54 protein-coding genes, 3 tRNA genes, 3 pseudogenes and 4 riboswitches (1 of these 64 running past the window's edge) are annotated in these 57671 nt (G+C 41.6%); of the genes and pseudogenes, 53 read left to right on the top strand and 7 right to left on the bottom strand.

Features of this window, described 5'->3' with window-relative positions:
• The 16 genes from LJD61_RS02950 to wecB form a co-directional block, all read left to right on the top strand.
• Positions 1-1363 (top strand): S-layer homology domain-containing protein (locus tag LJD61_RS02950; RefSeq protein WP_255226025.1); only part of this gene is annotated, 1363 nt, incomplete at its 5' end.
• A gap of 194 nt (positions 1364-1557) precedes the next feature.
• Positions 1558-1633: riboswitch (cyclic di-GMP riboswitch) on the top strand.
• A gap of 39 nt (positions 1634-1672) precedes the next feature.
• Positions 1673-1748: riboswitch (cyclic di-GMP riboswitch) on the top strand.
• Between the two features lie 14 nt (positions 1749-1762).
• A complete protein-coding gene (locus tag LJD61_RS20445) occupies positions 1763-2554 on the top strand; it encodes a transglutaminase-like domain-containing protein (RefSeq protein ID WP_255226026.1) in 792 nt (263 codons plus the stop codon).
• A 100-nt stretch (positions 2555-2654) separates the two neighbouring features.
• Complete coding sequence (locus LJD61_RS02960; protein WP_255226027.1) at positions 2655-3422, top strand: tRNA threonylcarbamoyladenosine dehydratase; 768 nt, start codon at positions 2655-2657, stop codon at positions 3420-3422.
• A gap of 319 nt (positions 3423-3741) precedes the next feature.
• Positions 3742-4644, top strand: a complete 903-nt coding sequence (locus LJD61_RS02965) for a DUF1385 domain-containing protein (RefSeq protein ID WP_255226028.1) — start codon at positions 3742-3744, stop codon at positions 4642-4644.
• Complete coding sequence (prmC, locus tag LJD61_RS02970; RefSeq protein ID WP_255226029.1) at positions 4638-5510, top strand: peptide chain release factor N(5)-glutamine methyltransferase; 873 nt, start codon at positions 4638-4640, stop codon at positions 5508-5510. Before LJD61_RS02965 ends, prmC begins: the two co-directional genes overlap by 7 nt.
• Before the next feature lie 6 nt (positions 5511-5516).
• Positions 5517-6584 carry a peptide chain release factor 1 gene (prfA, locus tag LJD61_RS02975; protein WP_255226030.1) on the top strand — a complete coding sequence of 356 codons (1068 nt, stop codon included), beginning with the start codon at positions 5517-5519 and terminating at the stop codon, positions 6582-6584.
• 388 nt (positions 6585-6972) lie between these two features.
• Complete coding sequence (locus LJD61_RS02980; RefSeq protein WP_255226031.1) at positions 6973-8112, top strand: cation:proton antiporter; 1140 nt, start codon at positions 6973-6975, stop codon at positions 8110-8112.
• Between the two features lie 80 nt (positions 8113-8192).
• Positions 8193-8579 (top strand): P-II family nitrogen regulator, encoded by a 387-nt coding sequence (locus LJD61_RS02985; protein WP_255226032.1) that lies wholly within the window; start codon positions 8193-8195, stop codon positions 8577-8579.
• A gap of 142 nt (positions 8580-8721) precedes the next feature.
• Positions 8722-9471: a ZIP family metal transporter gene (locus tag LJD61_RS02990; protein ID WP_255226033.1), complete on the top strand. Its 750-nt coding sequence runs from the start codon at positions 8722-8724 to the stop codon at positions 9469-9471.
• A 137-nt stretch (positions 9472-9608) separates the two neighbouring features.
• Entirely contained in the window at positions 9609-10652 is a 1044-nt protein-coding gene (locus LJD61_RS02995) for an L-threonylcarbamoyladenylate synthase (RefSeq protein ID WP_255226034.1), read from the top strand.
• Between the two features lie 4 nt (positions 10653-10656).
• A complete protein-coding gene (locus tag LJD61_RS03000) occupies positions 10657-11139 on the top strand; it encodes a low molecular weight protein arginine phosphatase (protein ID WP_255226035.1) in 483 nt (160 codons plus the stop codon).
• Positions 11140-11444: 305 nt separating this feature from the next.
• Entirely contained in the window at positions 11445-11903 is a 459-nt protein-coding gene (gene rpiB / locus LJD61_RS03005; RefSeq protein ID WP_255226036.1) for a ribose 5-phosphate isomerase B, read from the top strand.
• A gap of 338 nt (positions 11904-12241) precedes the next feature.
• Positions 12242-12880 carry a uracil phosphoribosyltransferase gene (upp, locus tag LJD61_RS03010; RefSeq protein WP_255226037.1) on the top strand — a complete coding sequence of 213 codons (639 nt, stop codon included), beginning with the start codon at positions 12242-12244 and terminating at the stop codon, positions 12878-12880.
• 175 nt (positions 12881-13055) lie between these two features.
• The gene (locus LJD61_RS03015; protein WP_255226038.1) at positions 13056-13529 is read left to right on the top strand and encodes a deoxycytidylate deaminase; all 474 of its coding nucleotides are present in this window, start codon (positions 13056-13058) and stop codon (positions 13527-13529) included.
• A 368-nt stretch (positions 13530-13897) separates the two neighbouring features.
• Positions 13898-14956 carry an MraY family glycosyltransferase gene (locus tag LJD61_RS03020; RefSeq protein WP_255226039.1) on the top strand — a complete coding sequence of 353 codons (1059 nt, stop codon included), beginning with the start codon at positions 13898-13900 and terminating at the stop codon, positions 14954-14956.
• Positions 14957-15008: 52 nt separating this feature from the next.
• Complete coding sequence (gene wecB / locus LJD61_RS03025) at positions 15009-16160, top strand: non-hydrolyzing UDP-N-acetylglucosamine 2-epimerase (RefSeq protein ID WP_303740644.1); 1152 nt, start codon at positions 15009-15011, stop codon at positions 16158-16160.
• 76 nt (positions 16161-16236) lie between these two features.
• Here wecB and LJD61_RS03030 read toward each other — a convergent pair whose 3' ends face one another.
• Together LJD61_RS03030 and LJD61_RS03035 are read right to left on the bottom strand one after the other, a co-directional pair.
• Positions 16237-16398, bottom strand: coding sequence for an aspartyl-phosphate phosphatase Spo0E family protein (locus LJD61_RS03030; protein WP_255226041.1), 162 nt, complete (start codon positions 16396-16398; stop codon positions 16237-16239).
• A pseudogene (locus LJD61_RS03035) lies at positions 16370-17152 on the bottom strand (GGDEF domain-containing protein). Before LJD61_RS03035 ends, LJD61_RS03030 begins: the two are co-directional and overlap by 29 nt.
• On the opposite strand from LJD61_RS03035, the gene LJD61_RS03040 reads away from it, so the two are divergent.
• Both LJD61_RS03040 and LJD61_RS03045 read left to right on the top strand, forming a co-directional pair.
• The gene (locus tag LJD61_RS03040; protein ID WP_255226042.1) at positions 17124-17459 is read left to right on the top strand and encodes a helix-turn-helix domain-containing protein; all 336 of its coding nucleotides are present in this window, start codon (positions 17124-17126) and stop codon (positions 17457-17459) included. The pseudogene LJD61_RS03035 and the gene LJD61_RS03040 overlap by 29 nt on opposite strands.
• 507 nt (positions 17460-17966) lie before the next feature.
• Positions 17967-18722: a YwmB family TATA-box binding protein gene (locus LJD61_RS03045; RefSeq protein ID WP_255226043.1), complete on the top strand. Its 756-nt coding sequence runs from the start codon at positions 17967-17969 to the stop codon at positions 18720-18722.
• Between the two features lie 20 nt (positions 18723-18742).
• Here LJD61_RS03045 and LJD61_RS03050 read toward each other — a convergent pair whose 3' ends face one another.
• Complete coding sequence (locus LJD61_RS03050; protein ID WP_255226044.1) at positions 18743-18898, bottom strand: aspartyl-phosphate phosphatase Spo0E family protein; 156 nt, start codon at positions 18896-18898, stop codon at positions 18743-18745.
• Positions 18899-19101: 203 nt separating this feature from the next.
• Here LJD61_RS03050 and spoIID point away from each other — a divergent pair, with 203 nt between their 5' ends.
• The 8 genes from spoIID to fabZ all read left to right on the top strand — a co-directional run bounded on the left by spoIID (position 19102) and on the right by fabZ (position 25481).
• Entirely contained in the window at positions 19102-20070 is a 969-nt protein-coding gene (gene spoIID / locus LJD61_RS03055) for a stage II sporulation protein D (protein WP_255226045.1), read from the top strand.
• Between the two features lie 218 nt (positions 20071-20288).
• Positions 20289-21062, top strand: coding sequence for a M23 family metallopeptidase (locus LJD61_RS03060; RefSeq protein ID WP_255226046.1), 774 nt, complete (start codon positions 20289-20291; stop codon positions 21060-21062).
• A gap of 82 nt (positions 21063-21144) precedes the next feature.
• The gene (gene spoIIID, locus LJD61_RS03065; RefSeq protein ID WP_255226047.1) at positions 21145-21399 is read left to right on the top strand and encodes a sporulation transcriptional regulator SpoIIID; all 255 of its coding nucleotides are present in this window, start codon (positions 21145-21147) and stop codon (positions 21397-21399) included.
• Positions 21400-21577: 178 nt separating this feature from the next.
• Positions 21578-22606, top strand: a complete 1029-nt coding sequence (mreB, locus tag LJD61_RS03070; protein ID WP_255226048.1) for a rod shape-determining protein — start codon at positions 21578-21580, stop codon at positions 22604-22606.
• 473 nt (positions 22607-23079) lie between these two features.
• Positions 23080-23862, top strand: a complete 783-nt coding sequence (gene flgF / locus LJD61_RS03075) for a flagellar basal-body rod protein FlgF (protein ID WP_255226049.1) — start codon at positions 23080-23082, stop codon at positions 23860-23862.
• Positions 23863-23874: 12 nt separating this feature from the next.
• The gene (flgG, locus tag LJD61_RS03080) at positions 23875-24669 is read left to right on the top strand and encodes a flagellar basal-body rod protein FlgG (RefSeq protein WP_255226050.1); all 795 of its coding nucleotides are present in this window, start codon (positions 23875-23877) and stop codon (positions 24667-24669) included.
• 19 nt (positions 24670-24688) lie between these two features.
• Complete coding sequence (locus LJD61_RS03085) at positions 24689-25051, top strand: rod-binding protein (protein WP_255226051.1); 363 nt, start codon at positions 24689-24691, stop codon at positions 25049-25051.
• A 1-nt stretch (position 25052) separates the two neighbouring features.
• A complete protein-coding gene (gene fabZ, locus LJD61_RS03090) occupies positions 25053-25481 on the top strand; it encodes a 3-hydroxyacyl-ACP dehydratase FabZ (protein WP_255226052.1) in 429 nt (142 codons plus the stop codon).
• Between the two features lie 291 nt (positions 25482-25772).
• On the opposite strand, the gene yyaC is transcribed toward fabZ, so the two are convergent.
• A complete protein-coding gene (gene yyaC / locus LJD61_RS03095) occupies positions 25773-26291 on the bottom strand; it encodes a spore protease YyaC (RefSeq protein ID WP_255226053.1) in 519 nt (172 codons plus the stop codon).
• A 491-nt stretch (positions 26292-26782) separates the two neighbouring features.
• Between yyaC and LJD61_RS03100 the strand changes: the two genes are divergently transcribed.
• The 10 genes from LJD61_RS03100 to LJD61_RS03145 all read left to right on the top strand — a co-directional run bounded on the left by LJD61_RS03100 (position 26783) and on the right by LJD61_RS03145 (position 37855).
• A tRNA-Pro gene (locus LJD61_RS03100) sits at positions 26783-26858 on the top strand.
• 9 nt (positions 26859-26867) lie between these two features.
• Positions 26868-26943, top strand: a tRNA-Val gene (locus LJD61_RS03105).
• Between the two features lie 136 nt (positions 26944-27079).
• Positions 27080-27805 (top strand): ABC transporter ATP-binding protein, encoded by a 726-nt coding sequence (locus LJD61_RS03110; protein WP_255226054.1) that lies wholly within the window; start codon positions 27080-27082, stop codon positions 27803-27805.
• Positions 27798-29438 (top strand): putative ABC transporter permease subunit, encoded by a 1641-nt coding sequence (locus LJD61_RS03115; protein WP_255226055.1) that lies wholly within the window; start codon positions 27798-27800, stop codon positions 29436-29438. The genes LJD61_RS03110 and LJD61_RS03115 overlap by 8 nt, the downstream gene beginning before the upstream one ends.
• Positions 29439-29503: 65 nt before the next feature.
• Positions 29504-29588 (top strand) — tRNA-Tyr (locus LJD61_RS03120).
• A gap of 86 nt (positions 29589-29674) precedes the next feature.
• Positions 29675-29773, top strand: a riboswitch (SAM riboswitch).
• Positions 29774-29785: 12 nt separating this feature from the next.
• A complete protein-coding gene (locus tag LJD61_RS03125; RefSeq protein ID WP_255226056.1) occupies positions 29786-30124 on the top strand; it encodes a hypothetical protein in 339 nt (112 codons plus the stop codon).
• Positions 30125-30144: 20 nt separating this feature from the next.
• Positions 30145-31335, top strand: a complete 1191-nt coding sequence (metK, locus tag LJD61_RS03130; RefSeq protein WP_255226057.1) for a methionine adenosyltransferase — start codon at positions 30145-30147, stop codon at positions 31333-31335.
• Positions 31336-31580: 245 nt separating this feature from the next.
• Entirely contained in the window at positions 31581-31796 is a 216-nt protein-coding gene (locus tag LJD61_RS03135; RefSeq protein WP_255226058.1) for a helix-turn-helix domain-containing protein, read from the top strand.
• A complete protein-coding gene (locus LJD61_RS03140) occupies positions 31796-32809 on the top strand; it encodes a virulence RhuM family protein (RefSeq protein ID WP_255226059.1) in 1014 nt (337 codons plus the stop codon). The genes LJD61_RS03135 and LJD61_RS03140 overlap by 1 nt, the downstream gene beginning before the upstream one ends.
• 42 nt (positions 32810-32851) lie before the next feature.
• Entirely contained in the window at positions 32852-37855 is a 5004-nt protein-coding gene (locus LJD61_RS03145) for a DUF4011 domain-containing protein (RefSeq protein ID WP_255226060.1), read from the top strand.
• 10 nt (positions 37856-37865) lie between these two features.
• Here LJD61_RS03145 and istB read toward each other — a convergent pair.
• Positions 37866-38443: pseudogene (istB, locus tag LJD61_RS20655) on the bottom strand (IS21-like element helper ATPase IstB); the annotation flags it as partial.
• A 289-nt stretch (positions 38444-38732) separates the two neighbouring features.
• On the opposite strand from istB, the gene LJD61_RS03160 reads away from it, so the two are divergent.
• From LJD61_RS03160 to LJD61_RS03225, 13 genes and pseudogenes are all read left to right on the top strand, one after another.
• Positions 38733-39587, top strand: a complete 855-nt coding sequence (locus tag LJD61_RS03160) for a recombinase zinc beta ribbon domain-containing protein (RefSeq protein WP_255226062.1) — start codon at positions 38733-38735, stop codon at positions 39585-39587.
• A 107-nt stretch (positions 39588-39694) separates the two neighbouring features.
• A complete protein-coding gene (locus LJD61_RS03165) occupies positions 39695-40408 on the top strand; it encodes a DUF5058 family protein (RefSeq protein ID WP_255226063.1) in 714 nt (237 codons plus the stop codon).
• Positions 40409-40420: 12 nt separating this feature from the next.
• Positions 40421-41107, top strand: coding sequence for a hypothetical protein (locus LJD61_RS03170; RefSeq protein ID WP_255226064.1), 687 nt, complete (start codon positions 40421-40423; stop codon positions 41105-41107).
• A gap of 24 nt (positions 41108-41131) precedes the next feature.
• A complete protein-coding gene (locus LJD61_RS03175) occupies positions 41132-42472 on the top strand; it encodes a CapA family protein (RefSeq protein ID WP_255226065.1) in 1341 nt (446 codons plus the stop codon).
• 16 nt (positions 42473-42488) lie between these two features.
• The gene (locus LJD61_RS03180; RefSeq protein ID WP_255226066.1) at positions 42489-43796 is read left to right on the top strand and encodes a M20/M25/M40 family metallo-hydrolase; all 1308 of its coding nucleotides are present in this window, start codon (positions 42489-42491) and stop codon (positions 43794-43796) included.
• Between the two features lie 62 nt (positions 43797-43858).
• Complete coding sequence (locus tag LJD61_RS03185) at positions 43859-44410, top strand: TetR/AcrR family transcriptional regulator (protein ID WP_255226067.1); 552 nt, start codon at positions 43859-43861, stop codon at positions 44408-44410.
• 509 nt (positions 44411-44919) lie between these two features.
• On the top strand, positions 44920-46824 hold the full coding sequence (locus tag LJD61_RS03190) for a hypothetical protein (RefSeq protein ID WP_255226068.1): 1905 nt from the start codon (positions 44920-44922) through the stop codon (positions 46822-46824).
• Positions 46821-47117 (top strand): EscU/YscU/HrcU family type III secretion system export apparatus switch protein, encoded by a 297-nt coding sequence (locus LJD61_RS03195; protein ID WP_255226069.1) that lies wholly within the window; start codon positions 46821-46823, stop codon positions 47115-47117. Before LJD61_RS03190 ends, LJD61_RS03195 begins: the two co-directional genes overlap by 4 nt.
• 164 nt (positions 47118-47281) lie before the next feature.
• Entirely contained in the window at positions 47282-47719 is a 438-nt protein-coding gene (fliS, locus tag LJD61_RS03200) for a flagellar export chaperone FliS (RefSeq protein ID WP_255226070.1), read from the top strand.
• 28 nt (positions 47720-47747) lie between these two features.
• Entirely contained in the window at positions 47748-49436 is a 1689-nt protein-coding gene (locus LJD61_RS20250) for a flagellin N-terminal helical domain-containing protein (RefSeq protein ID WP_303740645.1), read from the top strand.
• Positions 49437-49875: 439 nt separating this feature from the next.
• The gene (locus LJD61_RS03215; protein WP_255226071.1) at positions 49876-50313 is read left to right on the top strand and encodes a YaaR family protein; all 438 of its coding nucleotides are present in this window, start codon (positions 49876-49878) and stop codon (positions 50311-50313) included.
• A gap of 124 nt (positions 50314-50437) precedes the next feature.
• Positions 50438-50950 carry a sigma-70 family RNA polymerase sigma factor gene (locus LJD61_RS03220; protein ID WP_255226072.1) on the top strand — a complete coding sequence of 171 codons (513 nt, stop codon included), beginning with the start codon at positions 50438-50440 and terminating at the stop codon, positions 50948-50950.
• Positions 50951-51168: 218 nt separating this feature from the next.
• A riboswitch (glycine riboswitch) is annotated at positions 51169-51261 on the top strand.
• A 101-nt stretch (positions 51262-51362) separates the two neighbouring features.
• Positions 51363-52179, top strand: a pseudogene (locus LJD61_RS03225) (PTS sugar transporter subunit IIC).
• 21 nt (positions 52180-52200) lie between these two features.
• Here LJD61_RS03225 and LJD61_RS03230 read toward each other — a convergent pair.
• Together LJD61_RS03230 and LJD61_RS03235 are read right to left on the bottom strand one after the other, a co-directional pair.
• A complete protein-coding gene (locus LJD61_RS03230) occupies positions 52201-52431 on the bottom strand; it encodes a hypothetical protein (RefSeq protein WP_255226073.1) in 231 nt (76 codons plus the stop codon).
• Positions 52428-52589 carry a Spo0E family sporulation regulatory protein-aspartic acid phosphatase gene (locus LJD61_RS03235; RefSeq protein WP_255226074.1) on the bottom strand — a complete coding sequence of 54 codons (162 nt, stop codon included), beginning with the start codon at positions 52587-52589 and terminating at the stop codon, positions 52428-52430. The genes LJD61_RS03230 and LJD61_RS03235 overlap by 4 nt, the downstream gene beginning before the upstream one ends.
• A 190-nt stretch (positions 52590-52779) precedes the next feature.
• On the opposite strand from LJD61_RS03235, the gene LJD61_RS03240 reads away from it, so the two are divergent.
• From LJD61_RS03240 to LJD61_RS03255, 4 genes are all read left to right on the top strand, one after another.
• A complete protein-coding gene (locus tag LJD61_RS03240; protein WP_255226075.1) occupies positions 52780-53145 on the top strand; it encodes a helix-turn-helix domain-containing protein in 366 nt (121 codons plus the stop codon).
• Between the two features lie 91 nt (positions 53146-53236).
• Positions 53237-55912: a sigma 54-interacting transcriptional regulator gene (locus tag LJD61_RS03245; RefSeq protein ID WP_408614819.1), complete on the top strand. Its 2676-nt coding sequence runs from the start codon at positions 53237-53239 to the stop codon at positions 55910-55912.
• Between the two features lie 186 nt (positions 55913-56098).
• Complete coding sequence (locus LJD61_RS03250) at positions 56099-56410, top strand: PTS sugar transporter subunit IIB (RefSeq protein WP_255226418.1); 312 nt, start codon at positions 56099-56101, stop codon at positions 56408-56410.
• Positions 56411-56442: 32 nt separating this feature from the next.
• Positions 56443-57671, top strand: partial view of a PTS sugar transporter subunit IIC gene (locus LJD61_RS03255; RefSeq protein ID WP_255226077.1) — the 5' portion only. 85 nt of this gene lie beyond the right edge of the window; the window shows 1229 of its 1314 coding nt (coding positions 1-1229); its start codon is at positions 56443-56445; its stop codon lies beyond the right edge, outside the window.

The raw sequence follows: 57671 nt of genomic DNA on the forward strand, positions 1-57671 counted from the left end.
CGGATACAAGGTGAAGGATAGTCAGCCTGGAAGCTTGACAGTAAGTGCAAATGCTGCCAACAATGTTGAAACAGTATACTATGTAGTAGACGAAGAGCAGTGGCATAACGTGAATTATAATCCTAATGAAGGTGCTGGAACAATGTTAGATCCTAACAATCCATACCTTACAGGAACAGAAGTAACAGTTTTAACGAATGGATTTACCAATCCTGTTGGATATCACTTTAAATATTGGATGGCACAAGGGTATGAATATGAACCATACAGGGCAAGCCAGGTGCCGGAAGCACCTGAATTCCAAAGTGGAGCATATTATCCTGGAGATAAATTCAAAATGCCACAATATGATATAACCCTTATAGCACAATGGGCACTAAATGAATACACCATAACTTATCAAGCAGGACCTAATGGAAGTTTAGCTGGTGGAACAAGAATAGACAAGATATTACATGGAGAAATCTATAAAGAAGCACCAACACCTGTTGCAAATTCCGGATATTATTTCAGTGGCTGGACTCCAGCATTACCTGGAACTGATGATAAGGTAATGGGAGATAAGACCTTTACTGCTAACTTTACAAAAAAATCAGACCCACCAGAAAAGCCTGAAAGGCCAGATAAGCCAGATAAGCCGGATAAACCAGATAAGCCAGATCAGATAGTAGTGATTCCTGATGAGCCGATTCCTGCAGGCTTGCCGCAGTTGAATAAGGGAGATCACTTCCAATACATTCAAGGTTATCCTGACGGCACAGTAAAGCCTGAAGGCTATATCACCAGAGATGAAGTTGCTGCAGTATTTTATAGGCTTCTGACCGTTGAATACAGAAACAGTATAAAGACTGATGCTCATAAATTCTCTGATGTAGCGAAAAACAGATGGTCAAATATACACATTGCTACTTTGGCTAAAGGTGGAATAGTTACAGGCTATACTGATGGAACCTTTAGACCGGGTAACTATATCACAAGAGCGGAAATGGCTGTAATTGCTTCGAAGTTTGATAAGTTAAGTCCTTTTGAAAGCGATAAATTCTCAGATATTGCCGGACATTGGGCAAATAGATATATCAACTCCGCAGCAGAAAAAGGATGGATAAAAGGCTATTCTGATGGAACTTTCAAGCCGGATCAATATATCACCAGAGCTGAATTCGTAACCTTAGTCAACAATGTATTAGACAGAAGAGTTGCCATAGGTGAGATATTGCCAGAAGCCAAACAGTTCCTGGATTTGCCTGAATCCAAGTGGTATTATGAAGCAATGCAAGAAGCAATCAATAGCCACAATTACTATAGACTGGATAACGGCTATGAGGATTGGACAGATATTTATTATCCAGAATTGGAAATGTAGTAAAATGAGTAAAAGCGAAGGGGACAAGTGATTTGCATTGTCCCCTTCGCCTCATAAATGCAATAAATCAGAACGCAAATAAAGTGATATAATTGTGCAGAAAATTCACAAAACTTGTCCAAATGATTATTTACAATTAAAATAGTTATGGTATAATAAAGATAAATAATTGTATAATTTAAACATCAGCTGATAAGCGATAATAGCAAACCTCGGGAAACTGGGGGACGCAAAGCTACAGGGCCTGTAAAATGGCAGCCAGCTACCGAAAGATTAGTTTTTTTATTTCCGCTATAGCTGATAACTCTCAAACGATAATAGCAAACCTTGGGAAACTGGGGGACGCAAAGCTACAGGGCCTATAAAATGGCAGCCAGCTACCGAAAGGGGTCGTTTTCAGTGAAAAATATTAGATTTATTGCAATGTTGATTATAGGTGTTATGCTATGGAATCCCATAGCTGTAGATGCTTCTTCGAATATTGCTATCGATACAAAAAAAGCAAATGAAGGCGTAGTTAGAATCTCTTATACGGGAATCAACAAAAAAACCAAGGTTATGGTAGAAAAGGGTTCTGCAAAATATTACTATGATCTGCAAAAAGAAGAAGATTTTTTTCCTCTTCAGCTTGGACAAGGCAGCTATACCGTATCCGTGCTGGAGAATACTTCAGGCATCCAATATAAGGTTATGGCCAAGAAAAGCTTCAAAGCTGATATAACTGAAGAGAATTTAGTATATCTCAAATCCACTCAGCCGATATTGTGGAGTGAAGACATGGCCGCTATAAAGCTTGCTGGGTCTCTGACACAGGATGAATCAAATGACGAAAAAATTGTACAAGCTTTATATGAATATATGATAAATAATATCAGCTATGATTATAATAAGATGGACAAGCTTAGCACAAACTATACTCCTGACATAGATACAATATTGAAAGACGGCAAAGGAATATGCTATGATTATTCGGTTTTGTTCGGAGCTATGCTGAGAAGCAGAGGCATACCGGCTAAGTTGATAAAGGGTTACAAAAATGATATCAGCGTATATCACGCGTGGAACGAGGTTTACATGAACGGAAGCTGGAAGATCATAGACACAACCTATGATGCAATGAAGAATAAGACTGGGACAAGCTATAGCATGTTCAAAGCCCAAAGTGATTATAATAAGTCAAAAGAATATTAAATCTCTGCATATATGACGCAAAAACCGCTTTAATAAAAAGGCGGTTTTTGTGGTATAATGGGACAGAAATAATTTAATCAGATTGGAAGGACGAAACAGTATGTTAAACGAGTTCTCAAGGACTGAGCTGCTGCTTGGCAAGGAAGCGATGGAGAGATTACAAAAGGCATCAGTTGCCGTATTCGGCATAGGCGGGGTAGGTTCTTTTTGCGTGGAAGCCCTCGCCAGAAGCGGTATCGGAAGTTTTATCCTTATTGATGATGACAAGGTATGCCTTACAAATATAAATCGCCAGCTGATTGCTACAAGAAAGACTGTGGGCAAGCATAAGGTTGAGGTGATGAAGGATCGCATCCAGGAAATAAACCCAAGAGCCAAGGTTGAAATACATCAGACCTTTTATACAGAGGATAATGCGGATAAATTTGATTTCTCCGGCTGCTCTTATATTGTTGATGCGATAGATACGGTTTCGGCAAAGCTGACGCTTATTCAGCGTGCAAAGGCGGCAGGCGTGCCCGTTATCAGCTGCATGGGTGCAGGGAATAAGCTGGACCCTACGCGCTTTGAGGTGGCAGATATATATGAGACCTCTGTTTGCCCTCTTGCTAAAGTGATGCGGCATGAGCTTAGAAAGAGGAATATCCAATCCCTCAAGGTTGTATATTCCAGGGAAGTCCCCATAACACCCATGGATGATGAGGCCAACAGCTGTAAGCATAATTGTATTTGTCCTCCGGATACGAAGCGAAAATGTACCGTAAGACGTCAGGTGCCCGGAAGCATTTCATTCGTTCCGTCGGTGGCGGGGCTCATTTTGGCCGGAGAAGTGATCAAAGATTTAGCATGCAAAAGCATTCTATTGTAATCCATAAACAGCTAATATATAATAGATTAATGATGAAAAATGCGAATAAAGAGGAGGCGGAAACCACTGAAAGACACGGAATTTTTCACGGAAAAACACTGAGGGCTCGATAATATTAAACTTATGTGTGAATCCGTAGCGTGTCATTCTGAACGCTAGTGAAGAATCTTAAGTATTCCACCAGGGTCAAAGATCCTTCGCTGATGCTCAGGATGACAGGCTTAGCTATAACTTTTCTTACCCATTTCGTGTCCTTTCGTGTCTTTCAGTGGTTTGCGTTCCCCTATGTTGCGTTATTTATAGATTGTGAGGAATTGAAATGAAGAAAACAAGCATTGGCGGCCAGGCCGTAATAGAGGGGGTCATGATGAAAGGACCCGAAGATATTGCCATAGCCGTCAGAAAGCCGGATGGTGAAATTGCTCTCAAAAAAGAAAAGCTTAAAGCAAATAGAAAAAAAATATCCAAGATGCCTATCATTCGGGGGATGTTTGCATTTATTGATTCTATGGTAATCGGTGTTCAGGCCCTTACTTTTTCAGCGGAATTTTTCGAGGAAGAAGAGGCAAAGGAAGAAAAGAAACCCTCGAAGCTGGATGAATTTATGGAAAAGAACATGATAGCGATAGCCGTATTATTGTCCATAGCTTTTTCTACAGGCTTGTTTATACTGCTTCCTACGCTGGCCGTGAGCCTGCTGGGCAAGGTATCAAAGACCCCGCTGCTCATGAATTTGGTGGAGGGTGTTGTAAGAATAGCTATTTTCATAGGCTATATTGCTCTTATATCACAGATGAAGGATATAAAAAGAGTCTTTGAATATCACGGTGCAGAACACAAGACCATATTCTGCTATGAAAACGGGGAAGAGCTTACTGCTGAAAATGTCAGAAAGTATAAAAGGCTGCACCCGCGATGCGGTACCAGCTTCTTGTTTATCGTTATGATAGTGAGCATTCTGCTTTTTTCCTTTTTCCGATGGCCCAGCCTGCCTGTGAGACTGATAACCAGGATTCTCCTACTCCCTGTGGTGGCAGGGATATCCTATGAGATAATAAAATGGGCAGGAAGAAGCGATTCAAAGCTTGTATGCGCTATATCCGCTCCCGGCCTGTGGCTGCAGAAGATCACCACAAGAGAGCCTGATGACAGTCAGATTGAGGTAGCTATTACAGCCTTGAAGAATGTTTTGGTGGAAGATAAGGAGGCTGACCTGTGGTAGAGCATACCATCAGAAGCCTGTTAAGAGAAGGTGTGATTTTGCTCCGGGAATCCGGATGCCCCAGCTATATCCTGGATGCAGAATTGATTTTATGTCATATACTTGATATGAAAAGGATAGATATCATAAAATACAGGGACAGGGTCCTCGGTGAAGAAGAGGCCGTGGATTTTTTCAGGCTTGTGGAAGAACGCAAGAAGGGAAAGCCTATACAGTACATTACAGGCTGCCAGGAGTTTATGGGCATTGATTTTTGCGTCCGCGAGAATGTGCTCATACCGAGGCCTGATACGGAAATCCTTGTGGAGAAGACTCTGGAGCTTTTAAAAGGCAAAGAAAAGCTCCGTATTGCAGATGTATGTACAGGCAGCGGCGCCATAGCCGTAAGCCTTGCTTATTATATTCCTCATGCTTATGTTTATGCTGCGGATATTTCCGAGGATGCGCTTGAATGCTGTAGGCGGAACATTGAGAGGCATCAGCTGGGGAGAAGGATGAAGCTGCTCCGGGGAGATTTGCTGGAGCCGTTATTTGAGGAAGGTCTGGAGGGAAAGTTAGATGCATTGGTTTCAAATCCTCCATATATATCAAAAAAGGATATGGATAGTCTCCCAACCGGCGTCAGATGCTTTGAACCCCACTTAGCGCTGTACGGGGGAAGGGAAGGCATGGATTTTTATATCCGGATATTGAAGGATGCTGATAAGCTGTTGAAAAAAGGGGGCTTACTGGCTTTTGAAATAGGATATGATCAAGGCCGTGCTTTAAAAAAGATTATCCAGGATCATGGAATCTATAAGGATGTCCGGATAGAAAAGGATCTTGCCGGATTGGATCGCATTGTATACTGTTATTTGGAGGAGTAAGTAAAAATGTATGATAAGCTTGAATTTATAGAAGAAAAATATGAGGATTTGAGCCACAAGATAAGCGACCCGGAGATAATAGGGGAACAGAGCTTGTGGAAAAAGCTAGTAAAGGAGCATTCCGATCTGGAGGCCTTGGTTCAGAAATTCAGGGAATACAAGTCTGTGCTGAAGGGTATTGAGGATTCAAAGGAAATGCTCAATGAAGAAGAAGATAAAGAATTGATAGAGATGATCAAGGCTGAGATTTCCGAGCTGGAAGCTAAGAAGCCGGCTTTGGAGGAAGAATTGAAGATCATGCTGCTGCCCAAGGACCCAAATGACGATAAAAACGTTATTGTTGAGGTAAGAGGCGCAGCAGGCGGAGAAGAAGCAGCCTTGTTTGCCGGGGATTTGTTCAGGATGTACACAAGATATGCAGAGAGGCAGGGCTGGAAGGTTGAGATGCTGAGCTCAAATCCGACGGACATAGGCGGCTACAAGGAAGTAATCTTTGGGATAAACGGCAAGGATGCCTATAGCAGGCTGAAATATGAAAGCGGAGCCCACAGGGTCCAGAGAGTCCCGACTACTGAAGCAGGAGGCAGGATACACACCTCCACTGCTACGGTGCTTGTAATGCCGGAGGCTGATGATGTGGACTTTGAGCTGGATATGAATGATGTGAGGATAGATGTTTTCAGATCCAGCGGTCATGGCGGACAGAGTGTAAACACTACAGACTCGGCCGTCAGGGTTACTCACATCCCTACGGGCACAGTAGTATCCTGTCAGGATGAGAAGTCACAGCTAAAGAACAAAGAGAAGGCATTAAAGATATTGAAATCCAGACTGCTGGATGCGGAGATAGAGAGACAAAACGCAGAGCTGGCCAGCAACAGAAAGAGCAAGGTAGGCACGGGGGACAGAAGTGAGAGGATACGAACCTACAACTTTCCTCAGGGCAGGGTCAGCGACCACAGGATAGGGCTCACCTTGTATAAGCTTGATGCTTTCATTGACGGAGATCTGGATGAGATGATCGATGCGCTTATAACCACAGACCAAGCTGAAAAACTAAAAAACGAAGAATGATCATCAGGTTCTAGGGTAAAGTATATATGCAATGATTTTAATGCAATAACCTTGTTGTCCTAACTGATAAAAGAGTGCATTGTGAAGGGGCTTAGAGTTTGTTAGCGCAGTATAGGAAAAGTTGCGTCAACTGTTTGAGCCAAAGCGAGTTTTGACGCAACCCTATGCAAGCTTACAAACTCTTAGCTTCGAAGCTCTGCAATCGTTATCAGTTAGGACAACAACTTATTGCAATGGAGTCATGCATATTATTTTTTTTGCAATTTTTCCTGCATGTTTACTTGTTAAAGAATTTTAAGGCTTCAACTAATGGCATTTGTAATTTTATCATTAATAATTATAATAGGGATATAACGCTAAAAATTAACACAAATAAGGGGTTGAGACTATGATGTTTTTATTGCAGCTTTCGGTGGTTCTGACCGCTGCAGCTTTGGGAGGTTATATATGTAGAAGATTAAATCAGCCTGCAGTTTTAGGACAGCTCATATTCGGTATAATAATAGGGCCTTCCCTGTTAAATATAGTATCACCGACAGAAACCTTTATACACATGTCGGACTTAGGGGTAATACTGCTGATGTTTATAGCAGGACTGGAGACAGATCTGGATGAGATGATAAAATCGGGTAAATCGTCTCTAATAATTGCCATAGGGGGAGTTATTGCTCCCATAGTGCTTGGAATAGCCGCCAGCAGCTTATTTGGGAATCCTATAGAAGAAGGATTTTTTATCGGGGTAATCTTAGCGGCTACTTCAGTAAGTATAACCGTAGAAACTTTAAGGGAAATCGACAAGCTGAAAACAAGACAGGGCATAGCTATACTGGGAGCGGCAGTCATAGATGATGTAATAGGTATAGTGCTCTTATCGCTGGTTACAGGCTTGGTAAAGCCCGGTGCCGGTCAAAGCTTTTTTTTGGTGCTGGCGAAGCTCGTAGGGTTTTTTATATTAGCCTTTGTAATAGGCTTATTCATAATAAGATTCTCAAAAAAATATTTTACCTCGAAAAATACCAGTCAGCATATAGCTGTCATAGCTCTGATATTCTGTTTGCTATTCGGCTTTGCAGCTGAAGAAATGGGAGTGGCAGCAATTACAGGGGCATATCTGGCAGGAATGATATTATCAGCCACACCTTTTAGGCATAAGGTATCCTATAGTATACAGGAGTTGGCCTACCTTCTCCTGACACCTATATTCTTTGTTGTAACAGGCATGAAGGTTGATATAAGCCATATGCTTAACGATTTGCCCTTCGGCATGGCGCTTTTGCTTGCAGCAGTGCTGGGCAAGCTCATAGGCTGCGGAGCAGTTGCCAAGTTCTTAGGATTCAACAAAAAAGAATCTCTGCAGATAGGCATAGGTATGATACCCAGAGGAGAAGTGGCTTTGATAGTAACGGACATCGGATTGAAGCTGGGAGTTGTGCCTACAGGGCTTTTTGCCGCCATTATTTTTATGATACTGGCTACGACAGTTGTGACACCGCCATTTTTGAAAAAGTCTTTTGAAAAAGCAGCATGATTTGAAAATTAATGCTGATATTTATGAAGAAAGGTAGTAAAATTATGATAGATAATAATAATCAAACTGGAGGTGCTCGCATGTACGCATTATTCGCAGTTTTCAATAAAGCCGAGTGCTTGAATGAGATATTGAAAAAAATGAAGGATATTGGTATCACAGGGGCTACTATAATTGATAGCGTTGGGGCCGGTAAGCTTCGAAGGAGCATAGGAAAGGAGATACCTCTTATAGGAGGTTTCATGAAATCCCTCGATACAGATATAGCCAACAATAAAACACTTTTTACTGTGGTAGAAAGCAGAGAAAAATTGAACAAAGTCATGGATGAGATAGAAAAGATCTGTGGAGGAGATATGTCAAAGCCTGACACGGGCATTATGTTTGCTGTCCCGATCACAGCTTCAAGAGGAGGCAGTGTCAGCAGAGTAAAGGAAGATGGGCCTAAAACCTACAGGGCCGAGTGATTTTTCAGGGGCCCCTTTCATCGTTTGGCGCATCATATGGCGTTCTTTTTTTATCTCCGGAGGAATACAATATACAGGTGACATTCTGCAGCAAGGAATGGCGAAACACCTTGTCAGAGAGGATTAACCTGGAGGTAAATTTATGAACAGGATATTGGCCGTTACAATAATAGGATTTATATCCGGAATGGTGGGCACCGGAATCGGGGGTGTCATAGTCTTTTTTTTAAAAAATCCTGGCAAGAAATTTATGGGAACCCTCCTGGGATTTACAGGAGGAATAATGCTGGCTGTAGTATGCTTTGATTTGATGCCTCACGCCTTTGAAATAGGTGGTATGATCATAGGATTCGCAGGAATACTATTTGGTGTAGCAGCGGTTTTTCTGGCGGATATAATCATGCCGGAGGTTCCTGAGATGAGGAGCGTTTCAGCCGGGTTGGACAGTACATTGATAAAGAGCGGCATATTGCTGGGCATTGGCATAGCCCTGCACAATTTTCCCGAAGGCCTTGCCATCGGCTCCGGTTTTGCTGCAGGGAATTCAATGGGATTGAGTATTGCCATAGTCATGGGCTTGCATGATATGCCTGAGGGAATAGCTATGGCGGTGCCCTTGAGGATCGGAGGCTACAACAGGCTGAAAATAGTGTTCTATACGATTGTAGCAGGCATACCCACAGGCATAGGGGCGTTGATCGGAGCCTTGCTGGGAGAGATATCCCCGGTATTTGTATCTCTGTGCCTAGGCTTTGCCGGCGGCGCAATGCTTTATATAACCTGCGGAGAGCTTATACCCAAGACTCAGACCCTATATAGGGGAAGAATCCCGACGATAGGCATGCTGGCCGGCATACTTATTGGACTTTATATTACAATGATATTAGGCTAGAGGGCGGGGAACACGGATTGACACGGATTTGCACTGGGGTTTATATTTTATTAGCTCGGGTGACTTTGTAGTTTTTTATTGTTCTTGAAGGATTTTTGTGATATTATATTTGTAGTTTTAACGCAGGAGGAAGTACTGTGAAAACAAAAGTCTACTATTTTGAGGATAAAAATATAAATGAAGAAGCCATTGATGAAGCGGCAACGGTTATAAGACAAGGCGGCACCGTTATTTTTCCTACTGAGACAGTTTACGGACTAGGTGCCAATGCCCTTGATGAAAAATCCGTGAGCCGCATTTTTGAAGCCAAAGGCAGACCTTCTGACAATCCATTAATTGTACATATTTCCAATTATGATATGCTCCTCTATTGTATAGGGGAGCCTTTGTCTGAAAAAGCACAAAAACTTATGGCCTTTTTCTGGCCCGGACCCCTCACCATAATATTCAAAAAATCAAAAGCCATACCCAAAGAGGTAACTGCAGGATTAGATACTGTGGCTATCAGGATGCCTGATGATGAAATTGCTCTGGGGCTTATTGAAAAAAGCGGAGTACCTATTGCAGCTCCCAGTGCCAATATTTCCGGCAAGCCGAGTCCAACTGCGCCGGAGCATGTTATAGCCGACATGGACGGCAAGGTCGATGTTATATTGTGCAGCAGGGGCACAAGAGTTGGGGTAGAGTCAACTGTCATAGATATTTCCGAAGATACGCCTGTGGTATTGAGACCGGGTGGAGTAACCCTGGAGGAGCTTCGCAAGGTATTGGGAGATGTGGAAACAGATAAAGGACTCGAACCGGGGAGCATCCCAAAGTCTCCCGGTATGAAATATACCCACTATGCTCCCAAGGCACCGATGGCAATAATCAGGGGAGATGAAGCCAAAGTCAGGGGAAAGATTTTGGAGCTTGCAAGTAAAGACCGGGATAGAGGACTAAAGGTTGGAATATTGACAGTGGATGAGGACAAGGACAGTTATCCAGGATATAGCGTTATATCCATAGGCAGCAGAAGGGACAGCGCTCAGGCGGCCCATAACTTGTTTAATGCGTTAAGGGAATTTGATAAGCTTGAGGTGGATACCATATATGCCGAAGCAATAAGCGAAGAATATCTGGGGCTGGCGGTTATGAACAGAATGAAAAAAGCCGCAGGTTTCAATATCATTGAGGTGTAAAGATATGTTCAATGTACTTTTTGTATGTACCGGCAATACGTGCAGGAGCAGCATGGCTGAAATACTATTTAAAGAAATGTTAAAAAGGGAGAATCTGGATGGTAAGGTAAGGGTGAGATCCTCAGGTACTTCTGTATATATTTCTCTGCCTGCATCAGATAATGCTATAGAGGCTGTAAAAGAGCTTGGTATGGATCTTACGGGACACAGGTCTCAAAAGCTGGATATCGATATGCTGCGGGAAGCTGATCTGATACTGGCTATGACCAGGGCTCATAAAAGCCATATACTGAATATAATGCCGGATATAAAGGACAAGGTGTTTACTCTGATAGAATATGCAACTGGCGGTGAAGAAGGAGATATTTCGGATCCCTTCGGTTATGACCTTGACACCTATAAGCAATGCAGAGATGAGATAAAGAAGTATCTGGAAATAGCCATCGGAAAAATAGGCAAATGGGCAAATCGGCAAATGGGCAAATAGGGGAGACGGGGAACACGGATTAACACGGAAAACCTCACGGATTTTCACGGAGGGATTGTGTGTAGGGAACAGTCTTGACTGTTCCGCTAAGGAAGACGGCAACCACTGAAAGACACTAAAATTACACAAAAAACATTAAGAAATAATTTAACAAATATGCAGTATCGATAAACTGTCCTTTCCGTGAAATTTAGTGAATCCTTTCGTGACTTTTAGTGGTTTCGTTCCACCTGACCCTAAAGGAATACCCAAAATCCTGAGCTCTGAGTTCTGAATTCTGAGTTCTATTCAAAGGAGGCGATTTTGTGAAAGTTGTTATTGCCAGCGATCATGGCGGATTTAGACTGAAACAGGAAATAATGAAGCAATTGGAAAGCAAGAGCATCGAATACGAAGACTATGGTGCATATTCTGAGGAATCTGTGGATTATCCGGACTACGGACATAAAGTGGGAGAAGCAGTGGCTTCGGGAAAATTTGACAGAGGCATAGTGATATGCGGCACCGGCATCGGCATATCCATAGCAGCCAATAAAGTGCCGGGGGTAAGGGCTGCACTGTGCGGAGACTGTTTTTCAGCCAAGGCATCGAGGGAGCACAATAACGCTAATGTATTGGCCTTGGGAGAGAGAGTGATAGGCGTGGAATTGGCCAAGATGATAGTGGATATCTGGCTGGAAACAGAGTTTGCGGGCGGAAGGCACGAAAGGCGAGTCAATAAAATAAGCGATATAGAAGAAAAGTACAGGCAGATGGGCAAATAGGCAAATGGGCAAATAGAGGAGGCGGGATGACGGAGGGATTTGAATTCAAGGTGTATTATGGGTGTCATCCTGAGCGGGAGCGAAGGATCTCAGACCCCAAGAGAATACTTGAGCTTATTTATATGGATTATACATATGGGCAATAGATTCTTCACTATGTTCAGAATGACAAGCCTAGCTTATAAGAATAACTGGCCGTGTAATTTAGTGCAACCTTCAGTGTTATTCAGTGGTTTCCGTAAAAACCCAAAGACCCCAACGGCTTACCCTAATACCAGAAGCTAGCGGCCAGCGGCTGACCCTAAAGGAATGCCCCATAGAAAAAAAGGAGGAAGAGTATGAAAGAATATAGCAATGTACATGTGATAAACCACCCGATGGTGCAGCACAAGCTGACGATTTTGAGGGACAAGAATACAGGCGTTAAGGAATTTAGAGAAGTTGTAGAGGAGCTTGCACTCTTTATGGGTTATGAGGTTACGAGAAACCTTCCTTTAGAAGATATAGAAATTGAAACTCCCATATGCAAAACTACGTCAAAGGTTATATCAGGGAAAAAACTGGGAATAATTCCTATATTGAGGGCCGGATTAGGCATGGTAGATGGGCTTTTGAACCTTGTGCCTACGGCTAAAGTAGGGCATATAGGGCTTTATAGGGACCCTGAGACCTTAAAGCCTGTTGAATATTACTGCAAATTGCCTACAGATGTGGCAGAAAGAGATCTTATCGTGCTGGATCCCATGCTGGCCACAGGAGGCTCCGCAATAGCAGCCATAACCTTTCTTAAGGATAAAGGGGCCAAGAGCATAAGGCTGGTTAACCTTCTGGCAGCTCCTGAAGGAATAGATGCTGTAGTAAGCGCTCATCCCGATATAGAGATTTATGTGGCTGCAGTGGATGAGAAGCTCAATGATCACGGCTATATAGTACCGGGCCTCGGAGACGCCGGCGACAGATTGTTTGGAACCAAGTAGAGAATTAAGGGAGGCGGAAACCACGGAAAGACACTGAATTTTCCACGGAAAAACACGGAAGGGTTTTTATAAGGGCAACATGGATATACGAAACACGTACAAAAAAATAAACAAACTTTTCGTGAAATTTAGTGAAAGTTTCAGTGACCTTCAGTGGTTAAAAAAGGATAATGCTATGGAAAATGATAGGAATAGACCTTCATGGGATGAATACTTCATGGAAATTGCAGAATTGGTGAAGAAGAGGTCTACTTGTCTGAGAAGAGAAGTAGGCGCTATAATTGTTAAGGACAACCGTATATTATCTACAGGCTATAACGGGGCGCCGAAAGGGCTGAAGCATTGCCGTGAAACAGGCTGCATCCGAAGCGACCTTAATGTTCCTTCCGGTGAACGCCATGAGTTATGCCGCGGGCTTCATGCGGAGCAAAATGCTATAATTCAAGCCGCTGTGTTTGGCGCAGCTATAGATGGCGCCACAATATACATCACCCTGTTCCCATGTGTGGTTTGTACAAAAATGATAATAAATTCTGGTATAAAAAGGATAGTTTTGAGGGAAGCTTATAACGATCCTTTGTCAATGAAAATGTTGGAAGAATCGGGGATTACTGTTGTAAAAATGCCGGAGACCACTGAAAGTGACTGAAATTTTACGGAAAAAACGAATATGTTTATTATATCAAGCAGGGAACAGTCTTGACTGTTCCGCAAATCGCAGCATAATATTTAAAGTAAATAAAAACATTCCCCTGTCATTCTGAAGGAGCAAAGCAAGTGAAGAATCTTAAATAAGATCCTTCTGGCAAAGCCTTCAGGATGACAATGGAGCTGGATTTTCATAGGAATACCAATTTTAAAAAAGAAAAATTTACATAACGATATTTTTAAAAAAGAGTAAAAAATAATACGGGGAGAATTGATAAAACCTGAATAATACAAGTTTGACTTTAAATATCATTTGTTTTAAAATGAAAATATTGGACAGATTATACTATAATACCCGGGAGTGATAAGATGAAAGACTTGTTCATGGCTTTTGCCGCTTCGGCTGCTTTCGCATGTGCTGCAACTCCATTTGTTAAGCGTTGGGCAGAAAAAGTAAAAGCCATAGATGTACCAAAGGATAATAGAAGAGTTCACAAAAAACCCACTCCTTTATTAGGTGGATTAGCTATTTATTTTGCCTGCCTTATGAGCATACTCCTGTTTGTTCCTCTGAACGAAAAGGTTTTAGGCATATTGGCAGGTGCAACCATGATAGTAATATGCGGGTATTTTGACGATATTAAGTCTCTCTCGCCAAAGACAAAGTTTGCAGTCCAAATAATTGCAGCTATTATCGCCATATATTGCGGTGTCAGAATAGATAGATTCACCAATCCTTTGTATTTTATTTACAAGGCCAAATGGATAGAACTGGGAATATTTGCTTATCCTGTAACATTGCTATGGATTGTGGGACTTACCAATGCCTTCAATCTTATTGACGGCCTTGACGGATTGGCGGCAGGAGTATCCGCCATATCATCCGTGACTCTTTTGACAGTCGCTATGCTTGTAGGGCCGGAGCAGCCCTATATACTAATAATGACTGCAATACTTGCAGGTGCAACTTTAGGGTTTTTACCTTACAATTTCAATCCTGCCAAGATATTTATGGGTGATACGGGAGCGCTATTTTTAGGCTATATGCTCTCTGTAATATCTGTAATGGGAGTTTTAAAGAGTGCAACTGCTTTATCTATACTGGTTCCTATCTTTGCGATGGGATTGCCTATATTTGATACCTTGTTTGCCATGATAAGAAGGTTTGCCAGCGGCAAATCCATGGTGGAAGCGGATAAAGGACATTTGCATCACAGGCTGCTGGCTAAAGGCTACAGCCAAAAAAAGGCAGTGCTGACCCTTTATTCGGTTAGCGCAATTTTGGGTATAGGAGCCATAGCTTTAGTGGAAACGAAGCTTAAGACAGCATATATACTTGTATTTGTGGTTTTTCTTTTGGCCTCTATGGGGGTAAAATATTTAGGGTTATTAGATGCAGGAAAGGGCAAAAACAAACTTGATGCATAAAAATAACAAAAAAATAGCACGGCCTCAAAATGGCTGTGCTTTTTTTAGGAGGTTGCATATGATAAAAATTCTTTCCATATTTGGAACCAGACCCGAAGCCATAAAGATGGCCCCTCTTGTAAATTTCCTTCAGGGAAGCGAAAGCTTCGAGTCTGTAGTATGCGTTACTGCACAACATAGAGAGATGCTGGATCAGGTGCTGGATATTTTTCGGATAAAGCCTGATTTTGATTTGGACATAATGAAAAACAGGCAAAGCCTGACGGATATCATGGTAAATGCATTAACCGGATTGGATAATGTTATAAAAGAAGTGCAGCCGGATATGGTATTGGTGCACGGAGATACTTCCACTACCTTTTGTGGAGCCCTAGGCGCTTATTATAATAGGGTGCAGCTGGGTCATGTTGAGGCAGGTCTCAGGACCTTCAATAAATATTATCCCTATCCGGAGGAAATGAATAGAAAGCTTACAGGAGCGCTGGCGGACACACACTTCTCTCCTACCGGCAATTCAAAAAATAACCTGCTGGCCGAAGGTGTTTCAGAAGACAGCATATACATAACGGGCAATACGGTGATAGATGCCCTAAAGACTACAGTCAGAAAAGATTATGTTTTTAATAATCCGGTGCTTAAAGCGCTGGATTTCGGCAAAAGAATAATAATGGTCACGGCTCACAGGAGGGAGAACCTGGGCGGACCTTTGGAGAATATATGCCTTGCGTTGAAGGACATCATTGAGAATTATAAGGATACTGAGATAGTTTATCCTGTCCATATGAATCCTGCAGTGAGGGATACAGCATTTTCAATCCTTGGGAATCAGGACAGAATTCACTTGATAGACCCTATAGATGTGCTGGAAATGCACAACCTGATGGATAGATGCCATCTTGTTCTCACGGATTCGGGAGGACTTCAGGAAGAAGCCCCGTCCCTGGGCAAGCCGGTTTTGGTCTTGCGCGGCGAGACGGAAAGGCCTGAAGCAATCGAGTTCGGTACACTGAAGCTGGCAGGAACGGAACGAAAAAATATATATGATATGGCAGCTTTATTGCTGGAGGATGAAAAAGAATATCAGAAAATGGCCAATGCGGTAAATCCTTATGGAGATGGTTTTGCCTCGGAGAGGATAGGAGAGAGCATTTTGTATCATTTCGGAGAGAAAAAGGAGAGACCGAAGGATTTTATGCCTAGATAGCGGCAACTGAGGCAGAACTGATAATTGCGGATAATTTAAAAAAGCAATGTATATATAGAAGCGGTGCAAACCGCTTCTATTTTTCCTTTGCCATCTGCAAGTATTTTACGATCAGCTTGTCCAGCTCCATGCTGGCCTTCAATATTCTTTCTTCATCCTTGCTGTCTATAGCTTCATGCAAAAGCTCCCTGAACTTTTCAATCTCCCGTTTATAATGCTCCGATGGTATCATGCTCATTTTCACCGCCTATGGTAGATATGGAATTTTTTATTTTCTTTGCATTATATAATGCCTTGTCCGCCATACCTAATAAAATATCCGGCTTGATGTACTTATCAATACTCGCTATGCCCATGGATACGGTGACATTGATATTATTGAACGATGATGCTTCAATGAGCGCTCTTATCCTCTCGCACAGAACATAGGCCTCATCTTTGCCTGTATCAGGCAGGATCAAAACAAACTCCTCTCCGCCTCATCTTATTGCGATATCATGGGCACGTATATTGCTTTTTATCATATCTGCAATGCTTTTCAAGACCTTGTCACCTGCTAAATGACCCCATGTATCATTGATGTTTTTGAAAGCATCAATATCGATAATAGCCAGAGATAAATGAGAATTTTTGTTTTCCAGCCTATTGATTGCATTTATAATTTTTTTATTATACTGCTGCCTGTTATATAACCTGGTCAGACAGTCCGTGCAGCTTATAACCTTCAGCTTATGAATTTTAATGCAGAAATATAAAAGTGTGAGGATTTGAAGGATGATGAGCAGCAGATTGATGATTTTTAGATGCACCATTTTCATGAGTTCAGCAGCCCCCCTATGCAAATGTGTTAGCAATATTTTACACCAAATGTATGCTAATTGCAAATGATTAATAGAAGCAATTGGCATATTTAGATGAAGCCGGGTTTTCGATAGAGTTATAGTAACAAAGGAGTGAGAATAATTGGAGCATGAAGTTGATAATAAGGGCATTGGGGAAAGAATCCGAAAAGAAAGAGAAAAGCTGGCGCTCACTCGGGAGAAGCTCGCAGAAATTATTGATCTCTCTCCTCTCTATATCGGTCAATTAGAGCGTGGAGAGAGACAGATGAGCTTGAACACACTTATGAAGATTTCCAATTGCTTTCACGTTTCTACCGATTATTTGCTGAAAGGAAAAGATGCAGCCAATATCAATTACGGTGAGCAAAAAAGTTCATTGATCGATAGATGCTCTGAAGAAGAGATGTCAATAATCGAAGATATGATAAGAGTGATCCTGCCTCATATAAAAAAATAACATCAGGCAAATGGGCAAATAGGCAAATGGGGGAGACGGGTAACACGGATTAACACGTAAAACCTCACGGATTTTCACGGAGGGATTTTATTTCAATGTGTATTGCGGGTGTCATCCTGAGCGGGAGCGAAGGATCTGAGACCCTATAGGAATACTTAAGCCTATAACGAAAGCATTTCCTGTCATTCTGAAGGGGCAAAGCACCTGAAGAATCTTAAATTAGATCCTTCGGGCATAGCCCTCAGGATGACAACGAAGCTGGATTTTCATAGCAATGACAGCTATGTTTTATATATAGCCGTGTCAATCCGTGTTCTCCGTCTCCTTCTGACCCCAGCGGCATACTCAAAGCTAGAGGCCAGAGGCTAGAAGCTAGCAGCTAGTAACTGACCCATAAGGAATACCATGGCTTTCGAAATCTGAGTTCTGAGCCCTAAATCCTGAATCCTATATTGTATATCTCCCCCTATAACTGGCAATAATCCTATTAGAGGGGGATGAAGTGAAGTGAAAACAAGAAAAAATTCCATCATCGCTTTAAACATTATTTTAATATTGGTATGCGGCTTCATATGTAAGGATGCAAGCTATGCATCAAAGAACGAAGAGCTTATACTCTCATGCTTTGAGCTGTCAAAGGCCGATATAGAAGAAGGTTCTCTATCAGGCTGGACTGTTATGGATGAAACCTTTATGGATGAGCAGGGACTGAATTCTAAGCTTGATGCGCTGATACCCGGATTAGGCTTCGGTGAAAGCGATATAAAAAAAGAGATCCAGACTGCCGCAGATATGAGCAAGGCAGTCTTATACGCAAAGAAGGGTTCGGGTACATATCATATAGTTGTTGAATCCATGAGAAACGATGATGGAGAAGAAAAAAGCTATTGCAGCTTCAGAGCAATATATAACGGGACCTATGCTGATATCATACAGGATAAATATTTTGTCGAAAAAGTATTTCTTGAAGCAGGTATGCCTATAAAGCTTGATATGCTGATAACAGGAAGCTATGAAGAAAAGATAGCCAAAGAACAAGTAGAGGTCCTTGTTAAAAAACTGTTGAACCATATCAAAGCTTATGAGGTTGAAAGCATGAAGGACGAAGAAACAATAAGCGTCGCAGCTTACAGCAGCCAAGTGGGCGGCTATATATACTCGAGAGGCAGGAAGGTCAATGTTCAAGTAGCAATGCGATATAGCGAATATAGGGATAAAACCTATCTTTTGATCGGATCTCCTGTTATTCCTTTTGAATATTAACACAACTTATTTTTTCTGTGCTAATCCTTTTTGACGTTTTCCAGATCGCATAAAATTTTGTCTAATTCCTGACTGAATCTCAGAACAATGTCGCTGTCAATTCCATATTGTTCAATCAAATCATGAAGCTTTGCTCTCATGATTTCTATTTTTTTATAAAGATCGATTTTTGTCATTATGTTTCCTCCCGGAATTTCATAAACATTTCAATTCTAATACATAAGACGATAATATTCAATAAAAAGCGCCCGATATACTTCGGCAAATAATCATACAATCATACACATTTCGACTGTCAAAAGAAAACAGTCATAATTATTTATTCCCACAAATAGTATAGACATATAACAGTCAAAAGCTGGTTTGGAGTGGTGTATGTATGAAGAGGTATTCATTTAGCATTGTTTTATTGCTTTTTTTGATTTTCGCATTGCCTGTAATAATAATAAGCTGTTTCAAAAAAACCCCTAAAGAGCTAAAAACGGAAAGCCAGTTGTATGTGAATGTCTATGACAGCAAGTCAAGCCAGCTGGTGGAGATAGAATTTGAGGAATATATTGAAGGCGTTGTGGCAGCAGAAATGCCTGCAAGCTTTCATATTGAAGCCTTGAAAGCCCAAGCTTTAGCAGCCAGAACTTATACCTTGCTGAGGATGGTGAGCTATGGGGGAAATGGCTGCACTAAGCATCCGGGGGCTGATATATGTACAGAACCCGCCCATTGCCAGGCTTATAGAGATCCAAAGGCTCTGGGAAAGGCCTATAAGAAGATTCATGAGGCAGTTGCTTCCACTAAAGGAGAGGTTATTGTATATGAAAACGGGCTTATAGATGCGGTTTTTCACTCCACCAGCGGAGGCATTACGGAGAATTCCGAGGATGTATGGGTAAACAAGGTACCGTATCTGAGGAGCGTGCTGAGCCAATATGAAGACCATTCTCCAAAGCTCATAAGCACGAAAAATATCAGTATTGATGAATTTGTATCGGGCATGATGTCTTTGGACAATACAATGAAATTGGATAAGAAAAAATTGGCGGGCCAAATTCAAATAATTGAGAGGAGCAGCGGAGGAAGGATATTGAAGATGAAGGTGGGCAACAGGTATTTTAAGGGGAGGGATCTGAGGGATCAATTTGCATTGAATTCTTCAAACTTTACTATAGATGTCAATAAGAATGATATAAGCTTCGCAGTTGTCGGAAACGGCCATGGCATAGGAATGAGCCAATATGGAGCCGATGGCATGGCACAGCACGGCTCGACCTATAGAGAAATAGTCAAGCACTACTATACAGGCGTGGAAATCGCGCCGATGGAAAGCTTCCGTAAGGACTTTGAAGATTAATATATCTAAGCGAGAATATTGTGGAGCATCTTAGATTTTGTTAATGAAACACAGCGACCGCAGTTTCAATTGTTTGAGCGTTAGCGAGTTTTGAAGCTGCAGCGTAGTGAATTTACAAAATATTAGGTGCGTAACTTTAATTGGAGTGTGATATTTAATCGCATTTTATTGTATTTTTTTTCAAACCTCTGGCAATAATACTGGTGGAGGTGTAACAAATGAAATTTGATGAGTTTTTCTCGAAGCGCAAAATTTATATCCCTGTTGTAATCATAATAATAGCAATGTTGGCGACGGTGGGCGCATGGCAGTATAGGAATTACTTGGACAACAAATATTCAGGCATGGATTTTGAAAAAGGGCTGGATGAGTTTGAGGATTTGGATGAAGAACTGGATTATTCAGACAGAGGCATCAGTATTGTAGAAGAGGATACGGCAGAAAAAGCGGAAAATAAGGGACAAGATATTAAAGAAGTAAATGGGAGTCAACCCTCCAAGCCCAGCATTTCAGAGGGCAAAAAAGTTGATAAGGCTGTTACGGCGATAAAGATGCAGGAACCCAAGGTTGAAACGATGCTGGCTCCTGTATTCGGAACCATATGCCTGGATTTTTCGGACAGCGATCTTCTTTACTCAAAAACTCTGGATATGTGGACTACTCATGAAGGTCTGGACATAAAAGCTGAAGAAGGCAGCCAGGTGAGGGCTGTGATGGATGGAATAATATCAGAAGTAACGAACGACCCTCAATGGGGCATGACTATTGCAATAGATCATGGAGGCGGCATAACAACGATATACAGCAACTTATCAACTCTGGATATGGTCACTATAGGCCAGGAAGTCAAAAAAGGCGATGTGATCAGCGGCATAGGCAGGACTGCAATAATTGAGATAGCGGAGGAGCCCCATCTCCATTTCGAGATAATGAAGGGTGATAAGAATTTGGATCCCAAGCTTTATTTGCCTAAACAATCTTTGAAACGATAGGGGTGTGAGCTTAATAAATGTTCTATATTGATGAAATTCAGCATATGAATGTAAAAAAGACACAGATAAGGGGGTATATTAATTGAAGGATTACATCGAAGAGAGAGCGCTTGAAATAGCAAAGTATATAATAAGCAGCAGGACGACTGTCAGAGATGCAGCCAAAATATTTGGTGTAAGCAAGAGTACAGTACATAAGGATGTTACCGAAAGACTGCCAAAAATCAATCCTGTGGTAGCTCTTCAGGTTAAGGAAATAATGGATAAGAATAAGGCAGAAAGGCATATAAGAGGCGGAAAAGCAACAAAGATGAAATATCAAACCTTAAATGTATAGCCCCCGCTTTGACTGTAAAGCTCCGGTAGTAAAATTGAGGCCGGAGCTTAAATTTTGTCCGATAAAGAGGATTTTTGTATTTTATATAGAAATATATACGCTGGACTATTTGAAATTAAGGAATAGACTCGATAATTAATCTTCATAAATATATATTTTTTTAATGGAGGTATTTTGGATGTTTGGTGGACAAGATTTGGGTATAGATTTAGGTACGGCCAGCGTTTTGGTGTACATAAAGGGGAAAGGGATTGTACTGAATGAACCTTCCGTGGTAGCCATTGACAGGAATAACAATAAGATTCTTGCCGTTGGAGAAGAGGCAAGGCTTATGTTGGGCAGGACACCGGGGCATATAGTGGCAGTAAGGCCTTTGAGAGACGGCGTAATATCTGATTACAATGTTACTGAAAAAATGCTCAGATATTTTATTGATAAAGCTATAGGAAAGAGGAAAATATTTAAACCCAGAATGGTTGTGTGCGTTCCCAGCGGAGTTACCGAAGTTGAAAAAAGAGCTGTAATAGACGCTGCTAATCAAGCCGGGGCCAAAACCACGAAGCTCATTGAGGAGCCTATAGCCGCAGCGATAGGAGCAGGGCTCGACATCTCAAAGGCAAGCGGAAACATGATCATTGATATCGGCGGAGGCACCTCGGATATTGCTATTATTTCACTTGGCGGTATTGTGGTTTCTTCCTCCATCAAGGTTGCGGGGGATAAGTTTGACGAAGCTATAGTAAGATATATGAGGAAGAAGCATAATGTCATGGTGGGAGAGCGCACAGCAGAAGATTTAAAGATAAAAGTGGGCACTGCATACCCCAGAGATGAAGAAGTAAAGATGGAAGTCAGAGGCAGAAACCTCATATCAGGGCTTCCCAAAACAATAGAGGCTACGGCTGAAGAAATGCTTGAGGCATTGGCTGAGCCCGTATCTGCCATTGCAGATGCGGTACATTCTGTATTGGAGAGAACTCCGCCGGAGCTTGCAGCGGATGTCAGCGATAGAGGTATCGTTATGACAGGAGGAGGCTCCTTGCTTTATGGATTAGACAAGCTTATTTCCAAGAGGACAGGCATACCGGTATATATAGCAGAGGACCCTGTATCCAGCGTTGCGCTTGGTACGGGAAAAGCACTGGAATCCATAGATTTGCTTCAAACATCAGACCTGAACTCCAACAGAAGGATAAGCAGTTACTAGGCCGGAGGCTAGAACTCAGGATTCAGAGCTCAGAACTCAGGAGATTAGGGTTGGGCTCTGGGGTCTTGAAGGCCGGAGAACGGAAACCACTGAAAGACACGGATTTTTTCACGGATTAACACGGAAGGATTAATTTATAATGCATAGGAAAGTGTAAATTTCTTTAATCTGCACTTTCCGTTAAATGCGTTTCAAGAAAGGCTTGTCATTGCTATGAAAGTTCGGCCCATTGTCATCCTGAAGGCTTTGCCTGAAGGATCTTATTTAAGATTCTTCACTCGCTTTGCTCCTTCAGAATGACAGGGAATGCTTTCATTTATCGTTTGCGGGTACCGCATATTAATTCTGAACATAGCGTAGTTTCCGTTCCCTAGGCTTCAAAGCCTATTTTTTGAATATCCTATAAACTATTCCCATAAAAATGCCGATAAAGTATAGTGATACTTTAAAATATAATGAGAACAGGTGATAAAATGGTTCGAGGATTGTACATATCAGCCTCAAGCGCTGTTTCTGAAGGAAAGAGAATAGACACGATAAGCAATAATATTGCGAATGCCAATACGACAGGCTTCAAAAAGGACATGTATATTACCCAGAGCTTTCCGGAGATACTCACTATGAAAATAGGAGGAGAGTCGCTAAGTATAGGCAGTGTAAGGATGCCGGCTCCTTTCAACTATATAGGAACCATGAGCGCAGGTGTCCATACAAGTGTAGTGGCTACCGACTTTACCCAGGGCCATCATGATCCTACGGGGAATCCTTTGGATGTTGCCATATCCGGCAAAGGCTTTTTAGCAGTAGAAGCTAACGGAGGGGAAAGGTATACCCGTGACGGCAGCTTTGTCATAGATGCAGAAGGCTATCTGGTCAATAAAGACGGCTACAAGGTTTTTGGGGAGAATGGCTATATAAAAATAAGCAGTAAAGAAATACAAATAAATGAAAAAGGTGAGATAACATCGGACGGCGTACTTATTGACAGACTGAAGCTTGTTGATTTTCAGGATTATAGTGCTTTGATGAAGGAAGGAGATAATCTCTACGCTATAATTTCTGAAGAATGGACCGATAATGATAAGGCTTTCGAGGGCACTATCCGACAGGGCTTTGTCGAAGGCTCCAATGTCAATTCAGTGAGGGAGATGGTAGATATGATAGCCATGCTCCGCACTTATGAAGCCAATCAGAGGCTTATAAAAGCCCATGACGAGTTATTGGGCAAGGCAGTAAATGAAGTAGGAAGATTATAGGAGGTATGAATCATGATGAGAGCGCTTTGGACTGCAAGCACAGGCATGACAGCTCAACAGCTTAACGTAGATAATATATCCAACAATCTGGCCAATGTAAACACAATAGGCTACAAGAAATCAAGGGCGGAGTTCAAGGACCTTCTATACGAAACCTTAGAGAGGGAAACCGTAAGGGATGGAGAAGGCAAGCCTGTAAGTGTACAGGTGGGTCATGGAGTGAGGACTGCCGCCATAAATAAGTTTTTTACCACAGGAAATCTTGAGCAGACCTCGAATCCCTATGATCTGGCTATAGACGGCCAGGGCTTTCTCAAGGTTATGGGACCCAACGGGGAGGAACTATATACCAAGGATGGAAGCTTCAAGGTGTCCATAGAGGACGATTCGGCAAGGCTGGTTACCTCTGATGGGTATTATGTCCAGGGTGATGGCGGAGAGATAGATTTAGGCATTGATATGAAGGAAGTCATAATTGATGAAGCGGGCAATATTGTAGTTAAAAGAACGGATGATACCTTGGAGGAGCTGGGAAGCTTGGTCATAACAACCTTTGCTAATCCTGCAGGCTTGGAAAGTGTCGGCAGCAACTTCTACAAAGCTACCGGCGCCAGCGGACAGCCTGTAGATACAGCTAATGACGGTTCGGGCGGATCTATACTTCAAGGATTTTTGGAATACTCAAATGTTCAGATAGTTGAGGAAATGGTAAAGCTGATCCAGGCACAAAGGGCCTATGAAATAAATTCTAAATCCATACAGACTGCAGATGAGATGCTTGGTTTGGCTAATAATTTGAGAAGATAGGATTTAAGGGGTGGAAATATTGATAAATCCCATTAATTCGGACAATAATATACAAATGAAGGCAGCTTTGGACAATGCAAAAGCCACGCAGGACAAATCCTTCGAAGAGATGCTGCAGAAAGCATCAGCCGGCAAGGATGAAGCAAAGCTTAGGGAAGCATGTGCAAATCTGGAGTCCGTATTTTTGAATATGATGTTTAAGAGCATGAGAAATACCGTAGAAAAATCAGACCTGATGGGTGAAAGCTTTGCTACGGGAGTCTATGAAGATATGCTCTATGAAAAATTTGCAGAGGAAGCTTCCAAGGGCAAGGGCCTGGGCTTAGGAGAACTGCTGTACAAGCAGCTGTCGGCAAATATCAAGAGAGATGAAGAGGAATAACATGCTGGACATAAAAGAGATACAGGAAATAATACCTCATAGATATCCTTTTCTTTTGGTGGATAAGATTGTTGAAATCGAATACGGCAAAAGAGCCGTAGGCATTAAAAATGTTACTATGAACGAGCCTTTCTTTCAAGGTCATTTCCCCGGCAATCCCATTATGCCGGGTGTTTTGATAGTGGAGGCCATGGCACAGGTAGGAGCGGTTTCTATACTGGCTATGGAGGAGCACAAGGGCAAATTGGCTGTATTCACGGGAATAGATGGACTTAGGTTTAAAAGACAGGTCATACCTGGTGATATTCTGCGGATGGAAGTCACCATGATAGCGATGAAGCGGGGAATAGGCAAGGCCAAGGCCGAAGCCTACGTTGGAGACCATCTTGCTGCCTCCGGGGAGCTTATGTTCGCGATAATCAACGGATAAGACAGGGAGACGGCAACCACTGAAAGGCACGGGAATCTCACGAAAAAGCACGGAGGATTTGACTAGGACTAATTGGATTTAGCTTGTCATCCTGAGGGTTTATCCGAAGGATCTCATATATATGTATAGTAGGGATAACCATAAGGGTCACAGGCAGCTGAACTGCGGTTGTCCTTTTTGCTATATGCTTTTGTTTTTTTCTTTAAGCATATAATAACAGCTAAAGTTTCGGAAAAATCCCCAGAGCTTGTTACTTCAGTTTCTGAGCTCTGAGTTCTGAATCCTGAGTTCTTATTTTACAAGAGCCGCATAAATCCCTCGGGTGATGACCTCGGACATCTTCATAATAAGGCTGAGCCTTATGTTGTGCATGGAGAGGAATTCCCCTGATTCTGAAGAATCTACGATGCCTACTATTGATATATCACCTACAGGTGGAAGGCGCTTGCCTACACCCTTTCCGGGATGGATAGGGCCATTTTTTATCTGAATGCTGCCGATGCTGTCTTCGTTGCCAAGGCACGCATCGACAGCTATTATTTTATGGTCCGGATATTTTTTCTTTATATCATATACATTTTTAGACAAGTTTACCGCATGGACCGGATCATCCAGGGTGCCTATCACGGGAATTCCCAAATCTAACTTGCTGAGGAAAGTGCCTGTGAGCGGACCTAAGCAATCTCCGATATATCTGTCGGTACCTATGCAAAATACAAGGCAGCTGCCTTTGATATGACGGTTAAGATAGCTTGCCAAGATTATATGGGAATCTCTTTGAAAATAATAGGCTTTTGAACACTCCTCCAATATTATCCCTCCTGCCATTGCAACACACCGTGATAACGAGGCGTTAGACTCGTTTAGGTATAAAAGCAAATTGTGACAACAATTGCAACACGTCCGCCGCAACGAGGCGTTAGACTCGTTATAAAATGTATATAGGCAGAAAGCTTGATTTATACATCTGATTTATTTAAATGAGGTTGTTTCAGTAATTTAATCTGTTGTGGTAGCTGATAAAAGAGTATTTTGTGAAGAGGCTTAGAGTTTGTTAGGCATGCGAGTTTTGACGCAGCCCTATACAAGCTTACAAAGTCTTAGCCTTGAAGCTTTATACTTGTTATCAGCTACCACAACAAGTTACATTAAATGAATTTGACCCAATAGGCGAAATGAATCTTTTGTATGATAAGAGAGCATAATATACTATGAATGAGCAATTATAAGATATTTTTCAATAAAGCACAAATTCCCTATTGAAATTTTACGAGTTTTTATATATAATCTAATAGTGTCGTCGGGGTGTAGCGCAGATGGTAGCGTACGTGGTTTGGGACCATGGGGCCGCAGGTTCAAGTCCTGTCACCCCGACCATTTTTATTTGGGCGCATAGCTCAGCTGGGAGAGCATCTGCCTTACAAGCAGAGGGTCATAGGTTCGAGCCCTATTGTGCCCACCATATATGAATTTTAACCGTAGGATTCCCTGCGGTTTTTTATTTTATATTTTATCTATAATATTGATAAAATAATAAAATAAGTGTAGAATCTTATTAGATATTTAAATAATCATCTAAATAACTGGAGGTTATGACCTTGATAGAAATAAGCAATGTATCAAAGACTTTCGGGGGCAAAAATAAGGCAGTGGATAATATAAGCCTTGTGATTCCTGATGGTGAAATTATCGGTTTCCTTGGACCTAATGGAGCAGGAAAGACCACTACAATAAAAATGATAACAGGAATTCTAAATAGTGACAGCGGCAGCATCAAGATCAACGGCATAGATATCTCGGAGGAACCCATCAAGGCCAAAAAGCAGTTTGGCTTTGTGCCTGACAGCCCGGATATGTTCCTGAGGCTCAAGGGAATAGAATACCTCAACTTCATGGCTGATGTTTATGAAGTGCCGTCCCAGGATAGAAAGCCCAAGATCGATAATCTTGCAGAAAGATTCAGTATGGCAGAAGCACTCTTTGACCAGATTCAAAGCTATTCTCACGGCATGAGGCAGAAGATCGTATTGATGGGTGTATTGCTGCATGAGCCCAGCGTATGGATATTGGATGAGCCTATGACGGGCTTGGACCCCAAGTCATCCTTTATTCTCAAAGAAATGATGAGAGAACATGCTGCCAAAAGCAAGACGGTATTTTTCTCTACCCATGTGCTGGAGGTAGCAGAAAAGATATGCGATAAAGTAGCAATAATCAATAAAGGAAAAATCTTGTTTTATGGCTCTATTGAGGAAATGAGACAGCATTTCAAGGGTGATGAATCCCTGGAAAATATGTTCCTGGAGTTGGTAGAAAATGAATAATATGTTGAAGCTGGCCAAGATCCTCTTGAAAACAAACTTTAAATTTAATAAAAAATCTATAGCTCTGGGAGCCCTGATAGCTATATCTATGCTGCCGATGGCAGCGCTTATATGGACTGGGGCCTGGGAAGGCTACAGCGTTATGGCGTCGGTAGGGCAGCAGGGTATTATACTGTGGACGGCTATTTCCCTGGTGAGTCTGGTTACATTCATATTGGGCATATTTTTCATCATGGGCGTTTTTTATTATTCCAACGACATCGAGCTGCTGCTCCCTTTGCCATTGAAGTCCTGGCAGATACTTGGAGCCAAATTTGCAACGGTGCTGGTTTATGAGTATATGACCCAGCTGGTATTTTTTCTCCCTGTGCTGGTTTCCTACGGTATAAAGGATAAAGCAAATTTACTTTATTATATTTATGGGATGATCGCATATCTGCTTTTGCCTATAGTGCCGCTGGTTTTCTCCTCTTTCTTAAGCATCTTTGTTATGCGAAGCTTTAAGTTTGTAAAAAATAAGGATCGGATGAAGACGATTTCGGGTATTGTTGCAATGGCAATGGCCATAGGCTTTAACATGATCATACAGAAATTTTCCGGCAGGCTTGGAAATCCTGAGGATATGATGAGGCTGCTGCAGCAGGGAAATAATTCTTTGCTCTCGAAATCTCAGGATATTTTCATAATCAACAGATTTATGACCATGGCCTTGACCGATTACCGTGAGTTGCTTGGCTCCATTGGAAGCATGGCATTGGCTATTGCGGGTGCGGCAGCATTTATAGGCCTGTTCTTGTATATTGGCGAGAAATTCTATTTCAAGGGTGTAATAGGCCTGACGGAGTCAGCTCCGGCCAAAAGGCCTAAAAGCGGCGCCGCCAAAAGGGGCTTATACAGGAAGCTCGGCGCTTTAAGCGCTTTCAGAGCAAAGGAATTAAAGCTGCTTTACAGGAGCCCCGTGTATTTCATGAACTGTATTTTGATGAATTTCCTCTGGCCTGTATTCATGCTGATACCTTTCTTTGCAGGAGAGGAAGATCTGGGGGATATAAGAGAGCTGGGTAAGTATTTGGAAGATCCCGGCGTATTGCCTTATATTTTTGCAGGGGCAGCCGCTGCGGCTCTCTTCATAGGTGCTTCCAATATGATTTCATCAACGGCTATATCCAGAGAAGGGAAAAGCTTATATGTATCAAAATATCTGCCGGTAGATTATAAGACTCAGATAAATGCAAAGGTTCAAACCGGTATGCTCATGGGCCTTGTCGGCATGCTCATGGCTTTCATAGTGCTTTGGCTTGTGCTCTCCTTCCCCATATACCTGATTTTTGCGGCGCTTTTGATGAGCTTGCCCTGCATCTTCTTTATAAATTATGCAGGGATCATGATAGACTTGAAATTCCCCAAATTAAATTGGGACAATGAGCAAAAAGCCGTAAAGCAGAATATGAACGGATTGCTGAATATGTTGATCAGTGCAGCTTTCGGAGCTTTGAATTTCGGCTTGGTTGTCTGGTTAAGGCTTGACTATATTTATGCTTTCATTGTGATTTTCGGCTTTTATATCATAGCGGATATGCTGCTGTATAAATTTGTAACCTCATACGGACCAAGGCTGTACAAAGAGTTGTAATAAATTTCAACAAAAATAATGTTGACAAAGGCTATGCATCTGTTGTATTATAGACTTTGTCACGTGGGGAAATTCCCGAGCGGCCAAAGGGGGCAGACTGTAAATCTGTTGTCTCAGACTTCGGTGGTTCGAATCCACCTTTCCCCACCATTTTAAGACAAAAACCCGAAAGGGCTTTTTTTATTGACTTTTTTGGACAAATGTGCTAATATACTTTTGCAAACTGAATAAAGGTTACCTTATCAAGAGAGGTGGAGGGAAGGGCCCTATGAAACCCGGCAACCGGCATTGAGCGCGGTGCCAATTCCTGCAGGATTGATCCTGAAAGATGAGGATGTATTTTCGTTATGAAAATGAGCTTCTTCATCAGAGAAGCTTTTTTTAATGCCGATTATAGGCAAATAGGGGGAAACGGAGAACACGGATTGGCACGGATTTTTACACTGAAAGAATTTAACCACACCAAACATATCATATTTAAGGTGATAAAAGTTATTTTCGACTGCAATGGCTATAAAATTCTGATTTATTGTCATCCTGAAAGAGGAACGACTGAAGGATCTTTTCGTGTTGGGAAAGATTCCGTGTTAATCCGTGTTTTCCGTTCTCTGAAACCCGTAAGGAATACCCTAATGCTAGAGGCTAGCAGCCAGAAGCTAGAGGCTGACCCTAAAGAAATACCCTAGAGAAAAAAGGAGGAGATAAAATGGTAAGAAAGCTGTTTACTTCTGAATCTGTAACTGAAGGACATCCGGATAAAGTCTGTGATCAAATATCAGATGCAGTATTGGATGCTATAATGGAACACGACCCGATGGGAAGGGTTGCCTGTGAGGTCACCGCAACTACAGGACTTGTACATGTAATGGGAGAAATAACCACTAATTGTTATGTAGATATTCAGAAAATCGTGAGGGAGACCGTGGAGGAGATAGGATATACGAGGGCAAAGTTCGGCTTTGATGCGGATACCTGCGGCGTGATCACTTCGATCCATGAACAGTCTACAGATATTGCCCTAGGAGTTGACAAGGCCCTGGAAGCCAAAAAAGGCGAGATGAGCGAGGCCGATGTCGCTGCCATAGGAGCAGGAGATCAGGGAATGATGTTCGGCTATGCCTGTGATGAAACTCCCGAACTGATGCCTATGCCTATATCCTTGGCCCATAAACTGGCCAGAAAGCTGGCCCAAGTAAGAAGAGACGGTGTTTTGGATTATTTGAGGCCTGACGGCAAAACCCAGGTCACTGTTGAATATATTGATGATAAGCCTGTAAGGGTCGATACCATAGTGGTTTCTACCCAGCACAGCCCTGATGTGGATCAGGCTGCCATCGAGAAGGATATGATAGAGCATGTCATAAAGCCCATCATACCGAAGGATATGCTTGATGATAAAACCAAGTATTATATCAACCCCACCGGCAGGTTTGTAATAGGCGGACCTCACGGAGATTCGGGCTTGACAGGCAGAAAGATAATCGTAGATACTTATGGCGGATATGCAAGGCATGGAGGCGGAGCTTTCTCCGGCAAAGATCCCACCAAGGTTGACCGTTCGGCTTCCTATGCAGCAAGATATGTGGCAAAGAATGTGGTAGCTGCAGGCCTGGCTTCCAAATGTGAGGTGCAGCTTGCCTATGCAATAGGAGTTGCAAAGCCTGTATCAGTCCTTATCGAAACCTTCGGCACCGGAAAGATTGCCGATGATAAAATATCTGAGATAGTTTCCCGGGTATTTGATTTAAGACCCGCTGCAATAATAAGGGATTTGGATTTGAGAAAACCCATATACAAAAAGCTGGCAGCCTACGGTCATATGGGCAGAACAGATTTAGGAGTATCCTGGGAGAAAACCGATAAAGCCGATATATTGAAAAAAGAAGCAGGCCTATAGAACAAAAACCTCTGAGAGAAATACGAGTAGTCATAAGGACAACTTGTGAACCGAGGGTCAAGGTAAACTGAATACGAGAAAAAGCCATATCAATTCTATAACAGTTTTGATATGGCTTTTCTTTGTGTACAAAACAAGATTCGAAATTTGCGAATTTGCAAATTCAAATTTGAGTTGTGAAAAATTAAAATCAGTTATATAATATTACCTATAAGAAAACTGTTGGAAACAGAAAGGTGAATACCATGAAATTTTCGTATAAAAAGCTTTGGAAAATGCTTATAGATAGAGATATGATGAAAAAAGATTTGCTAAGAGAAGCAAAGATAAGCACTGTATCAATGGCAAAGATGGGTAAAAATCAGAATGTCACCACCGATGTGCTGCTCAAGGTTTGCACTGCATTGCATTGTGATATTTCTGATATTATGGAAATTGTGGAAGATGATGAGGTGCAGTAATGGATAAAAAAGATTTGGTAATCAGAAACAGCACCGCTGAATTTTTGATTTTTGAAAAGCAATCCCATGCAGAGGGCATTGAGGTACGCTATGAAGATGGCACACTTTGGCTGACACAAAAAATGATTGGCGAGCTTTTTGATGTGGAGTCCAATACCATCACATATCATCTAAAAGAGATATATTCTTCCGGCGAATTGGAACAAGAAGCAACTGCTCGAAAATTTCGAGTAGTTCAAACCGAAGGAAAAAGACAGGTCGCACGAAGTATTGTCCACTATAATCTCGATGCAGTTATTTCTGTCGGATATCGGGTGAACTCTGTTCGTGCCACCCAGTTTAGGCGTTGGGCAACTGCTGTTTTATCAAAATTTGCACAGCAAGGCTATGTGCTTGATAGAAAGCGCATGGAGAACGGTGCTTTTCTTGATGAAGATTACTTCGAGCATTTGTTGGAAGAAATCAGAGAAATTCGCCTATCGGAAAGACGATTTTACCAGAAAATTACCGATATTTATGCAACCGCTATTGACTACGATAAAAATGCTCCTACCACCAAAAAATTCTTTGCAAAGGTGCAGAACAAAATGCACTATGCTATTACCAAACACACCGCCGCAGAAATCATTTACAACAGAGCCGATAGTGAAAAGGGGCATATGGGGTTAACTACTTGGGAAAAGGCACCTGATGGCAAAATTGTAAAATCCGATGTTTCCATTGCAAAAAACTATTTATCTAAAGATGAAATTGAGGATTTAGGCAGAATTGTATCTGCCTTTTTAGAGCTTGCAGAGTCGGCGGCAAAGCGGCATATCCCCCTTACTATGGAGGATTGGGCAAACCGAATTGACAAGTTTTTGCTTTCTGATGATAGAGATGTCTTGCAAAATGCAGGCAAAATCTCCATGGAAATTGCAAAGGATAAAGCGGAAACAGAATTTGAAAAGTATAGGATTACACAGGATAGATTGTTCGAAAGTGATTTTGATAAGCTACTTGCAGATAAATAGTCTAAACGCTTAACAATAATATTGCTCTTTGGAGGAAACGATATGGCAGTCAATATTGAAAATAAAATTGAAATTTGGAAAAACAAATTACTCGATTTAGGAAAAAGAAACAAGCTAATCAATTACAAGGAAACTAAACGCTCCACATTGCGCATTACAACACCCGAGGTCTACGATTTTTGGGATAGTTTTGTTAAAGATGAAAAGCCTTTGGAATTCCCTTTTTATGATAATATCGAAGATGAGGAGGAAATATCTTTATTTGATGGTGTAGAAACCAATCAAAGTATCAAGGATATGCAAAAGACACTTCGAAATCTTAGAGATAAGGCAAAAACAGCAACAGAAGAACAGGGCATCAATGTTTTATACCTATCTTTTGGTTTCTTAGAGTGGAGCGAATCAAAAGATAGTGAACAATTCTTTAGGTCTCCGCTGATTTTAGTGCCGGTCACTCTTACTGTCGAATCCATTTCCTCACCATATATTCTTTCGTTACACGAAGATGAAATACTTTTAAATCCTACTTTTAAATATAAACTTGAAAATGATTTCGGAATATCTTTACCCGAATTTAATGAAGAAGATGATTTGAGGGAATATTTTGCACAGATAAGCACATTGGTTGCTCATAACAAATGGAAGGTAATAGAAGAAACCAGTCTTAGTTTGTTATCTTTCTTAAAAATCAATATGTATAATGACTTGTCTAAACATAAGGACAGTATTATAAACAACCCCATTGTGAGAACAATTAGTGGAGATGTCTCTGCTTCTAATCGAATTCCTGAGGAAATCAACGACTATGATTTTGACACCAAGACAAAACCGATTGATATTTTTCAAGTTGTAGATGCCGATTCCAGTCAGCAAGATGCAATTTTATGTGCCAAAAAAGGCATAAGCTTTGTATTGCAAGGTCCTCCTGGTACAGGCAAAAGCCAAACCATTACCAACATTATTTCCGAGTGTTTAGCTGAGGGCAAGAAAGTATTATTTGTATCAGAAAAAATGGCTGCATTGGATGTAGTTCATAGAAGATTAACTTCGGCAGGGCTTAATGATTTCTGCCTTGTTTTGCACAGCCATAAAGCAAACAAAAAAGCTGTTCTAGAACAGCTTGAAACGGTGCTAAATTTAGCAAAGAACAAAGCAGAACTCAGCGATGAGGCATATTTAAAATTGGACACCTTGGAAAGAGATAGAAAAAAATTAAATCAATATGCAAATGAGCTTTTTGAAAAAGTGGAGCCGTTAGGCAAATCTATTTATGAAGTAAATGGTATTCTTGCCAACTTAAATGAATACGAAGATATTATTTTCTCTATTGAAAGTGTTGAAAATGCAGATTTGAGCCGATATAGCCGATACATATATGTGCTGACAGAATTCGTAAATAGCATCGGAAAAATGTCCGAGGACTACGATGCAAACCCTTGGCGCGGTGCAAATGTTCAAAGTGTGACCAATGAATTGCGACATGATATTGGTGCAACACTACCTAAGCTGATTACAAAATTAGAGAAGCATCAAAACGAATTTCAAAAGCTGCAAAGAGATTTGTCGCTTACTTTGCCCCTCGCTTACTTTGCTATGAAAAAAGCAGTGGAAATATTAAAAATTTCAAAAGACTCCCCCATCATACCCGTTCAGTGGATTTTTGGCGGAGAAATCTCACCGTTATTTGATGAAGTTTCAGAATGTGAAAACCTAAAAAACAAGTTCTACACAACAAGAAACACGCTATCTGCGCAGTACGATGCCTTATTTAGTTTAGACAAAAACATTCATCTGCCAGAGATGGACACCTTGCAATCGCACACTGCTATTAAAAAAGAGAAGGCACAGCTTGACTCTTACTTAAAAGAAAACAAGCTTTTATGTAGTATTGATAGCGTTGAAAGCTACGATAAACTGATAAGCGAAAAGTCGCAGACCAAAGAAAAAGTTACTTTCATCAATACTACGAAAGACCAACTGTTAAGTGCGTTTGAAAAGGAAATTTTCGATATAGACTACAATGCTATTTTAGGAAGATATCGAACAGAGTACACATCCTTTTTGAAACATTTCAAAAGTAGCTACAAGGCAGACAAAAAACAAATGCAATCACTTTATAAAAATATGTCTGCGAAAATCAGCGATGAGATTATTCTATCTGCTATTAATTCGTTAAAGGAAATTGCAGATGCCAAAGAGTGGTTGCAAGAAAACTGCACTTGCTTCAAAAGTACATTTTGTGATGATTTTTGCTTTGAGAATACAGATTTTCAGCAGATTGAATACAGTTTACTGTTGCACACAACATTAAAAGAAAGCATTGCAACCTTAAATCATTTGCATGATATTGCTTTACAGTCTTACAATATGGAATCCGATTTAATTGCTCATTATTCATTTTTATATAATGGGCTTGATACTTCATGGGATAATATTCGAAATGCCCTATCTTGGGGGGCAACATTCCGAATATTAGTAGAAGAAAACAATCTCAATCAAGAATTTGTAGAAAAAATATGTGGAGATAAAGAGATTGTAGACCTTTGCAAAAACCACGAGCAAAGCCTAACGCAGATGATTCAAGATATTGATATAGAGCTAAATTGGTTTGCAAAATTATTTGATGATGCCGGCAGTTTGAAAGCAACGGAATTTTCCATTTTGGTTGACAGAATAAACCAATGCAACAATGGTTTATTCTTATTAGAGGAATGGATTGATTTCAGAAATGCAAAAAAGAATTGCCAAGCAGAAGGCTTGACCGAATATATCGAGAAAATAGAAGAAGAAAAGCTTTCTCCGAGCTATATCATACCTGTGTTTCAAAAGAGATTTTTCAGATTATGGTTAGATGCAATTCTACCGAATTACCCTGCTATTTTAAATTTTAGAAGAATTAACCAAGAAAATACAATCAGTGAATTTTCCTCCTTAGACAAGATGCAATTTGAAATTGCCAAAGCAAGAATTAAAAGTAAACTCATCAATGATTTACCTTCCTTTGGTCATTTTACAAGTGGAGTAGATGAAATAAGCATCTTAAAGCGAGAACTCTCAAAACGCAGAAAAATTATGCCTATCAGAAAACTGTTTCAGCAAATTCCCAATTTGTTACCTACCTTAAAGCCTTGCTTAATGATGTCACCGCTTTCCGTAAGCTTGTTTTTAGAGGCAGAAACCTATCAATTTGATACGGTTATTTTCGATGAAGCATCACAAGTATGCACCGAAAATGCCATCGGAGCTATTTCAAGAGGTAAGCAAGTCATTATTGCAGGTGACAGCAAACAGCTTCCACCTACAAACTTTTTTGGAGCTTCGTTATCAGATGTGGATTACGATACCGATGATGATGAAGAAGATGACGGATATGCATATGAATCTATTTTGGACGAGGCGAATCTTCTGCCGGAAAGAACATTGCTTTGGCATTATCGCAGTAGACACGAGCATTTAATCGCATTTTCCAATGCGAAAATCTATAAAAACAACTTAATCACCTTCCCATCGAATGTGGACAGAATTTCAGATAATGGTGTCGAATATGTATATGTAAAAGAAGGTTTTTATGATAGAGGTGGTAAAAAAGGAAATATTATAGAGGCAAAAAAAGTGGCTGAGATTGTTTTTGAGCATTTCAAAAAGCATCCTAATCGCTCTATTGGTGTTATCGCTTTTGGCGAGGTACAGCAGCAAGCCATTGACACTGCTATTCGAAAAATGCGTATGGAAAACCAAATGTTTGAATCATTTTTTAATGAAGATAAGGAAGAACCGTTTTTCGTTAAAAATCTCGAAAATGTACAGGGTGACGAGCGAGATACCATCATCTTTAGCATCGGCTACGCAAAAGATGTAAGTGGTGTATTTCGAATGAACTTTGGTCCACTTAGCAAATCCGGTGGCGAACGCAGACTGAATGTGGCGATCACTCGTGCAAAGTATAATGTCAAGCTTATGGGTTCAATTTTACCAACCGATATTGATACAGATAAAATCACATCCGATGGACCCAAACTACTGAGGGCATATATTGATTTTGCCATCAATGGAGTTACTTCACTTTCTCGTGAAATCACAGAAAGTGATATTGTGGAACACGATTCTCCGTTTGAAAAAGCGGTTTATAATTTCCTTGATAGAAAGGGCTACAAGCTTGGTACACAGGTGGGTTGCTCCGGTTATCGAATTGATATGGCTGTAAAGCACCCAACCTTAAGTGGGCAATATGTTTTGGGCATTGAGTGTGATGGTGCGGCCTATCACTCTGCAAGAACAGCGCGAGAGCGTGACCGTCTGCGTCAAGATGTCCTTGAACAAATGGGCTGGAAGATTTATCGTATTTGGTCAACAGACTGGATAAAAGACCCTGTTACCGAAGGCGAAAAGTTAATTGAGGCAGTTGAAGATGCCTTAAAAAACTATGCCATTCCTTATGAGAATATGGGTATTACAAGTACACCCAAAGCAGAAGATTTTGTTTCGATAGAAAAGAAAACAATTTCCGCCGAGGAACAACGAAATCCCTATGGATTTGGAGAAGAAAATGCTGTTTCTTTTTCAAATTTACCTCGCAATTACAGCGGATATCTTTCCATAGAGGATTGCATTACGGAAGTTGTCGATAAAAAGTTTCCTATTCACTATGATTTGCTCTGCAAAGAACTCGCTCCACTGCTTGGAAATGAAAAGGCAACCGTAAAGGTAAAGCGAGAAGTGGATTATGGGCTAAACAAACTTGGTCGCAAGATTGTTAGAAAGGGAGATTTTTTCTTCCCGGAAAACTATGATAAAGTTTCTCCTCGACAGGACAATACGAGAAAAATCGACTATGTATCAAAAGAGGAATTAGCCGAAGCAGTGCTACTTGTTCTTGAAAAATGTATCGGTGCAACGAAAGAAACACTTTGTGCCGAAACAGCCAGAGCCTATCACTATAATCGCATGACACAAAGTATTTCTTTGGCAATGGATAAGGCTTTTGAACTGCTATTGCAAGAAAATCGTGTTGAGGTGGTTGAGGGAAAAGTTGTGAGGATCAGCTAAAAAATTACATTTATGGGGTTTGGCCTTTTATAGACTTGTCTCCAAATATTGACTGACGATGCTTAATCCGGTAGCTGTCATCATTAAAAAAATTGACTATTTCACATTTATGAATAATCCTATCTAAAATAGCAGTGGTTATTGCAGCATCGCCTAGCAGTTCTCCCCATTCTTCAAGACCTGTATTAGGTGTTATAATTATTGAGGTTTGACCATAGAGTTTATTAATCAATTGAAAAAACAGGTTCGCTTCTTGTTTTTCCATTGCCATAAACATCAAATCATCGATTATTAGTAAATCAGATTCTATAATTCTTTTTACTTTATTTCTAGATACGTTTGAGATTCTTGTGTTTTAATAATATGAACCAAATCTGCCATGGATATGAATCTCACTTTATATCCCTTATTTATTGCTTCTATTCCAATGCCTACTGATAAATGTGACTTTCCAACCCCGGGAGGCCCTAAAAAAATTATGTTATAGCCTTGTTCCAACCATGTAAGCTCCTTTAACTGATTTAATTGGCGCTGGCTTAAAGACTGCTGCTCCGATAGATTAAATTCATCTAGAGTCTTATATTCTGGGTCAAATTATCATCCTCCAACTTCGCTATTCATTATTTTTGCATATTCCGATATATCCCTTACTTGAGCTTTTACTGCCATCTTTTCTGATTTTAATGTCTATATACATCTTCCATCCTTCTTCTGTTTTCAAGGTGCAAGCTCCTTTCTGTATAATCTAAATAGATTATACAGAAGAACTCTATGATTTGACAGCTTGTCTATCGTTGATGTGTATTTCCCTTATTGACATGTTATTTTTGAGGCATAGACTAAGTGAAGATAATTAAGAAAATTTCCAGTAGATTTGATGGTCTTTTACATTTACAGGAAGAGAACTGTCAATTCTATTTTATCATCAACAGTTGCTCTTGCTAACTTGGATACCACCAGACTTTTCAGATGGAGAGATAACAGCATTGTTAATATCTTAAACGATGAAACCTATCTGGGGCACACGGTTAGCATGAAGCACACAACCGCATCCTACAAAAACAAAAAGCAAATTATTCGTCCTGAGTCTGAATGGCTAAGATTTAAAAATACCCATGAAAATATTATAAGTCAAGAACTTTGGGATATTGCTCACGAGGTACGAGAGCATAAAAAGCGCCCAAGAAAAAATATGGAGGATCCCAACACCTACTCTGGGCTGATATTTTGTGCGGACTGTGGAAAGCCCTTGGTGCTACATCGTGCTCATGCCATGGATGAAAGCAAAAACAACTTCGCCTGTTCCACCTACAAGAGGTTTGGCAAAGAAACCTGCTCCTCTCACTACATCCGAGAAAGCCAGCTTGCAGCGGTTATTTTGGATGACTTAAAGCGTGTAACCCATTTTGCAAGGCAGGATAATGTGCTTAGCTGCATACCCGATGAGCACTACAGAACCCTGTCCGGTGAGTACACTACCGAGCAAAAATCCTTGCGAGAAAGCATCCCAAAGGCAGAAGCGAGAATGGAAAAGCTTAAAAACCCCCTTACCAATGTGGACAGATTTATTGAAAAGGCTAAGAAATATACAAAGCTTACACCGAAACTGTCCGCCTTATATCCCGCATTATTAGGCGAGTGTTCACAAAGTATCCTTATGAACACTCGCCTAAATCTCAGGGGTTTTCAATTTGCAGTGATAAAGCAAAAATATGGAGGGATAAGCTGTTGACAAAATTTTCGTACAATTATATAATTGTAATGAAACTGGAGAAACTGAAATAGTTTTAATAAGTCAAAATAAGATTGTTTACCAGCTATATTGAGAGGAGGTCGCTTATGAAAGATTATTTGCAGATAGCGAATAATAAAATTTTTTTCTTTTGCGGCGCAATAATGATTACTTTTATCGTTTTACAGTCACTTTTATTTTTCAGACTTGCCTACAATGAAGGGTTAAAGCTGGGGCTGACAAAAGCTAAGATGCTAAGGGCATTCAGAACCGGTGCTATTTCAACCATAGTACCGACTATTGCAGTTATAGTTGCTTTAATAACGATGGTCCCTGTTTTAGGAGTGCCCATTCCCTGGATCAGGCTTTCCGTCATAGGATCCGCACCCTATGAGCTTATGGCTGCAGGAATAGGGGCTAAAGCCATGGGCGTGGACAGCCTTGGCGGAGCAGGATACAACAGCCAGGTATTCTCAGCGTCCGTATGGATCATGTGCATAGGATCTGTTTGGTCGGTTTCCCTGGTTGCTTTTTTACTGAAAAGGATAAAAAAGAGGTACACAAAAAATATTGGTGCCGACCCAAAATGGAGGGCTGTTTTGATGAATGCGGCTTTTCTGGGAGTCTTCTGCATTTTTATTGCCGATCCCATTACAAAGGGCGGGCTTCCTCTGGTGACCTTATTATGCGGGGCATCGATAATGACGGTTTTGGCTTTGATAATCGTCAAGCTCAAGCAGAACTGGCTTAAAGAATTCGCCCTTGCTCTCAGCATGATAGGGGCCATGGCATGCACTGCTTTGTTCTCATATTTGTTTTAGGAGGTACTTTTGATGATTAGATTGGATGATAAAGCCTTGAGGGAAACTGCATATGAAAGCAAAGTACATATGATCGGCAGGTGCACTCTCATCATCGGGCTTTTGCTTACATTTCTGCCCCCATTTATCCTGTGGCTTGCATATGGAATAATACCTCCGCTGAATAACCTTATCAGCGGTATTATCAGTATTTCGGCGGTTATGATACCTGTATCAGTTGTCGAGATACTCACATTTTCTCCTATGCTGGGCTCAAGCGCAATGTATATGTCTTATTTGACGGGGAATATATCAAACATGAAGATCCCAAGCGCGGCCATAAGCATGGAAGCTGTAGATGTAAAGCCTTCAACGGAAGAAGGGGATATAATATCAACGATAGCCATCGCAGGCTCCGTAATAGCCAGCGAGATAATAATAATCCTGGGAATTATCCTTATAGCACCGATAACTGCAAAGCTCAACAATCCTATAATCCAGCCAGCCTTTGAACAGGTCCTTCCTGCTTTGTTCGGTTCGATAGGAGCATATTATATCCTCAAGGAATGGAAGCTGGCTGTAGCTCCCCTTGTTGCGGCTGTGTCGCTCAGTCTGGTTCCCGGATTGCCCACTGCAATAACAATTCCTGTCTGCGTCTTGGCATCGGTTTTAGGGGCAAAGTTTTTATATAAAAGGGATCTCATCAAAGCAGATGAATAATAGAAGTTATGGGGGTAAGGCATTATGGAATTGAAGTTTGCGTTGCTTAAGGCTTTCTTAAAAGTATTAGGCTTTATAAAAGGCGATAAATATAAATATTCTCAAGAGTATGAAGATAATTTCAGATATATGGATATGAGTGAAAAGCTTTGGTGGGGTTATAAGTCCGTAGTAAAGCAGATCGAGAGGGCAGAGAAGGGCAAAGGCATAGAAGAATATTTTGCAAACCAGGATCTGGATTTCACGGAAGGTGAGCTTTTTAATGCGGAAAGCAGGATCACCATATCTGCAGGGGGAGATTTAAGCGCGTCGGAGATGATATTTCCTGACAATACTGAGCACCTATGGGATGATGTGAGAGATTTTTATTTCGATGCGGATATAGTATGCGCTAATCTTGAGGCGCCGATAGTTCCTGAGAGGCCTCCTGTGGGGGTGCCGGCCATGTGCCTTACGGCTCCCAAGCTCAACATTTCTCCCCAAATGTTTGAAAGGTTTATAGATGAAGGCAGGGGTGTAAACTTCTTCTCTACTGCAAACAACCATAGCCTGGACCAAGGGGAGCATGGCGTAGTATCAACCCTGGACTTCCTGGATTCTAAGGGATATCCTCATGTGGGGACGGCAAGGACAAGGGAAGAACAAAATGATATTCCGATAATAGAACAAAATGGCATAAAAACAGCCTTTATATCCTATACATACTGCTTAAACGGAGAGGATACGATACCGGGGAAGGAATACATGACCAATCTGATAAGGCTGAACAAGCCGGAGACTGATATATCACTGATAAGAGAGCATGTGAGGCTGGCAAAAGAAAAGGGAGCTGATATGATCGCGGCAATGCTTCACTGGAGCATAGAGTTTGAGACTTATCCGATAAAGAATGTCATCGATATGGGGCATAGGATCATGGAGTGCGGGGTGGATATAATCTTGGGCGGACATGCCCATGTAGCCCAGCCTATGGAGAAATACAGATTCTTTGACCCTTATGATAAAAGGGAAAAGGATGGCTTCATCATCTACTCGCTGGGTGAGCTTGTTTCTTTGAACCTTTTCAGCAAAAACTCAAGGCTTGCCTTGCTATTGAAGCTTGAAATATCAAAGGGCATTGATAAGGGGTCGAAAATTACCAAAATTACCGGGCTCAAGGCACTGCCCATATATATACTTTTCAAGCCCATGGAAAACGGAAATACGGATTATAGAATACTGGACCTCAGAAAGACCTTGGCGGATATCAGGGCGGGCAAGAATCCATATGCTTTCTCCGAAGCGGATATACAGGAGCTGGAACGGCTTGAGAAACTGCTATATATGAGGCTTCTGCCCAAAAACAGTTCAAAAATATTGGATTAGCGCGGGGGTAAAAATAATGGAATGTATGAAAATTGAGGAGCTGCTGCAAAAGCTCATAAGATTTAATACCACTAACCCTCCGGGAAACGAAGCAGAGTGCATAATGTATATACATGAGCTGCTGAAAGGAGCCGGGATAGATTCTTTAATATTGGGAGACAAAGGCGAGAGGCTTAATCTTATAGCCAGGCTGGAGGGCAATGGGTCAAAGCCTCCTCTTCTCATGTACGGCCATGTGGATGTGGTCATTGCGGCTGATCAGGCATGGCAGCACCCGCCTTTCGAAGGGGTTATTGAGGACGGATATGTATGGGGCAGAGGTGCATTGGATATGAAGGGTGCGGTTGCGATGATGATATCTGCCGTTCTCAGAGCTAAATCCGAAGGTTTTATACCCTCTGGAGATATAGTCTTGTGCATCGTATGTGATGAGGAAAACGACGGAATATACGGAGCCAAATATATAGTGGATAATTATCCTGATCTATTTAAAAATATTAAGTACGCCATAGGAGAGATCGGCGGTTTTACCATGCCTATAGGCGGCAAGAGATTTTACCCTATAATGGTGGCGGAAAAACAAAGATGTGCCATCAGGGCGACTGTAAAGGGGCAGGGAGGCCACGGCTCCATGCCTGTGAAGGATGGAGCCATGGCAAAGCTTGGAGAGCTTTTGGCCAGGCTCAATAGAAGCAGGCTTCCTGTTCACATAACTTCCTCTGCGAAAATGATGCTCCAAGCCTTATCATCAAATTTGGGCTTTCCGACAAACATTGTATTGAAGTCGCTTTTGAACCCTGTGCTGACGGATAAAGTCCTTGACTTGCTGGGGGATAAGGGCAGGATGTTTGATCCGGTGCTTCACAATACCGTAAATGCTACGATAGTCAGAGGAGGGGAAAAGATAAATGTCATTCCCGGTGAGATAAGGCTGGATTTTGACGGCAGGATACTGCCGGGATTTGCACCGGAGGATATTATGGACGAGTTGAGCAAATTGATCGGGAGAGATATAGAACTGCAGATTTTATCCTATGATAGAGGGCCGGAAAGGATCGACATGGGCATGTTCGAGATTTTGGGGTCTATTTTAAGGGCGGGGGATAGAGAGGCCATACCCATTCCCTTTATAGTCAGCGGCGTCACGGATGCCAGGTTTTTCTCAAAGCTGGGCATACAAACCTATGGCTTCACGCCTATGATCCTCAAAAATGACATAGATTTTTCAAGGCTCATACACAGCGCTGATGAAAGGATACCCGTAGAAGCATTGGATTTCGGAGCAGAATCGATTTATAAGCTCATAGTTGGATATGACGGATGATTGAAATTCAAGCAAAATATGTGATATCATTATTTTAGCATATTGACAGGATGTGATCAGAATTGAAGGATAGGATAATCGAATCTGTTTCAAAATATATAAACCTCTACGGAGTAAAAAGATTTACTGTTGACGATATAGCAAAAGATCTGGGCATAAGCAAGAGGACCATTTATAAGTATTTTGACAGCAAGGATCATATCGTAAGCGAATTCATAAGGCTGAGCATAGAGGATAATAACAATAAAACCCTGGAAGCAGTTGAAAAGGAAGAGACACTGCTGGGCAAGATCAATGCGGCTCTCCTTTCCCATCACAAATATAAGATGCCCTTGGATATTTTGCAGGATATAGAAAAGTACTATCCAAAGGACTGGGAGCGGATAGAGGAGCAGATGAAGTTCAAGCTGGACCTGATGAAGGAGCTCGTGAATGATGGTATAAAATCAGGCAAGCTGCGGGAAGACATAAACGTGGAAGTGCTCAGCCTCATTCTGGAAAGATCCTTTAGGGCTATTTTTGAATATGACTTCCTTATAAAAAGCAATTTGAATATCAATAATGCAGTGAAGGAAATAGAAAAGATCATACTGTTCGGCATATTGAAGGAGTGAAGGATTTTCACTCCTTTATTAATTGATTTTACTGCAAAACTTTGATTTAACAGTTTGGAAATATATCTGCTGTGCTAACTGATAACGATTGCGAAAGCTCCAAGACTAAGAGTTTGTAAGCTTGCATAGGGTTGCGTCAAAACTCGCTTAGGCTCAAACAGTTGACGCAACTTTTCCTATTGCCCCAGGGCACCTTCTCTTGCTCCTGTGTCGCAATTCACCTTGACTTCGCTAACAAACTCTAAGCCCCTTCACATTGAACGAGACTTCATTTAGTGGAGTTGAAACTCCACTAAATGTTAGTCGAGTCCATACTGGACTTAGTCGCACTTAGGCACACGCCGCCTATAGCGGTGTGGGTCTTAGGGCGAATTAGTTCAGTGCTGCACTCTTATATCAGTCAGCAGAACAGATTAATTAGAGTTATTGCAGTAAAATTCAAGGGAATGTATACACTTTTTGTCTCATGTTGCCGATAAACTTAACAGACAGATAAAGAGGTGATGAAGATGAAAATATCTAACGATATTGCTAAAATATACGGCACGGTTCAGGAGCAAAAAGGCAGCGAAGCGAAGCTTGATGGGGCCAAGACGGCTTCAAGCATAAAAAGCAGCGAAGGGCAATGCCCCGCTGAAACGGTGAGCATTCCTAAGAATCACAGCAGCGCTTTGCCTCCGGAAATAAGACAGGCTCTGGAAGCCATATTCGGGAAGGATGTGCCCCTTGATAAAGAGGCTGTACAAATATTGAAGACTTATATGGACAAATTCCCGGGCAGCCTTGATGATAAAATTCAGGTCATACAGAACCTTTTGAGCAAGGAACTGGATATAAATATGACCAATTTGAAGCTGGTGCATGAGGCTTTGTTCGGCCGGGAGGTCGGTGAGATCATAAAGGAGCTGGGAAAGGATTATGGCATCAGCTTTGAAAATACGGTCGCAAAGGACATAGGAAGCCTGGCGGAAGAGGTTAAGAGTTTATTGGCCCAGGGAGTATCTTTGAACAAAATATGCGACTTATTGGAATCGGCAGCTTCGGATATGAGCCCAAGAGCCAAAATCATCTTAACGAAGGCGGCTAATGAGGGCCGTCAGGCTGCAGCCTACAGGATGGATGATCTGGGACAGAAGATAATAATAAAGGCATTGAAGGATGCTGCAGAAGAAGATATAGAGGAAGGTGCGGGCAAGACGGGGCATAAAACCCGAGAAAGCGGCATAGCTTCAACCTTTGAGATGAAGGAAGGGGCAGAGCAGGAATATATAGCTTCAGTGCTGGGCACCGCCGGATTGAGCGGGAAGAATTATATGGTCACGGAAGTGACCGCAAGGCTTAAAGCGGCGGGCCAAAGCTTCAAAGAGCTCAAAAGGGATGTAGCAAATAATCTGGATATGGCTGTGAGACATATAAAGGAGTCGGGAGCCTCCGGTATCAATAATGCAAGGATCGATTTGCAAAAGACCATCGATTCATTGGATAAAGCTATACTAAAAAGCGATATAGCATTATTTGCAGATATGAAGCTGGAAAAAGAACTGGTAAAGGCAGACAGTCAGCTCCAAAAAGCAAAAACGCTCCTGGATGCGGGCGAATATGATAAGGCCTGCAAGCTGGTGGAAAAAGTAAAGACCACCATTGAATCATTGAACTGGAAGCCTTCCAATACGAGGGTCCTTCACTTTGCAAGCTTAAAGGAGGGCTTTGAAGAAGGTAAAAGTCCTGAAAACAAGCTTAAGACTGCTCTGAAGGGCTTGACACAAAACTTTTCTCAAGAGGACTATACACCGAGGAAGGTGTATGAAGCCTTAAGAATGCTGGGAGGCGATCACGAAGGAGAGGCTGCCAGATTCCTTGCAGGAGAGAATGTCAGGGAAGAGGAACTGCACAATAATATCAAATCTTTGATCTTCAAGCTTTCTGAAAAGGGCAATCCTATGGCTGAGCTGGCACAAAAGGTTACAGGAAGCCAATTATTGAACAGGACAGATAACGGGCCGCTGCAGACCATGTTTTTCGCACTGCCTTTGACTATCAACGGAAATGTCAGCGATATGAAAGTATATATCAATTCGAAAAAAGATGAGAAAAAGCTTGATTGGCAGAATTGCAGCATTTTTTTCCTCATAGATACAAAAAAATTGGGTGAGACGGGTGTCTTGCTGCAAGCCTCAGGGGGAAATCTCAGCATTACAGTGAAAAACGATAGAGACGATTTAAAGGAGAGAGTAAGCCCATTGCTCATGGGATTCAAGGAGAATTTGAGGGAATTGGGCTATGAAGTAAGCAACATCGGCTTTGCAAGGCTCAATGCCAAAGAAGAAGAGAAGCAGATGACTTCAAGCCGTATGATCAACACAGCGGCAAATTCAATCAATCCTATGAAGAAAGGATTTGACATAAAAATATGATTTACAGGAATATCAACCAAGTAAAAAAAAGAGCCAGATCGGGGCCTATGGCTGCAGCTTTGAATTATGACGGCATCGGTGACGGTGCTCCGACGGTCACGGCCAGCGGCAAGGGACTGGTAGCGGCAAAGATCATCGAGATGGCCAGAGAACGGAGCATACCCATAGAGGAGGATATGAGCCTGGTGGCAGAGCTCATAGATATGGATCTGGGAGAGAACGTGCCTCCTCAGCTCTATTCTGTAATAGCCGAGATATTGCTGCTGATCGAAAGAATGGAGAATGTTTTTTAGAACTCAGAGCTCAGGATTAGGGTCGGGCTGCTGCACTGAAGCTCTGCAATCGTTATCAGTCAACATAACAGAGATGCTAATAAAGATTTTTTGCGATGAAATCAATGTAAAGATTAGGCGGGTTTTTGACGATACATTATATGTATGATTTTGGAGGTGTGATTTTGAGAATATATGAAGAGCAGGAAATAATGGATATGAAGCCTCAGGAGCTGACCTCTCTTTTGTATCAGGCATTTTTAGAAAAATTGAGGGCATCGATAAAAGCTCTGGAAGAAGGAGATGCAGTAGGCTCAAATTACCTCTTGCAGGGCTGCAATGATATATTGGAAAGGCTCGGAGCAGGGATCAACTATAAGGCAGGGATCATTGCAGATCAGCTGGAGGCTTTGTACGGCTTCTGCGCTGAAAAGCTCATCGAGGCCAATATTAAAAAGGATAAAGAGATTATGGAGCAGGTGTTGAACATTATGGAAAACATATCCCAGGCCTGGTCTGCGGCCATGGAGATATCTGATAAGGAAACAGGAAGCAATAATAAGCTGGGCTCTTATGAGGATCATTTGTATTATCAGCCGGCTAATGTTGATATAGCTGAATAAGCCGGATTAAACGAAGGGAGAATAGGATATGAGGATAAACACTAATATCCAGGCAATAAATGCCTACAGACAATTAACAGTCAGCCATGGGAAGGTTTCAAAAAATATTGAAAAGCTGTCTTCCGGCTTGAGGATCAACAGAGCCGGCGATGATGCGGCAGGCCTTGCCATATCGGAAAAGATGAGATCTCAGATAAGAGGGCTCAAAATGGCGGAGAGAAACACCTTAGACGGAGTATCTTTGATACAGACGGCAGAAGGCGCTTTGCAGGAAGTACACAATGCACTGCAAAGGATGAGGGAGCTATCCATACAAGCAGCCAATGGAACCATGGAATCCCATGACAGGCTGGCAATCCAGAATGAGATTGACCAGCTGACATATGATATAGACAGGATCGCAAAGACCACTCAGTTTAACGCCAATCCTCTTCTGAGGGGCTCGCTGCTGTCAAGGTCTGTTATAACCACCAACTCACCTGATATAAAGTATGTAGGAAGCGGCACCTGGAAGGGTGATGTGGCAGCGGAACCCAGCGCCAGGGGAGAGGTAGAGCTGCAGCTAGGTGGTTTACCGGCAGACGGACAATACATAATGATAAACGGAAAGTATTATGAATTTGAGGATACAACAGCTAACAATGGAGTTTCGGCAGGCAGGATTAAAGTAGATATAGGCGCAAGCTCGGGAGCAACTTTGAACAATCTTTTGGATGCAATTGCAGAAAATGATAAAACATTTGATAAGGCTGCCAGCACAGTTACAGGAAGCAGCTTGCTGCTCAAAACAGCTAAAAATATGTCTCCTTCGGAAGCAAGAAAAATTGAAGTAGATAGTAGCGGTACTACATCAGCAGATTTTAAGGACAGTTTGAACCCGGCGAAACCAAGTGTTACCAAACTAAATGCTCCTGATACTTCAACCAATTGGAAGACCACCTACCTTAATTTCACCGAGCTTCCCAAGACAGGAGATATGCTCGTCATCGACGGCGTCACTATTGAATTTAAGGATGAATCCGTACCTTACGACAACAGTACAAATACCGCAGTAGTCGGAGTAAAGGACAGAACGGTATATGATGTGATGGCAGAGGTATACAATGCCATAACCTCAGCAAAAAACAACAGCAAAGCGGAAGCTTTGATAGATTTTAAGGTAAACGGGAACTCTTTGATACTCACTACGAACAAAACCGATGACGGAGCCGGCAACGGCCTGGAGATAGAATACAGGGACAATGATTTTGAGACCTATGCAGGTAAGGATATGGATATAAACCTTCAGATAGGAGCCAATGACAGCGAGAGCATGAAGCTTCTCATAGGCGTAGTGGATGCGGCATTCCTGGGAATAGGCAGAAAAGCGGACCATAAGGGCGTGATATCAACCGCAGGTGTAGATGCGGAAGCAGGTATAAGCATCATGAGCGAAGAAGATGCCAACAATGCCATAGGCTTCTTCGATAATGCCATAAGGATGGTATCCGAATCCCGCTCCAGGCTGGGAGCATATCAGAACAGGCTTGAGCATACTGTTTCCAATATTACTACAACAGCGGAAAACTTGACTGCAGCAGAGTCGAGGATAAGAGATGTAGATATGGCATTGGAAATGTCCGAGTTCACCAAGAACAGCATAATAAACCAGGCGGCTACAGCTATGCTGGCCCAGGCAAACCAAATGCCCCAGGGCGTATTGAAATTATTGCAATAGATAGGGTTTAGGATTCAGAGCTCAGGAGATTAGGGTTGGGCTCTGGGGTCTTGAAGGCCGGGGAACGGAAACCACTGAAAGACACGAGATTTTTTCACAGATTGACACGGAAGGGAAGTTAATTAAGACTCTTGTTTTAACTAATCCCATATCTAAGCAAGTTTACCCCGTTCTATCGTGCCTAAGCCTTCAGTTTTTATTAACTGCAGGCAAGGCACGCTACGAACCCGATTGACATTTCTAACATTCAGCCGGAGATAAACTCCACTTGAATGAAGAACTGTCTTACTTAGTCTTAGGTTCGTAACTCGCTTTCCTGTGTGATATGGCATTAGTTAAAATAGAAAACCGTGTTAATCCGTGGAATTTCAGTGCTAATCCGTGTTCCCCGTCCACCATGACCCATAAGGAATACTCCAGAGGAATAGGATGTGATCAGATGAAAGTCAGAAACATAGGAAAAGTAGATACTTCAGGCGCACAAGCAAAAAAGGTGAAGGATGAAGCTTCCGTAACCTTTCGCGAAGTCATGTCCACCCGGAGAGACGAGATCGATGCAGATAGACTGAACAAGCTCATGGAGGACATAGACGAGCAAGGCAAGGTACTGGCTGATTCTATGACTGTTGAGGATCTGAGGGATTATAAGAAGAAAGTAAAGGAATTTTTATCCGAGGCTGTTAAATATGGCTTAAAGGTTCAGCAAAGCAGAGGATTTAACAGGGGTGGAAGGATGAGAATATACAAAACTGTCCAAAAAGTAGACGAAAAGCTTCTGGAATTGACAGACGCCGTAATAAATAAGCAAGAGAAAGGGATCAAGGTTTTAAGCCTTATAGGAGAGATAAGAGGACTTCTTGTTGACGTATATGCCTGATGAGCATACTTTATCTGAAACATCAGCCGACTCGTGATGAGTCGGCTTTTTATTTTTTGCATCAGGGCTTATATAATGGCTTTATCCGCGGAAATAAAACGATGACCGGTCGGAAAGGCCAGACTTGGATAAAGCTAAAATATTGGAGGAAGTTAGCCCGCTGATCATTTCATCTATCAATAAGTATGCAAAAAGCAAGGGGGAATTTGAAGACCTATATCAGGAAGGAGCATTGGCGGTACTTGAGTCTTTAGACAAATATGAGCAAAGCAAAGGTGTGAATATCTTTTACTATCTAAAGCTTCAGCTTAAGTTTTTCTACCTTAACTATGAAAGGTACGGCAAGAAAACAGTATCTCTTGATGAACCTATAGGAGAAGGAATAAGCTTGGCAGACACTCTGACAGACGAGAGCAGCGATGTGGAGGATATAGTTTTTGCCAATTACGAAAGCCAGGAAGCTTATAAAGCCTTGCAGGATTTAGCAAGGGAAGAAAGATATATAATTGAGCAAAGCATAATATACCGCAGGACTCTGGATGATCTGGCAAAGGAATTGGGTATGAGCAGAACAACACTATTCAGAAGGAAAAGTAAAATTTTAGACAAGCTGTCTGATCGACTGTACAAAGAATGAAGAAAGTGTAAAGAGTAAGGGAGCAAAATTTGAATCGCTATGAATGCCAACTATTACCGCTTGTCTCGATTTTTTGTATATGCTAAAGTATGTTTATAGTTTAACAATGTAAAGCGGATGAAGATTGTTGGAAATATCAGGAGATGATAACCGGAGGAGCAAAGGACAGAAAAAGCACTCGTTCTGTTGCTGAAACTCTCAGGTTCCATACAATAATCCGACGCATCCCTGGAGAGACTTGAGAGATCAAGCATCGAAGAAGCAATCCATATTTTGGAGAAACTTTCAGATAAATGGACAGGGCGGTAGAGTAGCGGATTTTTTCATGCTATTATACCTCCATGTCTTTTTGCTTTTTTGAAGCCATGTTTCACTTCAAGTAGAAAAACAAAAATTAGATGGAGGGTACTTAATGCTAGAGATTATTAAAGGAGTAGGACTATTATTAATTACATTATTACTATTTTCCCTGTTTAGTTTAAAGGCGCCGAAGGGCGACAAGGCTATGTCGGGTTTAGCCGGAGCAGCTATTGCGAGCTTTCTGGTCGAGGCAATACACAGATATATCGGAGGAAATTTCCTTGGCATTGCATTCTTAAATGAGGTCGGAGTTTCGTCCGGAAGCATGGCCGGGACAGCTGCGGCAATCTTAGTATCGCTGAACATGGGAGCAAATCCGATTTTCTCTGTTGCCGCAGGAGTAGCAATGCTCAATATCGGCATTTTGCCGGGATTTTTTGCCGGTTATATAATCGGGTTGATCGCTCCGGCAATAGAGAAAAAATTGCCGGAAGGAATAAATATCGTTGCGGGTGCATTGGCCATTGCTCCATTAGCCAGAATTATTGCTGTAGCTGCGACTCCTGTTGTAAATGCAACTTTACTCAGTGTCGGTCAGGCTGTAACAGCAGCAGCTGAACAATCTCCTTATGTAATGGGCTTTCTTTTAGGCGGAATCATGAAGATAATATGTACTTCTCCATTAAGCTCAATGTCTATAACCGCAATGCTTGGATTAAATGGATTAGCCATGGGGATATCCGCCATTGCTTGCACCCTTTGGTTTCAATCCGCCTGTTAAGGTATTGCTGGCTTTGGGCTTGGCAGCTTTAGGAGGCGTTATAGGCGGCATTATCGGAACAAGTATAATAAAAGCATTTAAAGGGAAACAAATAAACAGCGCAGTCAAAGACTCTGAAAAAGCCTTAACCGCGCAGGAATTGCAGTAGAAATCACAATATATAAATAATCTATTCGCTCACACGTTTTAGCAGAAATGTTTCTTGTTCTTGTTTTAAAAGGCGACTGTCAATCCTTTTTATATTTTCCCCAATGTAAGGGAGTTCGTTTTTGATTGAGTTGACATTAAACTCTATTTGTTTAATATCAGGCCTAATATCTTTTACGTCTCCCTCCAATTCAAGTTGCCTGTCTTCCAGCCTGCCATAACCTTCTTCCAGCCTGCCCTGTCCTTCTTTCAAGCCTTAGATTTCAGCTCCATTTCCAATTCCGTATACCTGTGGATCATCTCATCCAAAGCTTTGCTCAAGCTCAATACCTCGTCGCATAGAGGATCCGGATTCTTAGCGAGCATAGCATTCAATCTATCTCTCATTTCGTCTATAATATTTTTTAACATAGATAATTCTTCATATTTTTTATCCATCGCTTTAATATCGAGCACCTCCTGTAATATCGGGACACTTAGGCCAAATCATATATACATTATACTGGACTATAAGTCCACAGTCAAGGAAAATTATCCATTTAGTCCAACATATTTATAATTGGACGATATGTGCTAAAATGAAAATACGAGGTGGTCATATATGTCATTTGGCGAAAAACTTGCTATGCTCCGCGGAGAAAAGAACATGAGCCGCAATGAGCTGGCAAAGATTTTGAACATATCCTATTCTTCTATTTCAAAATATGAGACAGAAATAAGATTCCCTGATCAGGAGATGTTAAGAAAAATTGCTGATTATTTTCAGGTGTCAACGGATTATCTGCTGGGAAGGACTGAAGTACGATATTTTTATGAGAAAGATGAAGCGGGAGAAAGCTCATCTGTCTCTGAAACAGTTTCTTATCATGATTTTAATAAAGATGAGCTGCCTGAAGAAGCCATTAAGCAGATAAATGATTACATAGAATTTATTAAGCATAAATACAATTCAGATAGCAGCAAATAGAGCTTGAATACCTTTAAAACTGAATTAAATCTCATTCAACAAAGTGAGGGGGGATTAGATGAGCAAGATCGACGATATTTACAGGTCTGTCATGAAATTGCAGGAAGAAAAGCCTTCGGGAGTATCAGCCAAGGATGTTGCCGAGCTTATCGGCTTGGATAGGTCAAATGTAAGCAGGTATCTGAATATCATGTACAAGGAAAGAAAGCTGATAAAGGCAGAAGGAAGGCCGGTCCTGTATAAAGCCATGACATCTGCTCCTCCTACTGCTTCCAAAAGAAAGGGTAAGGAAGCTTATTTCAACAGCCTGGATAAGCTGGCAGGATCGAAGCAGAGCTTGAGCCTTCCTATTGAAAAGGCCAAGGCTGCTATAATATACCCTCCCAAAGGGCTTCATACATTGCTTTTAGGAGAAACAGGAGTAGGCAAATCCTTGTTTGCTGAGCAAATGTATGAATACGCCAAGGAGACCGGAGTGCTGGGTTCCGATGCACCTTTTATAAGGTTCAATTGCGCTGATTATGCGGATAATCCCAATTTGCTGACGGCTCATATATTTGGAGTTAAAAAAGGTACGTACACAGGAGCGGATAAGGATAAAGACGGCTTATTGAAACAAGCCGATAAAGGAATATTATTTTTAGACGAGGTGCATAGATTGCCCCCTCAAGGCCAGGAAATGCTTTTCACCTATATTGACAAGGGCTGTTACAGGCCTTTGGGGGAGACGGATAAGCTTTACTATGCAGAGGTGCGGATAATAGCTGCAACTACAGAAAATCCGTCATCCTATTTGCTCCAAACCTTTTCCAGAAGGATACCCATGGTAATATTGCTGCCGAATCTGTCCGAAAGGTCCCTATCTGAAAGATACTCGCTCATAGATGCATTCATAAAAGAGGAATCCCGCAGAGTCGGAAAGAGCATATACATAAATAAAAACGTCATAATATCCTTGCTTCTATATGATTGCCCCAATAATATAGGCCAGCTGAAAAGCGATATACAGCTGTCCTGCGCCAAGGCATTTTTGAATTACAAGGCTGCCGGGAGCAGCTATCTGATAATCAATCAATGCGATCTGCCCAATCATGTGAGAATGGGAATGATGAACATCAAGGAGCATAGAAAAGAAATCGACGAGCTGCTGAGCTCAGCCCAGGATGTTCTGAAATTCAGCGAGGAGGATGAGCCGCCTTTGCAATTGACACATGAAAATGAAGGCATTGGAGAGGATTTCTACAGCATTATAGAGCAAAAGATCGATTCTCTCAAAACAATAGGCATGGAAGATACGGATATAAATGAAATATTAAACCTGGATATCAAATCCCATTTTCAAAAATACATAGGGGAGATCAGTCAAAGGTTCATAAAGGACGAGATAACAAATGTCGTCGACGGAAATGTTTTAAAGGCCGTTGAGGAAATCCTAGCCCTTGCAAAAGCAAACTTAGACAGGGAGTATGATGAAAAGATATATTTTGGGCTGTCGTTTCATCTGGAAAGAAGCATTGAAAGGATCAGAAGAGGGGAGAAGATATACAATCCCAAATTGAACTTTATCAGGATCAACTACGAGGAAGAATTCCTCTTTGCCATGAAAATGGCAAAATTGATAGACCGCAGATTTAATATAGAGATTCCGGTTGATGAAATAGGTTATATCACCATGTTTTTTACCGCAGATCCGCTAAAGATTGCCAAGGAAGAGATGCCCAAGGTAAAGGTTGTTGTGGCCATGCATGGGAGAAGTACGGCAAGCTCAATGGCAGAAGTAGTAAATAATTTGATCGGTGCGGAATATGTAGTGCCTATAGACTCGCCGCTGACCATGAAGCCGGAGAGCATATATAAAATTGCCAGAGACAAGATATTGGAACTTGAGCAAGGGGAGGGTGTCATTCTCATGGTAGATATGGGTTCCCTCACAAATTTCGGCCTTATGATCGCGGAGGAGACCGGAATCAATGTTCAGACAGTGGATATGGTGAGCACCCTTATGGTCCTGGATGTAGCCAGAAAGGCAATGATGGGATATGCAATAGACGAGATAATGGACTCATTGTCCGGCAGGAGCTGCGATATCAGCACTAAAGAAGAAAAGCCGGATAAGAAGAATATCATCCTTACCGTCTGCTTTACAGGGGACGGGTCCGCTAAAAGGATATCGGACATGATCAATAAAAAGATCGGAAATAGGAATGTAAAAGCAATGCCGATCAGTATAATAGATAAAAAATCTCTCCGGGAACGGGTTGCAGAAATGGAGAAAGGCCATAATATCTGGGCTATAGTGGGCACCGTAGAAATAAAAATGCGGGGGATCCCTTTCATATCAGCCATAGATATATTAACTCCCGAGGGTGATAAGAGGCTAAGGGATATAATCGATGAAGGAGAGCTGTATTATAAGATGGGAGATTCGCTGGACGAACATATGATACATATAAGCGGTGAGAAGATAATAAAGGATGCTAAAAATTTCATCATGGAAGCAGAAGAGAGATTAGAGACAAAGATTTCCAAAGATGTAAAGGTAGGTATGACCATGCATATATGCTTCCTTTTGGACAATATGCTGTCGGGTGCAATTACTAAACCCTTTGACGGATTATCGCATTTTAAAGACAGGCATTCCTCAGATATGGATATAGTAAAGCAATCATTAAAAGATATTGAGAGGGATTATAGGGTAAGCATAGGTGACGATGAAATTGCTTATATAGTGAAATTATTTAAAGAAAACGGAAATACAGTGCAATAGTGTGCGAAAGAACGCACACTATTTTGTTTTAATGCACAGATAGACAGCACAGATACCTGCTTGAAATATAGCAGAATCGGCTTAGTTGCTATGCTTAGATGCATAAGGGAAAAATATATGATTGGCATGATAGTTGCTTTTATTATAAACAAAGGTTCTTACTATATAAGTGGGGGAGGGATTGTTATATACAATATTTTGCTGGTATGCTCAGCGGGCATGTCTACCAGCCTGCTGGTGACAAAAATGAAAAGAGCGGCTGAGGAGCAGGGGATAGAAGCTGAGATAAAGGCTGTTGCAGAAGCAGACCTGAAGAACAATTCAGAGGGCATTGACGTACTTTTGCTGGGACCTCAGGTAAGATATATGCTTCCGAAGATGAGAGCTATGATGGGGCCTATGGGAATACCCGTAGATGTGATCCCGAGTTCGGATTATGGGCTGATGAATGGAGAGAAGGTTCTCATGCAAGCAGTATCTGTCATCAAAGGCAAGTAATATCCATTGTTTATTTTGAAGGGGGTATAAAAATGAGCTTCAATAGTTGGATGGAGAAAAAGTTCGTGCCGGTAGCGGGAAAGATCGGCTCTCAAAGGCATTTAGCAGCTATAAGGGATGGTTTTATCGGTATCATGCCTATTGTTTTAGCAGGATCCTTTGCAGTTTTGCTGAACAACACCTTAGGCGCCTGGATCAAACCTCTTGGCAGCATTTTGGGACCCATAAACGGAAATGTATGGTGGGGAACCTTTGCGATGATAGCCTTGCTCGCGACTTTTTCCATCGGCTACAATTTAGCTAAAGGCTATGGCGAAGACGGTTTGGCAGCAGGGGTTATTTCCATAGCATCCTTCATAGTTACTCTTCCTCAGGCTCACGGAGAGGCCGGATGGGGTTATCTGTTCTGGGGGTACCTGGATGCCAGAGGATTGTTTACCGGTATCATAGTAGCATTGATTGCTACGGAGATTTTCGTAAAGCTTACGAAGAAAGGCTTGGTAATAAAAATGCCGGACAATGTGCCGCCTGCCGTAGGCAAAGCATTTGCTTCGGTAATTCCCGGATTTGTCGCCATCTTCATCTTTGGTGCCTTGACCTATATAATCAGTGCATTAGGTCTGGGAAGCTTATACGACATCATACTAAATGTTATTCAAAAGCCTCTCATGGGGCTTGGTCAAGGTATGGCATCGGTAATTTTGATCCCGATACTGATAAATCTCCTTTGGTTCTTTGGGTTACATGGAGCCAATATTTTTGAGCCCATCATGCAGAGCATTTATTTGCCTGCTCTGACTGAGAATTATGAGGCGGTGATGAATGGATTGCCGGCTCCGCATCTTATCACAAAAGCTTTTTATGACTCATATATACATCTGGGCGGATCAGGTGCGACTTTAGCACTTTTGCTGGCCATATTTATTGTAGCTAAGAAGAAGCAAGACTATAAAGCGGTTGCAAAGCTATCCTTGGCACCGGGAATATTCCAGATAAATGAATCTGTCATGTATGGCCTTCCTATAGTGTTGAATCCTGTGCTTTTTATCCCATTCCTGATAGTTCCGGGCGTGCTTTCATTTATTGCCTACCTGGCTACGGCATTGGGGATTGTTCCTCCCACTTATGTAGCGGCACCATGGATTTCTCCCGTGGGCATAGGAGCATTCTTGGCAACAGGAGCTAAGGGAATAGGCAGCGTAATGGCGGCGCTGTTAGCATTGGTCAACTTTGCAGTGGCCACTCTGATATATCTGCCCTT

The organism is Lutispora saccharofermentans (assembly GCF_024363565.1).
Lineage (GTDB): Bacteria > Bacillota > Clostridia > Lutisporales > Lutisporaceae > Lutispora > Lutispora saccharofermentans.

Bases quoted from the DNA above. Each gene is read 5' to 3' on its own strand.
- LJD61_RS02960 (WP_255226027.1), top strand. From the start codon at position 2,655: ATGTTAAACGAGTTCTCAAGGACTGAGCTGCTGCTTGGCAAGGAAGCG.
- LJD61_RS02965 (WP_255226028.1), top strand. From the start codon at position 3,742: ATGAAGAAAACAAGCATTGGCGGCCAGGCCGTAATAGAGGGGGTCATG.
- prfA (WP_255226030.1), top strand. From the start codon at position 5,517: ATGTATGATAAGCTTGAATTTATAGAAGAAAAATATGAGGATTTGAGC.
- LJD61_RS02980 (WP_255226031.1), top strand. From the start codon at position 6,973: ATGATGTTTTTATTGCAGCTTTCGGTGGTTCTGACCGCTGCAGCTTTG.
- LJD61_RS02985 (WP_255226032.1), top strand. From the start codon at position 8,193: ATGTACGCATTATTCGCAGTTTTCAATAAAGCCGAGTGCTTGAATGAG.
- LJD61_RS02990 (WP_255226033.1), top strand. From the start codon at position 8,722: ATGAACAGGATATTGGCCGTTACAATAATAGGATTTATATCCGGAATG.
- LJD61_RS03000 (WP_255226035.1), top strand. From the start codon at position 10,657: ATGTTCAATGTACTTTTTGTATGTACCGGCAATACGTGCAGGAGCAGC.
- upp (WP_255226037.1), top strand. From the start codon at position 12,242: ATGAAAGAATATAGCAATGTACATGTGATAAACCACCCGATGGTGCAG.
- LJD61_RS03015 (WP_255226038.1), top strand. From the start codon at position 13,056: ATGGAAAATGATAGGAATAGACCTTCATGGGATGAATACTTCATGGAA.
- LJD61_RS03020 (WP_255226039.1), top strand. From the start codon at position 13,898: ATGAAAGACTTGTTCATGGCTTTTGCCGCTTCGGCTGCTTTCGCATGT.
- LJD61_RS03030 (WP_255226041.1), bottom strand. From the start codon at position 16,398: ATGAGCATGATACCATCGGAGCATTATAAACGGGAGATTGAAAAGTTC.
- LJD61_RS03050 (WP_255226044.1), bottom strand. From the start codon at position 18,898: ATGACAAAAATCGATCTTTATAAAAAAATAGAAATCATGAGAGCAAAG.
- spoIID (WP_255226045.1), top strand. From the start codon at position 19,102: ATGAAGAGGTATTCATTTAGCATTGTTTTATTGCTTTTTTTGATTTTC.
- LJD61_RS03060 (WP_255226046.1), top strand. From the start codon at position 20,289: ATGAAATTTGATGAGTTTTTCTCGAAGCGCAAAATTTATATCCCTGTT.
- mreB (WP_255226048.1), top strand. From the start codon at position 21,578: ATGTTTGGTGGACAAGATTTGGGTATAGATTTAGGTACGGCCAGCGTT.
- flgF (WP_255226049.1), top strand. From the start codon at position 23,080: ATGGTTCGAGGATTGTACATATCAGCCTCAAGCGCTGTTTCTGAAGGA.
- flgG (WP_255226050.1), top strand. From the start codon at position 23,875: ATGATGAGAGCGCTTTGGACTGCAAGCACAGGCATGACAGCTCAACAG.
- fabZ (WP_255226052.1), top strand. From the start codon at position 25,053: ATGCTGGACATAAAAGAGATACAGGAAATAATACCTCATAGATATCCT.
- LJD61_RS03115 (WP_255226055.1), top strand. From the start codon at position 27,798: ATGAATAATATGTTGAAGCTGGCCAAGATCCTCTTGAAAACAAACTTT.
- LJD61_RS03125 (WP_255226056.1), top strand. From the start codon at position 29,786: ATGAAAATGAGCTTCTTCATCAGAGAAGCTTTTTTTAATGCCGATTAT.
- metK (WP_255226057.1), top strand. From the start codon at position 30,145: ATGGTAAGAAAGCTGTTTACTTCTGAATCTGTAACTGAAGGACATCCG.
- LJD61_RS03135 (WP_255226058.1), top strand. From the start codon at position 31,581: ATGAAATTTTCGTATAAAAAGCTTTGGAAAATGCTTATAGATAGAGAT.
- LJD61_RS03140 (WP_255226059.1), top strand. From the start codon at position 31,796: ATGGATAAAAAAGATTTGGTAATCAGAAACAGCACCGCTGAATTTTTG.
- LJD61_RS03145 (WP_255226060.1), top strand. From the start codon at position 32,852: ATGGCAGTCAATATTGAAAATAAAATTGAAATTTGGAAAAACAAATTA.
- LJD61_RS03160 (WP_255226062.1), top strand. From the start codon at position 38,733: ATGGTCTTTTACATTTACAGGAAGAGAACTGTCAATTCTATTTTATCA.
- LJD61_RS03165 (WP_255226063.1), top strand. From the start codon at position 39,695: ATGAAAGATTATTTGCAGATAGCGAATAATAAAATTTTTTTCTTTTGC.
- LJD61_RS03170 (WP_255226064.1), top strand. From the start codon at position 40,421: ATGATTAGATTGGATGATAAAGCCTTGAGGGAAACTGCATATGAAAGC.
- LJD61_RS03175 (WP_255226065.1), top strand. From the start codon at position 41,132: ATGGAATTGAAGTTTGCGTTGCTTAAGGCTTTCTTAAAAGTATTAGGC.
- LJD61_RS03180 (WP_255226066.1), top strand. From the start codon at position 42,489: ATGGAATGTATGAAAATTGAGGAGCTGCTGCAAAAGCTCATAAGATTT.
- LJD61_RS03190 (WP_255226068.1), top strand. From the start codon at position 44,920: ATGAAAATATCTAACGATATTGCTAAAATATACGGCACGGTTCAGGAG.
- LJD61_RS03195 (WP_255226069.1), top strand. From the start codon at position 46,821: ATGATTTACAGGAATATCAACCAAGTAAAAAAAAGAGCCAGATCGGGG.
- LJD61_RS20250 (WP_303740645.1), top strand. From the start codon at position 47,748: ATGAGGATAAACACTAATATCCAGGCAATAAATGCCTACAGACAATTA.
- LJD61_RS03215 (WP_255226071.1), top strand. From the start codon at position 49,876: ATGAAAGTCAGAAACATAGGAAAAGTAGATACTTCAGGCGCACAAGCA.
- LJD61_RS03235 (WP_255226074.1), bottom strand. From the start codon at position 52,589: ATGTTAAAAAATATTATAGACGAAATGAGAGATAGATTGAATGCTATG.
- LJD61_RS03240 (WP_255226075.1), top strand. From the start codon at position 52,780: ATGTCATTTGGCGAAAAACTTGCTATGCTCCGCGGAGAAAAGAACATG.
- LJD61_RS03245 (WP_408614819.1), top strand. From the start codon at position 53,237: ATGAAATTGCAGGAAGAAAAGCCTTCGGGAGTATCAGCCAAGGATGTT.